General features: G+C 56.6%; 46 protein-coding genes, 1 tRNA gene and 1 pseudogene (2 of these 48 running past the window's edge). 23 read left to right on the top strand and 25 right to left on the bottom strand.

Going from position 1 to position 57,671, the window contains the following annotated elements:
• Nucleotides 1–236 (top strand): annotated as a pseudogene (locus tag KCG46_RS12755) (hypothetical protein); its annotated part reaches 1 nt to the left of the window's first position; the annotation flags it as partial.
• Between the two features lie 232 nt (nt 237–468).
• On the opposite strand, the gene KCG46_RS05360 reads toward KCG46_RS12755, so the two are convergent.
• Together KCG46_RS05360 and KCG46_RS05365 are read right to left on the bottom strand one after the other, a co-directional pair.
• Nucleotides 469–5,361 (bottom strand): NACHT domain-containing protein, encoded by a 4,893-nt coding sequence (locus KCG46_RS05360; protein ID WP_218404258.1) that lies wholly within the window; start codon nt 5,359–5,361, stop codon nt 469–471.
• 304 nt (nt 5,362–5,665) lie between these two features.
• A complete protein-coding gene (locus KCG46_RS05365; RefSeq protein ID WP_218404259.1) occupies nt 5,666–6,886 on the bottom strand; it encodes a hypothetical protein in 1,221 nt (406 codons plus the stop codon).
• Between KCG46_RS05365 and KCG46_RS05370 the strand changes: the two genes are divergently transcribed.
• On the top strand, nt 6,885–7,145 hold the full coding sequence (locus KCG46_RS05370; protein WP_218404260.1) for a hypothetical protein: 261 nt from the start codon (nt 6,885–6,887) through the stop codon (nt 7,143–7,145). The two genes, KCG46_RS05365 and KCG46_RS05370, sit on opposite strands and share 2 nt — an antisense overlap.
• Nucleotides 7,146–7,214: 69 nt before the next feature.
• On the opposite strand, the gene KCG46_RS12730 is transcribed toward KCG46_RS05370, so the two are convergent.
• On the bottom strand, nt 7,215–7,418 hold the full coding sequence (locus KCG46_RS12730) for a helix-turn-helix domain-containing protein (RefSeq protein ID WP_218404261.1): 204 nt from the start codon (nt 7,416–7,418) through the stop codon (nt 7,215–7,217).
• 117 nt (nt 7,419–7,535) lie between these two features.
• On the opposite strand from KCG46_RS12730, the gene KCG46_RS05380 reads away from it, so the two are divergent.
• On the top strand, nt 7,536–8,315 hold the full coding sequence (locus tag KCG46_RS05380; RefSeq protein WP_218404262.1) for a hypothetical protein: 780 nt from the start codon (nt 7,536–7,538) through the stop codon (nt 8,313–8,315).
• Between the two features lie 20 nt (nt 8,316–8,335).
• Here the strand turns inward: KCG46_RS05380 and terL are convergent, their stop codons facing one another.
• The 5 genes from terL to KCG46_RS05405 form a co-directional block, all read right to left on the bottom strand.
• Nucleotides 8,336–9,838 (bottom strand): phage terminase large subunit, encoded by a 1,503-nt coding sequence (gene terL, locus KCG46_RS05385; protein WP_218404263.1) that lies wholly within the window; start codon nt 9,836–9,838, stop codon nt 8,336–8,338.
• Nucleotides 9,831–10,259 carry a DUF5681 domain-containing protein gene (locus KCG46_RS05390; protein WP_218404264.1) on the bottom strand — a complete coding sequence of 143 codons (429 nt, stop codon included), beginning with the start codon at nt 10,257–10,259 and terminating at the stop codon, nt 9,831–9,833. Before KCG46_RS05390 ends, terL begins: the two co-directional genes overlap by 8 nt.
• Before the next feature lie 3 nt (nt 10,260–10,262).
• Nucleotides 10,263–11,576, bottom strand: coding sequence for a site-specific DNA-methyltransferase (locus KCG46_RS05395; protein WP_255551774.1), 1,314 nt, complete (start codon nt 11,574–11,576; stop codon nt 10,263–10,265).
• Nucleotides 11,577–11,625: 49 nt separating this feature from the next.
• The gene (locus tag KCG46_RS05400) at nt 11,626–12,285 is read right to left on the bottom strand and encodes a hypothetical protein (RefSeq protein WP_218404265.1); all 660 of its coding nucleotides are present in this window, start codon (nt 12,283–12,285) and stop codon (nt 11,626–11,628) included.
• 351 nt (nt 12,286–12,636) lie between these two features.
• Nucleotides 12,637–13,341: a queuosine precursor transporter gene (locus KCG46_RS05405; protein ID WP_218404266.1), complete on the bottom strand. Its 705-nt coding sequence runs from the start codon at nt 13,339–13,341 to the stop codon at nt 12,637–12,639.
• A gap of 202 nt (nt 13,342–13,543) precedes the next feature.
• On the opposite strand from KCG46_RS05405, the gene KCG46_RS05410 reads away from it, so the two are divergent.
• The 3 genes from KCG46_RS05410 to KCG46_RS05420 all read left to right on the top strand — a co-directional run bounded on the left by KCG46_RS05410 (nt 13,544) and on the right by KCG46_RS05420 (nt 19,624).
• On the top strand, nt 13,544–14,875 hold the full coding sequence (locus tag KCG46_RS05410; RefSeq protein ID WP_218404267.1) for a NupC/NupG family nucleoside CNT transporter: 1,332 nt from the start codon (nt 13,544–13,546) through the stop codon (nt 14,873–14,875).
• Between the two features lie 68 nt (nt 14,876–14,943).
• Nucleotides 14,944–15,897 (top strand): isopenicillin N synthase family dioxygenase, encoded by a 954-nt coding sequence (locus tag KCG46_RS05415; protein ID WP_218404268.1) that lies wholly within the window; start codon nt 14,944–14,946, stop codon nt 15,895–15,897.
• A gap of 280 nt (nt 15,898–16,177) precedes the next feature.
• On the top strand, nt 16,178–19,624 hold the full coding sequence (locus KCG46_RS05420) for a TonB-dependent receptor (RefSeq protein WP_218404269.1): 3,447 nt from the start codon (nt 16,178–16,180) through the stop codon (nt 19,622–19,624).
• 59 nt (nt 19,625–19,683) lie between these two features.
• Here KCG46_RS05420 and KCG46_RS05425 read toward each other — a convergent pair whose 3' ends face one another.
• Nucleotides 19,684–22,635: a PAS domain-containing hybrid sensor histidine kinase/response regulator gene (locus KCG46_RS05425; protein ID WP_218404270.1), complete on the bottom strand. Its 2,952-nt coding sequence runs from the start codon at nt 22,633–22,635 to the stop codon at nt 19,684–19,686.
• 93 nt (nt 22,636–22,728) lie between these two features.
• Here KCG46_RS05425 and KCG46_RS05430 point away from each other — a divergent pair, with 93 nt between their 5' ends.
• From KCG46_RS05430 to KCG46_RS05440, 3 genes are all read left to right on the top strand, one after another.
• Complete coding sequence (locus KCG46_RS05430) at nt 22,729–23,454, top strand: energy transducer TonB (protein WP_218404271.1); 726 nt, start codon at nt 22,729–22,731, stop codon at nt 23,452–23,454.
• A 112-nt stretch (nt 23,455–23,566) separates the two neighbouring features.
• Nucleotides 23,567–24,607 carry a mannose-1-phosphate guanylyltransferase gene (locus KCG46_RS05435; protein WP_218404272.1) on the top strand — a complete coding sequence of 347 codons (1,041 nt, stop codon included), beginning with the start codon at nt 23,567–23,569 and terminating at the stop codon, nt 24,605–24,607.
• Nucleotides 24,604–25,422, top strand: a complete 819-nt coding sequence (locus KCG46_RS05440; RefSeq protein WP_369410168.1) for a class I mannose-6-phosphate isomerase — start codon at nt 24,604–24,606, stop codon at nt 25,420–25,422. Before KCG46_RS05435 ends, KCG46_RS05440 begins: the two co-directional genes overlap by 4 nt.
• A gap of 12 nt (nt 25,423–25,434) precedes the next feature.
• On the opposite strand, the gene KCG46_RS05445 is transcribed toward KCG46_RS05440, so the two are convergent.
• The 5 genes from KCG46_RS05445 to KCG46_RS05465 all read right to left on the bottom strand — a co-directional run bounded on the left by KCG46_RS05445 (nt 25,435) and on the right by KCG46_RS05465 (nt 31,134).
• Complete coding sequence (locus tag KCG46_RS05445; protein ID WP_218404273.1) at nt 25,435–28,011, bottom strand: HWE histidine kinase domain-containing protein; 2,577 nt, start codon at nt 28,009–28,011, stop codon at nt 25,435–25,437.
• Nucleotides 28,008–28,430 (bottom strand): heme oxygenase-like domain-containing protein, encoded by a 423-nt coding sequence (locus KCG46_RS05450; protein ID WP_218404274.1) that lies wholly within the window; start codon nt 28,428–28,430, stop codon nt 28,008–28,010. The genes KCG46_RS05445 and KCG46_RS05450 overlap by 4 nt, the downstream gene beginning before the upstream one ends.
• A gap of 406 nt (nt 28,431–28,836) precedes the next feature.
• Complete coding sequence (locus KCG46_RS05455; protein WP_218404275.1) at nt 28,837–29,133, bottom strand: polyhydroxyalkanoic acid system family protein; 297 nt, start codon at nt 29,131–29,133, stop codon at nt 28,837–28,839.
• Nucleotides 29,134–29,143: 10 nt separating this feature from the next.
• Entirely contained in the window at nt 29,144–29,902 is a 759-nt protein-coding gene (locus tag KCG46_RS05460; protein WP_218404276.1) for a hypothetical protein, read from the bottom strand.
• A complete protein-coding gene (locus KCG46_RS05465) occupies nt 29,902–31,134 on the bottom strand; it encodes a toxic anion resistance protein (RefSeq protein ID WP_218404277.1) in 1,233 nt (410 codons plus the stop codon). Before KCG46_RS05465 ends, KCG46_RS05460 begins: the two co-directional genes overlap by 1 nt.
• A gap of 200 nt (nt 31,135–31,334) precedes the next feature.
• On the opposite strand from KCG46_RS05465, the gene KCG46_RS05470 reads away from it, so the two are divergent.
• Nucleotides 31,335–32,891, top strand: coding sequence for a TIGR00341 family protein (locus tag KCG46_RS05470; RefSeq protein WP_255551775.1), 1,557 nt, complete (start codon nt 31,335–31,337; stop codon nt 32,889–32,891).
• Nucleotides 32,888–33,745 carry a DUF1444 domain-containing protein gene (locus tag KCG46_RS05475; protein ID WP_218404278.1) on the top strand — a complete coding sequence of 286 codons (858 nt, stop codon included), beginning with the start codon at nt 32,888–32,890 and terminating at the stop codon, nt 33,743–33,745. The genes KCG46_RS05470 and KCG46_RS05475 overlap by 4 nt, the downstream gene beginning before the upstream one ends.
• A gap of 9 nt (nt 33,746–33,754) precedes the next feature.
• Here the strand turns inward: KCG46_RS05475 and KCG46_RS05480 are convergent, their stop codons facing one another.
• Nucleotides 33,755–35,488, bottom strand: a complete 1,734-nt coding sequence (locus tag KCG46_RS05480) for a fatty acyl-AMP ligase (RefSeq protein WP_218404279.1) — start codon at nt 35,486–35,488, stop codon at nt 33,755–33,757.
• A 243-nt stretch (nt 35,489–35,731) separates the two neighbouring features.
• On the opposite strand from KCG46_RS05480, the gene KCG46_RS05485 reads away from it, so the two are divergent.
• From KCG46_RS05485 to KCG46_RS05500, 4 genes are read left to right on the top strand one after another with little or no spacing between them, the layout of a single operon-like run.
• Nucleotides 35,732–36,322, top strand: a complete 591-nt coding sequence (locus KCG46_RS05485; protein ID WP_218404280.1) for a regulatory protein RecX — start codon at nt 35,732–35,734, stop codon at nt 36,320–36,322.
• Nucleotides 36,309–36,857, top strand: a complete 549-nt coding sequence (locus KCG46_RS05490) for a DUF192 domain-containing protein (RefSeq protein WP_255551776.1) — start codon at nt 36,309–36,311, stop codon at nt 36,855–36,857. The genes KCG46_RS05485 and KCG46_RS05490 overlap by 14 nt, the downstream gene beginning before the upstream one ends.
• Nucleotides 36,858–36,895: 38 nt before the next feature.
• A complete protein-coding gene (locus KCG46_RS05495; RefSeq protein ID WP_218404281.1) occupies nt 36,896–37,315 on the top strand; it encodes an NADH:ubiquinone oxidoreductase subunit NDUFA12 in 420 nt (139 codons plus the stop codon).
• Complete coding sequence (locus KCG46_RS05500; RefSeq protein WP_369410169.1) at nt 37,297–37,800, top strand: DUF2155 domain-containing protein; 504 nt, start codon at nt 37,297–37,299, stop codon at nt 37,798–37,800. The genes KCG46_RS05495 and KCG46_RS05500 overlap by 19 nt, the downstream gene beginning before the upstream one ends.
• On the opposite strand, the gene aat is transcribed toward KCG46_RS05500, so the two are convergent.
• Entirely contained in the window at nt 37,752–38,465 is a 714-nt protein-coding gene (gene aat / locus KCG46_RS05505; protein WP_218404282.1) for a leucyl/phenylalanyl-tRNA--protein transferase, read from the bottom strand. The two genes, KCG46_RS05500 and aat, sit on opposite strands and share 49 nt — an antisense overlap.
• Nucleotides 38,466–38,615: 150 nt before the next feature.
• On the opposite strand from aat, the gene KCG46_RS05510 reads away from it, so the two are divergent.
• Nucleotides 38,616–38,691: transfer RNA gene (locus KCG46_RS05510), tRNA-Trp, on the top strand.
• Between the two features lie 190 nt (nt 38,692–38,881).
• Here KCG46_RS05510 and KCG46_RS05515 read toward each other — a convergent pair.
• Complete coding sequence (locus tag KCG46_RS05515) at nt 38,882–40,420, bottom strand: alanine/glycine:cation symporter family protein (RefSeq protein WP_218404283.1); 1,539 nt, start codon at nt 40,418–40,420, stop codon at nt 38,882–38,884.
• A gap of 539 nt (nt 40,421–40,959) precedes the next feature.
• Here KCG46_RS05515 and secE point away from each other — a divergent pair.
• Genes secE through KCG46_RS05530 form a run of 3 tightly spaced genes read left to right on the top strand, consistent with a single transcriptional unit; the run spans nt 40,960 to nt 41,981 of the window.
• Entirely contained in the window at nt 40,960–41,169 is a 210-nt protein-coding gene (gene secE, locus KCG46_RS05520) for a preprotein translocase subunit SecE (protein WP_218404284.1), read from the top strand.
• A 34-nt stretch (nt 41,170–41,203) separates the two neighbouring features.
• Complete coding sequence (gene nusG / locus KCG46_RS05525; protein ID WP_218404285.1) at nt 41,204–41,740, top strand: transcription termination/antitermination protein NusG; 537 nt, start codon at nt 41,204–41,206, stop codon at nt 41,738–41,740.
• Nucleotides 41,741–41,765: 25 nt separating this feature from the next.
• Nucleotides 41,766–41,981, top strand: a complete 216-nt coding sequence (locus tag KCG46_RS05530) for a hypothetical protein (RefSeq protein ID WP_218404286.1) — start codon at nt 41,766–41,768, stop codon at nt 41,979–41,981.
• Here the strand turns inward: KCG46_RS05530 and KCG46_RS05535 are convergent.
• The 3 genes from KCG46_RS05535 to KCG46_RS05545 all read right to left on the bottom strand — a co-directional run bounded on the left by KCG46_RS05535 (nt 41,960) and on the right by KCG46_RS05545 (nt 44,011).
• Complete coding sequence (locus KCG46_RS05535; protein ID WP_218404287.1) at nt 41,960–42,790, bottom strand: hypothetical protein; 831 nt, start codon at nt 42,788–42,790, stop codon at nt 41,960–41,962. The genes KCG46_RS05530 and KCG46_RS05535 overlap by 22 nt on opposite strands.
• On the bottom strand, nt 42,787–43,245 hold the full coding sequence (locus tag KCG46_RS05540; RefSeq protein ID WP_218404288.1) for an ABA4-like family protein: 459 nt from the start codon (nt 43,243–43,245) through the stop codon (nt 42,787–42,789). The genes KCG46_RS05535 and KCG46_RS05540 overlap by 4 nt, the downstream gene beginning before the upstream one ends.
• 91 nt (nt 43,246–43,336) lie before the next feature.
• Nucleotides 43,337–44,011, bottom strand: a complete 675-nt coding sequence (locus KCG46_RS05545; RefSeq protein WP_218404289.1) for a PspA/IM30 family protein — start codon at nt 44,009–44,011, stop codon at nt 43,337–43,339.
• Nucleotides 44,012–44,737: 726 nt separating this feature from the next.
• Here KCG46_RS05545 and rplK point away from each other — a divergent pair.
• Nucleotides 44,738–45,166: a 50S ribosomal protein L11 gene (gene rplK, locus KCG46_RS05550; RefSeq protein ID WP_142787222.1), complete on the top strand. Its 429-nt coding sequence runs from the start codon at nt 44,738–44,740 to the stop codon at nt 45,164–45,166.
• A gap of 4 nt (nt 45,167–45,170) precedes the next feature.
• The gene (rplA, locus tag KCG46_RS05555; RefSeq protein ID WP_218404290.1) at nt 45,171–45,863 is read left to right on the top strand and encodes a 50S ribosomal protein L1; all 693 of its coding nucleotides are present in this window, start codon (nt 45,171–45,173) and stop codon (nt 45,861–45,863) included.
• Nucleotides 45,864–46,046: 183 nt separating this feature from the next.
• On the opposite strand, the gene KCG46_RS05560 is transcribed toward rplA, so the two are convergent.
• From KCG46_RS05560 to KCG46_RS05570, 3 genes are all read right to left on the bottom strand, one after another.
• Complete coding sequence (locus KCG46_RS05560; RefSeq protein WP_218404291.1) at nt 46,047–49,028, bottom strand: DUF2339 domain-containing protein; 2,982 nt, start codon at nt 49,026–49,028, stop codon at nt 46,047–46,049.
• A gap of 75 nt (nt 49,029–49,103) precedes the next feature.
• Nucleotides 49,104–49,865, bottom strand: a complete 762-nt coding sequence (locus KCG46_RS05565; RefSeq protein ID WP_218404292.1) for a competence/damage-inducible protein A — start codon at nt 49,863–49,865, stop codon at nt 49,104–49,106.
• A gap of 53 nt (nt 49,866–49,918) precedes the next feature.
• The gene (locus KCG46_RS05570; RefSeq protein WP_218405324.1) at nt 49,919–51,427 is read right to left on the bottom strand and encodes a flavin-containing monooxygenase; all 1,509 of its coding nucleotides are present in this window, start codon (nt 51,425–51,427) and stop codon (nt 49,919–49,921) included.
• Between the two features lie 115 nt (nt 51,428–51,542).
• Between KCG46_RS05570 and KCG46_RS05575 the strand changes: the two genes are divergently transcribed.
• Nucleotides 51,543–53,567 carry a TonB-dependent receptor plug domain-containing protein gene (locus KCG46_RS05575; protein WP_218404293.1) on the top strand — a complete coding sequence of 675 codons (2,025 nt, stop codon included), beginning with the start codon at nt 51,543–51,545 and terminating at the stop codon, nt 53,565–53,567.
• Between the two features lie 220 nt (nt 53,568–53,787).
• Nucleotides 53,788–56,322: a TonB-dependent receptor gene (locus KCG46_RS05580; RefSeq protein WP_218404294.1), complete on the top strand. Its 2,535-nt coding sequence runs from the start codon at nt 53,788–53,790 to the stop codon at nt 56,320–56,322.
• Between the two features lie 77 nt (nt 56,323–56,399).
• Here the strand turns inward: KCG46_RS05580 and KCG46_RS05585 are convergent, their stop codons facing one another.
• Together KCG46_RS05585 and KCG46_RS05590 are read right to left on the bottom strand one after the other, a co-directional pair.
• The gene (locus tag KCG46_RS05585) at nt 56,400–57,563 is read right to left on the bottom strand and encodes an acyl-CoA dehydrogenase family protein (RefSeq protein ID WP_218404295.1); all 1,164 of its coding nucleotides are present in this window, start codon (nt 57,561–57,563) and stop codon (nt 56,400–56,402) included.
• 2 nt (nt 57,564–57,565) lie between these two features.
• Nucleotides 57,566–57,671, bottom strand: partial view of a crotonase/enoyl-CoA hydratase family protein gene (locus KCG46_RS05590; RefSeq protein ID WP_218404296.1) — the 3' portion only. Its footprint extends 662 nt past the window's final position; 106 of the gene's 768 nt are visible here — the last part of the coding sequence; the start codon falls outside the window, past its right edge; the stop codon is at nt 57,566–57,568.

Raw genomic sequence — 57,671 nt, forward strand, 5'->3', positions numbered from 1 at the left:
TACCATTCCGACGAAAAGAGCCTGTTACGCAGCGGTTTCGGCGGGTGAAGAGCTTACAGAAATTCGCCTCTGTTCACGCCAACTTCCACAATCACTTTGATGTACAGCGCGACCTCGTCGACAGACAAACTTTCGAGGAAAGCCGCTCAGCCGCATTTGCTGAGTGGCAATTTCTTGCGGCCCAAACCCAGCTCGACCTTGCCACAGCTTCGCCAATCAGAGACAAGTGCAGTTAGTCTGACGACACGTGGATTTGAAATGACGGCAATTGGGCCGAAAGTGGAAGTTCCGCTATGAGTTCTTACTTTCCAGAAAGCGGACTTTTGAGTACTTTGGTTTCTCGAACGTTGTCATACCCGCTAGCACTTCCCGATCTATCTTGGGCCTTCTGGCAGGATTATTATGATCTTTGTCCACGCCAAGCAGCTTCTCGCGGACAAACCCACTTTTTTTGTTGATCATGCTAGCCTAGAGCGCCCTTCCTGCTTCAGTCTCACTAGACAATGCGTCAAGCAAAATGGCAGCGATTGATCGCCATTCATTTGCGATCGCGTCATAACCTGACAATGGTATGGTTTGCTTAGATCGGATATCCGCAAGTAGCTCCACCACCCGTTCGCGCGCAGCGCTATCGAACCGACCGGCCGAGATTAGGTACCGAGCAAAATTTCCTGTTACCTCCGGATTTGAGTTGACTTGAATTTCTTGCCCAAATCGAAAGGCGGCCTCTTCGTCGTTTCGCAATCGAGCTATCACTGAACGATTTGCTAGGACCTGCCCGTCGAACTGGTTTCGCCATTTGCGGGTAACCAATTCAGCCACAAAATTTGCAATTTGCTCCGCGCTCGCCACGTGGCAGGCCAATAGAGCGTTGAGTGTCCATCCTCCAAGTTGGTGAGCCAAGTTCTCCTCTAGTGGAAACGCCGGTAAGGATTGATGGCCTGGATCATATATCGCAAGTGGAATTGTGTCCGTCGTCGAAAACCCGAAGCCACCAAGGCCGGAAAGGCATTCGCGTACATGCTCGATATCTGGAAACTGCTCGAGCAGAATGTGGGCAATCTCCGCTTTCTCGGAGAGGCCTTGATTGCCGTGTTCGCCGGAAGACATGGCTTCCATACACGACGCGAGTAATATCTCGCTCTTTGGACTGAGCCTCGCGAGAGACCGCATCGCACGCGCAGTTCTCGGAAGACTCTTCGTTTCTGCCAATTCCAGAAATGCTCTTTGCGATGAAGCAGACGCGTCGGGGGCCTCGCAAAGCATATTGGCATATTGTGGGCCACTGACTCCGGAGTCGAACCTTTCCTGCAAAGATGGGCCAAAGGCTTTTTGCAAGCTTTCATGGGATCCACACAGCGCTCGATTTACAGATGGAATTTCATCAATCATCCTTCCGGTTGACAGTCGTGCAAGTTTCTCGCCTTCTTTAATCGACGCAATGCAATCAAGTTTGCCGATGGTGGCAAGGCCAGCAAGTGATGCAGCCCGAACCTCATCATAGTTCGGGCCGACCGACAATGCGCCATCCATCAAGTATGCCTCCAATTGCTCAATAGCCGTATCTTCGGTGTTCGCGCACAATGCGATAGTTGCAAGGGCACGCAAATCTGCATCGCTTTCCCTCAAAGGTTCGCGCAGTAGGTTCGCGAGGTTGGTCCCTTGTGGAGCCTGTGCCGCCGCCTCGATTATTTGGGCTCTTAGCTCGGTTGGCAAAGGTGTGGCCATCCCAAGTATGAGGTCAGCAATCTCAGGATCATCCTGAAAACCAGTTGCTATCGCCGCTAGAGGTGGATCCCGATCCGATAAACACACCATAGCCAGTTCCCGAACTCGGCGATTTGCGGCGAAGTTGCTGAAAAGGGTCGAGGTTGGGCTAAATACCTTACCCTTATGTCGGCTCTCAGCCATGATGGCTTTCACTGCGTCGTCGTCACTTCCGTCGCAGCCGGCAGAGACTAGGCCGTGCGCCAACATGTCTCTTCGCAGATCGGGCAAGTCAGCCATTCTTAGAAGTCGCGAGCGGGCCTTTTCTTTGTCCCCAAAGATTTCCGGAACGAAAGCGGCCACGTCCACAAGGTTTTGATCATCCCAACTTGCGATCTGATCGAAAGTGTTTCTTACGTCCGGATGATCACGTCCCCACCCATTGAGGAGGGCGCATACGGCCCAATAGCGATTCATGCCGTCCCTCTCTGACAGAACAGTGCACAGAGCTTCTGCAACCGGCTTGTCAGCAACATGCACGACGTAGTTAATCGATTTGTGGACAGAGATTAAGGTGCGTTTCGCATCGCACCAATAGGCGTTGGCTAATTCGCGAATCTTGTCGTCCATCTCCGCAATGCGACCAACATGACCCCAAACCCGATCGTCTCGGAAGATATTGAATGGAAATTCGGATTCTAGCTCTTTTCTGATCCACTTCCGAACATCTTCCCTCTCTCCTGCACCCTCCATAAGAAAAGCCACGGCCACATCGTGCTCCCATGGAGAGTCATGCCGGTGGCCTTGATGGTCGAGCGCACTAGAAATGAGCTCATCATCATCATACCAGTGCTTCATCAGCAAGGCAGCAGCTAGATCTCGATGAGGATATGAAATACCCGCCCAGAAGCCTGTCGCCCTTAGCAAAGCGTCACGCCTCTCAGATTGCAGCTCGCCTTGAGACGCAAGCCCAAGAATCCCAACAATCTGAAGGTCACTTTGCTCGTGGTTAGCGGCCTCTTCAAAGAGCGGTCGCAAGCTGGAGTCCTCCCCCCAACCCAAAGCCAGACATTCGAGGTAAGCAGCCGCCGTTGACAGGCTACTTGTCTGCGAAAGCGCATCAATCAGCTCTTGCTTAGTTGCTTGGTCCTTTCCGAAATGGTGGATCAGTACGGCTGCAGCCGTTCGCTGCGTTGCCTGGTCTTCATCACGCAACGCCTTCCACAGAACTTCAGATAGTTGGGGGGACGGAGACCATGTTCTCAATGCCTCTATCAAGGAAGCCCCATGAGAAAGACGAGACGGGTACCAGCGAGGGAGCTTGGGTTCGATTGTCTCGGATAGGATTGGATCTGACCATCCAGCTAGCAACGTGTCCAGAGAGTGACGCCTCGCAGGCATCCAGTCTTCCATTTCCACTCTCTTGATGCTCTCCGACACAAGCCGCTTCGCGGTGACTGGGGCCTTGGACGCAATCCCGATCGCTATGTCGTCCAATAATCTAGCTAAGTTGTATTCCGAATATTTGTCTGTTTCCCGCTGTTCGATTTCCTGAACAAGGCGCTCGATCTCATCGCGGCGCGCAAGTCCAGATAGCAAATGGACAATGACGTTTCGCCACCGCGGCTCTGCCGCTTGCTCAACCACAAACTTCGCAATGTGATCGAAAGGTAAACCTGCCAGATACTCTGCGCTTAGGAATTCCTCGAAGCTTGCATGTACGAAGCCAAATTCGCCCTGTGATTTTTCGACTACGAGGCCTTGGGTTTCCGCGTTTACCGCGAGCATCTCGTTGGCGACGGAGAGTGCCTGAGCTTCTGAAAGCGCGTAGCTGTCCAACGAAGTTAGGTAGCTTGTCAGGATGTTTCGCGCTTTTTGCTTCGCTAGACTCCCCCCGCCTGCTTCTTCTCGAAGAGCATGTGCCAGTCTACCAAACGCGGCGCGTCTTTGATCAGGGTCCACCGCTTGATCTAGCCGATTCTCGGTGTCCCCAGACGCTGTTGCTCTATTTGTAGGGTGAATCTCCAGTAACACTCTTACAAGCTGGTTATATATCTCAGGTCTTGTGCGAGGCAGTATCTGCCCGCGTAATGCCAATGTGATTAAGCCCACAAGGAGCAAGGGAACGGTGGCGATCGTCACTAGACTGGGGTCGCTTGAAACCTCGCTGGAAAAGCTTCGGGCTCGTTCAATGGCAGCTCGATGCGAGGACCGATCATTGCCAGGCGCGAGATGGCGTTCAAACCATCTATGGGCAATCGCTACTTGCTGTTCTTTAGAAAGGGGTGCAATCGTTCCCCTAGACCATCCCGATGGGACAGCTCCTATCCTATCGGCTCCACGCGGCCTTCCGGACACAATTGCTGGCAGTTCATGAGCGTCTACGCTTGCCAAGAATGTTGAAAGTGCCGTCCGAGCAGACTGCTCGTTCGCCCATTCGTCCATTCCGTCGACCAAGAGGAGGGCTCGTTTTTCGTCTATAGCCCGATCAATTAAGTCACCTAGCTCGGTGGTCAGAAATGGCTGTAGATGTAACCGCGCCATCTCTTTGATGCCGACTGACCCCCCCTGTTTGGCGGTCATTGCGGCCCATCGAGCGAAAGGAACGTAAATTGGAAGCAAGTCTGACCACCGCGATATCAATTGCGCAGCATTGAGTTCACTAGCCAACACTTGAAGAGCGATCACCCGAAGCAACGTGCTCTTGCCGCTACCAGCTTCTCCGAGCAGGAAAAAGCAACTGCCATCTGCGAGCCATCTGTCTGCAGTCGTTCGCCTTATCCGTTTTTGACCAACACCAGGTCTCGAAATCGATGAATCTGGATATACACCACTGCGACCGCTCAAGTCGCCTGATGCTTCGTCATCTTTACTTGAGCGCTCGCTATCATCCGCGAACGGTCCAGCTGTCTCGTTCACATATATGTCCGGAACTTCAAATCGCTCAAGCAACGAGAGGGGGGGATTGGTGCCAGCATCACTGATTGACCCAAAACTCCCAGGATCAAAAAGGTGAAACTGCGAATGATAAACGTTGGCTAGCTGCAGTCGAACCTTGGCAAATTCACCGCCATCTAAGCGGGCGCCCAAAGATTCAGCGCACTCTCTGCCTAAGAAGGCCTCAACCCAATGCCGACCAAAAAAGTCGTCTACTATCGTGCTATGATCGCGCAGAACGGAGCTTAGCAGTTCTCCATCGATTGCCCTAAACTTGACCCCCTTTCCCTCAAGACGCCTAGTCTGTTTCTCGATCTCTTTCTGAGCCGAGGTTGAACTCAATGAAGCTTGGACAATTAGTTCGAAGCCATCCGATTGCTTCAACCACTCTCCGGCTACGAAGAGATCAACTGCTTCTCTTATCTTTGAAGCACCAAAACGCTTGTGCTTCTTGACCTGTGCACAATGATATCGTCCATTTGATTGTCGGGCGAAGATATCAATGCCCTCCTGTGCTTCGCCTTGTAGTCCAAAGCGACGGCAATATTCAATTTGCCCTTTCTGTTGGATAAGCCTGTGGCACAGCCTTTCAAAATTCTCCCAAGTAAGTTCGCCCATTGGAAGAACTTGTACCTTTGATTGGACTGGCAGGTTTGGTCGCGACATGTCTGGTGGCGACAGTACGGTGCTATCGTTAGGTGGCGTGGAATAAGTCATCAATTTATGTGCGCTTAACTTGCCATGTCTGGCAAGTGATGATCGGAGTAAAGCTTGAGAATAACTTGATCTAATTTCGAACGGCAGGCTCGAGGTATGAATACGTCATTGTCATTCTCCCTTGCAGGAATGGCCTTGGAAAATGAGGCCCGCTTAAAGGAACTAAGATCTCGGACGGCTACGTCATGGATTGGGGCGCTTTCCTCACGGTCCGATTCGGCCCACGGCGACTGACCGCTTTCGGCTAGATACGACGTTCAACGCAGTCTAACTGGACGAACGACTTTGGGGCGCTACCTTCCAGCTAGTCCCTCTTGGACGTGGTTGCTTCGGCCAACTCGGAGATGGCATCAGCCATATCTGGGCTGCCGGTACGTCGCAGCCCCCGCATCAACCCCGCCAGGAAGCTGGTCTTCGACATGATGTGATGGACCTTGTCCCAGCGGCTCCCTTGAGCCTTTGACGCGACCTCGTGCTGCGCCAAGACGCTGCGCAACTTGGCCTCATACTCCTCGCCCAGAAGTGGGACGGTGCCGACGTAGTACAGGGTCTCAGCATCGGCGACCTCCTCAAGGCTGAATCGTTCGAGTACCATCTGATCCAATTTCGCCTGCTCTGGGAGGCCGTTTTCCAGCAGCTGGCTGATGTCCTGAGAGGTCAAAAAAGCGACCTTGCCGTCCCCTTGGCGCGGTGGGTGGGCCGCAAGCCACAGGTCGGCGAGTTCGATGAGTCGCTCGCCCGTCAGGTGCTCCGGGCGGCTCAACTTTCCGAGGTGGACGCCCAGCTCACCCGATCGCTCGATAGTGTTAATCGCCTCGGTGAGCGGACCGTTGCCGATTCCAAACCTAACCTTGACTGCCTTGCGGCGATCATCGAAGTCGGCTTCGGTCCAAGTTGACCGCGGGCCCAGCATCTTCGCCACCTCGACTAGATCGGTGCGCGACAGCAACTTTGTGAACGTGCCGGTCGGCCACTCCACCTCGAGCCCCTCGACCCGGTCAGTCAGCGCGCGCACCAACGACTTCAGCCGATGAACGTTCGCGCGCACGAGCTTGAGATGGATCGTGGGATTCCTGCCCAAGCTGCGGCGACCATCCCTGTTCTCGAAATAGCGCAGCTCGCCTCCGTTCTTGTCGATCGCGTCTAAGCTCACCACGAATGGGCGCAGTTTGGTGACGAGCTCTCGCGAGCGGTGGTCAGGGACCGACTGCGCATCGAGGTGCTCCCAGTAGGCGAAGATGTCATGGTCCGGATCACCCGGGCGGTCCGCAATCATCCCACTCCTAGCGAGACTACCGATCACGAATTTGAGCGCTAGCTCAAGACCGTGCCGCGCGTTGTACAGGATGGGCATCGCAAGCGTGTCGCGACCCCCAAACATCTCGCCGTCGACCAGTGCATCCGCCACGATCGCGGCAGCGTCGAGGAATCCCTCAACGTAGTTTAGCTCGAATCCTTGGGTTCCGACGCAAGCGTTCCACTCGCCGTCCCTAACTCTTTCAAAAAACGGATCCCGCATCGGCATGGACCTCGTTATCCTGCAGATGCGCGTTGAACAAAAGGACAAAAAGCGCCGTGTGGAAACAAGACCTTGGAAAATGCGCCTAACAGCGGCCTCGTCCGCCGCCGGCTTTGAAAAGAGGATCGGCAACCTGTGCGCCACGGACGATTGTCCCCACATGGAGGCACCCATGCTGATGCCAATTGCGTTGGATGCACGGAGCGTCTGCTTCTGGGATCAGCGACGAGCTGATCCGAAGGCTGATATTGGGGCGCAAAGCTGACGGACTGCACTTCTTGTTACCTTACAGAAGTTTGTCGCCATGGCGCTACTGTCCAATGCTAACAGCCGCTCAATCCAGCAGTTGCCCCGCATTGACCTTAAGCGTCTTAGCTAGTTTCTCGATAACCTCGATCGAAGGGTTCCGAGCAGCGCGTTCAAGGTCGCTGATGTAGGTCCGGTGGATATCGGCTTCGTGAGCGAACTCCTCTTGGCTCCAGCCTTTTTCATGGCGGATGCGTCTTAGATTGGCAGCAAGTCGATCACGAATATCCACGCGCGCAGTTGAGGCGTATGTCGCCGATCAATCTACAGACGATCAGTGACATAATGCTTGACTGCGCTTGCCATTCGAGCAGTAGTCCATGTCACTTATCGACTACAGGAGGCCGCCTTGAAGCAATTGATACTTGGAACTCTGTTAGCGGCTGTGGCAGCGCCTGCGGCAGCACAGGAAACGGACTGCCAGACCTATATCGGACGCACCCTTGCTCCTCTTGAATTTAGCGAAGTGCTTTCCTCGCTCGAGGGTGAAGAGCCTAAGGGCGCATATGAAACAAGCGAGGCCTATGAGCGCCGACTGGCCGAGGCTTCAAACCGCGCAAATGTCGGCCCCGTTGTTCTGCGCAAGCGGTGGAGCTCACCGCGTCCATTCTACAATGCAGACAAAGGCAAAATTCCATTCACTGCGGACAACTTTGGAAAACGTGACCGAAGCTTCAGGTCGCTCTTCCGAGCGGAACTGCGCGGCGCCAAAAGACCGCTTGGATTTGTCATTGGTCGAGAGACGCTCCGAGAAAGCACGAGGGAGGCGACCAATGGCTTTGGTGCCAAAGTGACGGTTGAGCAAACCTACGAGAACCTGTTCGCGATCTGGGAGAAGCCGATTGACTATGATGAATCACCGTTCAAAGAAACGCGTAGAAGAAGCTATCGTCCAATCGACTTCGAAGTCGGTCCAGACTCGGCGAGGGACATCATAGAACATGGGAGCGCCGCCTTTCTGTTTGCACCAACTGCCCCATTTGTCAGCGAGGGTACCAACGCGACCGAAGCAACATTCCGGCGCCCAATGGAAACGTTTAGCAAGGTGACGGTCTTGCACGGAGATGTTCATTGTGCCTTCGTACTAGACAGCGCTGATACAGTTAGGCTGGCGCTTACGGTGCGATGAGCTCGAGCCTGCGTGATTGTCTAGTAGGCGCCCCAAGGGTCAACATCATCCGAATAATCGTTGTCGGAATAGTCAAGCGGATCGGGAGCTTCTGGGCCGACCAAGTCTGGCTGATGGTAGCTCCACTGTTGCCGAACGCGTTCGAGCAGCTGAGTCAGCGCATCGACCTGATCGTCGAATTTGGAGTTCGGGAATGCGAGAAGCTCTTTTACAAATGCGTCGAGCCAACTGGCTTCGTTGGGAAGATAAACTTCTCCAGCTTCGAGGATGCTGGAGACACCGGCAGCTCGCGTAACCTTGTCTGCTTCGGGTGTACGCCCTAGCGGTGTGGGTATGCGAGCCTGATGCTCTGTCTTTAAAGCCTGCAGGAGCTGAGAGCCGGAGGCCTTGTCTTCGATTAGGATTGTCTTGGCACCGTGGCGCTGGGCGAGTTCGACAGCTTTCTTCTGCAGCTCAGGAAACTCCAACCGTCCGCGCCAGATATGCGTGATGTAGACGTTCTTCTGGAACACGGTTGCGGTGACGCAGACCGACCAGTCATTCGTGGGGCCAGTTTTGATGGCAGTGTCCCATGACTGGATAACCTCACCATATTCATCGAAGGTGTCAGGGTCGTAATATTGGAGCCAAGAAGCCTGAAAGATGTTGCCTTGGGCTGGGATCGGGTCCTGTTGGTACTGCGCGTTGAATGCAGGCGAGCCCATCGCAACCTTGAGCTCATCTAGGGTGGAAAGCGGCTCGCGCTCCGGGTGCAAGACTTCCCCCGATTTGCGTTTGTGTTGCTTGCCACGGGTGAGCGGGATCGTGGCATCTTCGGTCGCGATTGCGGGAAGTGACAGATGGTTCCAACCACCTGCTTCAAGCAACATGCCCGTTAGATCAAACTCATGCAGTCGCTGCATCACACAGAGTATCGCACCGGACCCCTTGTCGTTTAGCCGCGACGACAGCGTTGACTGGAACCAATTGTTCACATTGTTGCGCGCAACTTCCGACATGGCTTCGTCAGGCTTGATCACATCGTCCAGAATGATGATATCGCCGCCGCGCCCTGTAAGCGTGCCAGTGACCGAGGTTGCTAGCCGTCCTCCGCCGCGTGTGGTTTCAAAATCCCAGTTGGCAGAACGCTTTCTCGAGATCTTCGTTGCTGGAAAGAGCTTCTGATACCAATTGGATTGCATGATCGAGAGACAGTCCCGCGCAAGCTTGCTTGAAAGCTCGTTGGAGTAGCTCACGCAGACAAAGTTGAGCGTGGGATCCTGACCAAGCATAAACGCCGCCCAGATGATCGAGATCAGCTTGGACTTGCCGTTGCGCGGAGGAAGATTGACGATCAGTCGCCGGGTGTCCCCGCCGGCAACTCGCTCGAGTTGATGCGCAATCGCGTCGAGGTGCCAGTTCCAGCTGATGAGCTCACCCCCTGTCACCTCTGGCCAAGCCTTCATCAGGAAAGCCACGAAAGACCGCTGCCGCGCACGATTCAGAATGAGATGCGGTTTTTGGGGTGCAACTATCTCAGTCATTTTGCTTCTCGCCAAGATCAGACGATCCGTTGCTGTATCCAAGCAATTGCTCGAGAAGCTTCTCGTCTTGCTTCGAGAGACGCTCAGAACGAATGTCTTCGTCTTCGACGCCAACGACGTTGACCACAAGGCTGGAAAGCTGAACGATCGCTTTGAGCTCACCTGCCGCGGCTCGAACGGTTAATGCCTTAAGAGCGAGCCTTTGCTTCGTGCCAGTGTGTTCTTGACCCGCGATCTTCACTGTCATTTTAGACGCTAGCTCTTCTTTGAGGTCAGTCTTGAGCCCTTTGGATCCTTTAGGTCGGCCTTTTGGATTGCCGGACTTGCCCTTTTTGAAGCGATGCTTTTTGGGCGGTTTGGCAAAGCCAACCTTGTCGTCGCCATCGTCAGCGTTGTGCTTTTCTTCGCGATCTTGGCTCATCGATCAGACCTCCGCGCCCTGGCGGCGCTCAGCCGCGACTTCGGCAAAAGAGCGACCGTCAGCATCGAGTACCGCTTCAAGCCCACCTGCTTTTGTCAGACGCTCGATCGCAACATCGACATAGCCCGGGTCAAGCTCAATACCGGCTCCGCGCCGACCGGTGTGCTCAGCGGCAAGTAGGGTGCTACCCGAGCCCAGACAGCAATCCACCACGAGCTCTCCGCGGTTGGAACAGTCCAGCAAGAAGTCGGCGATAAGCGCGGTCGGCTTGACCGTGCTGTGAGCAGCAAGGTCTGCTTCGCGTCCCTTGCGGAAGGTGTTGGCGCCCGCATACTCGACTACATTGGTGCGGTAGCGACCGGTCTCGCCAAGCCCGAAATTGTTGGTGTGCTTCGCCTTGCCGGACTTAAACACAAAGACGAGCTCGTGCTGACTGCGATAAAATCCGCCCTGACCACCTGTTCCCTTGTCCCATACGACCAGCTGCTTGTGCTCAGAATAGACGCCGTCGGCTGCATCGAGCAGCTCGCGGATGTGACGCCAGTCCATGCAGTGATAATGAACCGACCCGTTCTTTGAAAAGCGCACACAATTGCGAAACAGAGCGCGCAGGAAAGCGGTAAACTCAGGCGGCGACATCTCGCCAGCACCCATCACAAACTCGCGGTGGTGGTTCTTGCCATTGCCGGACACGAACCCGTCGATCGGAACATTGTAGGGCGGATCAGCAAAAATGATGTCTGCCCGGGCATTTCCTACCAGTGCTTCCCAGCTCAAAGCATCACGCGCATCTCCGCAATAAATGCGGTGCGGGCCAATCAGCCATAGATCACCGATGCGCGAAACCGGATCGGGAGGGGGATCGCTTGGACCCTGATCGTCGAGGACTGTCTCGTCATTGTTTACGATGGCGAAATCAATATCGCCTGCACCGAACCCGGTGAGCCCAATCTCATAATCCGTTTCGAACAGGGCCGAGAGTTCCTCAGATAGTATATCCTCATCCCAGCCTGACAATGAAGCGATCTTGTTGTCGGCAAGAGCAAAGGCACGGCGATCCGCATCGCTCACGAACTTCGCTCGGATGATCGGCACTTCACGAAGGCGAAGCTCATAGGCTGCAAGCCAACGTCCATGTCCGGCTGCGATCATATTGTCGTCATCGACGATGATCGGAACAAGCCAGCCGAACTGCGTTATGCTCGCCCCGATCTGGTTGATCTGCTTCTTGGAATGGGTCCGTGCGTTGCGTGGGTTCGGTTTGAGCGACGCGGTGCGCACTGTCTCAATACGGGGGTGAGTCTGTGTCGTCATCATTGGCTCCTGAGAATTGGAGCCGATCATTTATACGGGATCGCACATCTGATTAACGAGAATAAAGTGAGATGTTTTTGTCAAATGCCTTGATTTCGATGCCGGGGCCAGGCCGCAGCTCGCCTTTGCTATCAACAACAGTTCCATACATCGGGAAAAGGTCCAGAAAGTCCAGCCTCTTTCCAGCATACTCAGTTCGGATCGATATAGCACATTCTACTAGCGTCATGAGGCGGACTTTTGGGTCCACTTGCTCGAAGAAGTGTGGAACAATTTGACTGACACCACTCACAAAATGGGGTGCATACTCCCCTGGCTTTCCACGGTGCGCCAGAACGGGATGCCCTGAGAACTGCTGGATCAAAGCAATTAGCCCAGCGACGTGATATCGCAATGATCCGTTCTTTGGTGCTCCACGGAGTTTTGACAATGAGCCGAGTAATTCGGCAGCTGCATTGTCTATATCGGATTGCCTAACTTCTCGGCTTTCGGGCTCAGCGAGTATCCTCGCGCGCTTCGTAATCTCAACCTCGATCACGAGATGCACACGCTTCAGTTCCAGGCTCGAACGCCGCTTACGCGTAAGTGATCGTCCAATCGTTTCGATGGAGTCGTTGAAACTCTGCCTGCCTTCAGAGATCTGTTTACAAAACGAGTAGTTGGCGGCCAGATAACTTAGGCGCTTCTGGAACTCCTCCACTCGCTGCTGCAAGCGCACAGGATCCTTCGTTGGATTGGGAGATCGCGGAAGGTTGGCAGGGTCAAGTGTGCGTGGGCGTCCCATAGTCATTACCAGATATCACGGGCCATCAGCGAATGCGAATTCGTTGATACGCCCTGAGAATTCCCTGTTCAATATCTAGGGAAAACCGCCTCAGACCCAAGGATCTCTGGGACCGTCGATAGGAGCTATGGCAGCAATCAGGCGCATTTCCCTGTAAATTCCCTGCATAACAGGGAACCTAACAAGCGAGACTGGTTAGTGCTGGACTGCGCCATTCACCACCTTTTTATGCCTTTTCAAACGCATTGGCCGCCGTGTTCTGCGGCGCGCTTCATCGATTTATGCGCTGCGGGTGTCCAACCACTGCGCCAACTTTACGCCGCCTGTGATCAGGAATGGCACGAGCACAATGCTGAGCGCGACTTTCGCGAGGACTTGGCCGATCATCAGATTGGTGATGTCGAACTCACCGTAAAAAGCGAGCGTTATGAAAATGACGGAATCAACTGCCTGACTAAGCGCTGATGCAATCGCGCCGCGGATCATCAGGCCAGTGGTGGTTGCCTCGCCGCTGCCGCGCAGTTTCGAGAAAATCCAGACATTCAATAGCAGGGATGTGATGTAGGCCGCCGGTCCCGCCATCAGGATCCGAGGCGTTTGACCTAGAACCCGCTCAAATGCGGCGAGATCGTCCAGCCGGAATTCGAGCATTTCTGATGATGCAGGCAGCGAAAGCACCAGATAAATAATCGCAGCCGATAGTGCGAGCGGGATAAAACCGATCCAGATCAGCCGGTTGGCAAGCTTCTGTCCGTAAAGCTGCGCAATCGTGCTGGTGATCACCACAAGGAGCAGGAACGGGAAAATTCCCGCTTCAACCGCAAGGCTGCTGGGCCACAACTGCACCTGCTTGAATGCAACAACGCCTGCCAAAACGGTCATTCCGCCATACAGAATGATGTAGACAAACAGACCCATTGGCGCGGCCAGTGCGCGTTCTGCATTGGGGTCAGTTGTTTCGATTGACGTGTTGGTTTCGCTCATGCCGATAGGCGTAAGGCGCACCACAGGAAAAGAAAAGCCGCACCGATCCCGCTTTCACCGACCGGCATGATCTGTCGGGGAATATCGCGCGACTGCGCCCTTGCGCTCGGCACGGCAAAATGCGACGCCACGTGTTCGAGCGCGGCCTAGGATTGCGCATGGGATCGCCAGACTACCAAAGCATCGGGGGCACCGTTCAACCGTGAGCGATAATCTTTCATCCGTTCTGTTCAGCCTGATTGGCATTGTCGCCATCCTTGGCGTCGCATTCCTGCTTTCGAATGGAAAGAGTCGGATCAGGCTGCGTGTGGTTGGCGCCGCCTTTGCACTGCAAGCCGTGATGGCCCTGCTGGTTCTGCGGACGAGTTTCGGCGTTGCCACCATCGAGTTTATGTCGAACGGCGTGATCGCACTGCTGGATTATTCCAAGATCGGTATCTCTGCGGTGTTCGGTCCGATGGACGCGAACCCGTTCACCAACACTTTTGTTATCGCCGCCCTGCCCGTGATCGTCTTTTTCGCGGCCATCGTCTCGATTCTCTATCACCTTGGCATCATGCAGCGACTGGTCCGCTGGGTTGGCGGGGCAATTGGCTGGATTACCGGCATCAGCAAGGTTGAGGCGTTGGGCAGCGCGGCCAACATCTTTGTCGGCCAGTCGGAAAGCCCGCTCGTGGTGCGGCCCTATCTGGCCTCGCTTCCGCCGGCTCAGCTCTTCACACTCATGACGGTCGGTATGGCGGGCGTCGCAGGGACCATCCTTGCCGCCTATGCAAGCTTCATTGGTTCGGATGCGGTTCCGTTCTTGCTTGCGGCGGCATTTATGTCGGCACCGGGAGGTATCTTGATGGCCAAGATCATCATGCCTGACGACAATGAACGCGCAGAAAGCGGCGAAGAGGTCGATTTGCCGAAGGCGCGGATCAGCGCCGAAGGCCCCGCTTCGCTGGTCGAAGGCGGCAAAGCTGGCGAAGTCGAAATGGCTGAGACTTTTGAAGAGGGCCAACGTCCAGCCAATATTATCGAGGCCGCTGCACAAGGCACGCAAACCGGTGTCAAATTGGCTGTTGCTGTCGGCGCCATGGTCATGGTGTTTGTTGCTCTTGTCGCGCTGGCCAACGGTATGCTGGGCGGACTTGGCGGTCAGGTCGGTTACCCCGATGTCACATTCCAGCAATTGCTTGGTTATGTGTTTGCGCCAGTCATGTACCTGATCGGCATTTCTGACTGGGATCAGGCCCAGCTTGCCGGCGGCTTGTTCGGGACGAAGATAGTGCTCAACGAATTTGTAGCCTTTATCGACCTTGGTGCGATGACAGCGGATCAACTGCCAGAGCGTAGCCGAGCGATTGTGACTTTCGCACTGTGCGGATTTGCCAATTTCTCCTCCATCGCGATTCAGATGGCGGTGACGGGCGGTCTTGCTCCTAACCAGCGTCCGGTTATCGCACGCCTTGGATTGAAAGCTCTGGCCGCTGGCAGTCTTGCCAATCTGATGAGTGCCGCTCTGGCGAGCATTTTCCTGCCTTTCTAGCAGCACGCAAAGCGCGTTTCGTCGGCAAAATCTTGGCAGACACGCCCGAGCGGGTGTAAGGGCCGGTTATGACTACGAACACGCCTTCGACCCGCTCTACCGCCGGCATTGCCAGCGTTTCTCTTGCTCAGCCGCTTGCTGATATCGCCGATGAACTGGGCAACAGTTTCGCCGAGTATGGCTTTGCGGTCGTGCGCGATCATGGAATCCCGCAAAGCTTGATTGATCAGGCCGAGGAGAAATCCAAAGAATTTTTCGCTCTACCGTCCGGTGTGAAGGAAGGGTACAAGATCGATGGCGGCGGCGGTGCGCGGGGATACACCCCGTTCGGCACGGAAAAAGCGAAAGACGCAAACGTCTTTGACCTCAAAGAATTCTGGCACGTTGGTCGCTCGCTAGACCAGTCACACGAGCTGGCAGAATTTATGCGCCCCAACGTATGGCCTTCCGAAGTGGACGGCTTTGAACCGACATTTGCGTCGCTCTATTCAGCCTTTGAAGACGCAGGCCTGCGTGTTCTCGAAGCGATTGCTCTGCACCTCGGACTCAACCAGCAATTTTTCGCCTCGACAGTCGAAGACGGCAATTCCGTTATGCGTTTGCTGCATTATCCACCGCTTGGCCCGGATGCGCCTGAGGGCGCGATCCGCGCCGCCGCGCATGGCGACATCAATACGATCACATTGCTGCTCGGCGCAGAAGAGGCCGGGCTGGAATTGCTCAGTAAATCAGGTGAGTGGCTGTCCGTCGATGTTCCAAAGGGCGCATTGGTGATCAATGTCGGCGATATGCTTGAACGGCTAACGGGCGGAGCTCTGCCTTCGACGACACACCGTGTTGTAAACCCGAGCGGTGAAGCGGCGTCTCGGTCGCGCTATTCAATGCCGTTCTTCCTGCACTTTCGGCCAGACTACTTGATCGAGCCTTTGGACGGATCAGTGCCAAGCGAATCGGACGATTTTGCCCCGATTACTGCCCACGAATTCCTGATGCAGCGCCTGCGCGAGATCAATCTCGCCTGATTCGTGGCGGAATACCGCGCATTTTCCGCCAAGTTATCCCAAGCGGCTCAGAATCTCTAACCACGTTGCACTGCAGCAACAGGGGCCCTTGTGAGCCCCTGAATCCCTAGGATTCTTGGCCCCTGAAATATGGCCAGTTGGCGCTGAGGTGTTCACCTGGCTGTAAGTTTCACAGGATTGTAACAAAACTGTAGTGTTTCCGACGTCCTACGCGCCTATCGCGGGCCTGCTTGATAAGCGCTTGTCGTGAAATTCTCCCATGTGACTCAGGGGCACAACCATGAAACTCAAATATCTTTTGGCAGCGAGCGTCGTCTCTCTTTCTGCCGCAGCCACCATCGCAGCGCCCGCCGCTGCTCAAACCATTACTTCTGGTATCGAAGGTCAGGTCGCAGACGCAGATGGCAACGTTTTGCCGGGCGCGACTGTCACCATCACCGACGAACGAGTCGGATCAACCCGCACCGCGACAGCTGGTGGCAACGGCGAATTCCGCATTGGCTCGCTTCCTCCCGGCGGCCCTTACACTGTCACAGTCACGGCAACTGGTTTTGAAGGTCAGACCGTTGAAAACGTGTTCACCAGCATTTCCGGCAACACCGGCTTTAACTTCGCACTGGCTCGGACGGCTGCTGGCGGTACGGACAATGTCATCGTTGTTACCGGCGCCCGTGCTTCTGTAACACAGCTCGCAGTTGGTCCTGGCACCGCATTCGACACCGAAACGCTCGAAGCGTTCCCGTCGATCACCCGCGACGTTCGCGACATCATCCGTATTGATCCGCGTGTCAGCCTTGAGCGTTCGAACGACGTTGATCGTATCTCGTGCCTCGGTGGTAATGACCGTGCGAACACCTTCACCGTTGACGGTATCATCCAGTCAGACGCTTTCGGTCTGAACGGCACACCGTTTGCTGCGCGTAACTCGCTTCCGCTTCCATTTGACGTGATTGAGCAGACTTCGGTTGAATTCGCTCCGTTCGACGTTGAATATTCGGACTTCACCGGTTGTCTCGTAAACGTTGTTACCAAAGCCGGTAGCAACAAGTTCAGCGGCTCTGCCTTCATCACCTATTTCGATGGCGGCATGCAGGCCAACGAAGTCGAACAAGCTGACGGTTCGATTGACCCGTTCAATGCTGGTGAAGAAAAGCGCTGGGGCGCGACACTTTCCGGCCCGATCATCCCTGATCGCCTGTTCTTCTCGCTCGGCTATGAAGAAGTTGATCTTGGCGATGGCTTCAATGGCGGCCCGGGCGCACCAGGCGTCGACTTTGTGACGCAGGCACAGTTTGATCGTTTCGCTCAGATCGCGAACGATGTGTATGGCCAGGACATTGGCGGCATCCCGACACAAACCGCAGAAGCCAACGTTCGTTACTTCGGTCGTCTCGACGCTGTGATTAATGACAGCCACCGTCTCGAAGCGACCTACCAACGCCTCGAAGAAACCAATGTCGAGCCTGACTTTGGCGGCGACAATTTTGGCGGCATCAACTCCTTCGAAGACGAAGGCACGATCTCCGATTATTATTCGCTGCGTCTGTATTCCGACTGGAGCGACACAGTTTCGACCGAACTACGCGTGAGCCGCGCCGAAGTTGGCGACGTTCAAGGCCCGCTCGGCTTTGGCGAAGCGCAGTCTGACAACCCGACCGTACGTCTGGTCGTCGGTGTTGACGGCCCTGGCGACATCGGCACTCTGTCGACTGGCCCGGGCATCTTCCGTTCGGCCAACCAGCTCGATACGAAGATCGATCAAGCCCGCTTCATCATGAACGTGGATGCCGGTAACGGTCACTTCTTCAAGATCGGCGCAGAACTGAACGATCTCGAAGTGTTCAACCTGTTCGCTGTCAACGCGACTGGTTCGCTCTACTTCAACAACCTTGATGATTTCCAGAACGGCCTGCTTTCAGGCGGTACGGAAATTTTCCCTAACAATGACGAGATCTTTGATGGTCGCGCCATTGCCGGTGACATCAACGTTGCACCTGGCTTTGACATCAACAATGCCGCTGCCTTGTTCAGCCGTCGCACCTATTCGGTGTTCGCGCAGGACGAATGGCAGGCGACAGATCAGCTGAACGTAACAGCTGGCGTTCGTGTCCAGCTTTATGATGGCGACGCGCCTGTAGTAAACCCGCTGTTCCAACAGCGTTTCGGCTTCACCAACGCGAACTCGTTTGGCCGTCTCGACCCGGTAATCCTACCGCGTCTTGCTGCGACATACGACCTCGACAATGACGGCTTCTTCTCGAACAGCCGCATCACTGCGGGCGTCGGCGTCTTCTCAGGCGGCGATCCGGTTGTTTTCTTCTCGAACGCGTTTTCGAACAACGGTTTCTCGACCGGTCTCGGTACGTCGAACAATTGCGGCGCAGGCGAGATTACGATTGATCCGGTCTCCGGTCAGCCAATCGTCCTGAACGGTGGTACGTTCACCGGAATTCCGCAGTGTATCGTCAATGCGGGTGAAGCTCAGGCATCGGCCGGTCGTGCAGACGTCCAGTCGACCAATCCGGATTTCGACATCCCGACAGCGATGCGGGCTAATATCGGTTTCGCGAGCGAAATCGGCGCGGAAAGCGGCTTTTTCTCGGGCTGGAACCTGAACGTCGATTACATCTACACCCGCTTTATCGATACGCTCAGCGTTGTTGATCTGGTGCAGGTCGTCGATACAGGTGAAGGCCTGAACGGCTTCACTGTGGACGGTCGTCCGATTTACCGTCCGATCGACCCGCTGAATGCTGGTTGTAACGCTGTGCTTCAGGGCACAGGCGGTACGCCGCCAGTTTACACCGGTGTTACCGATCCTTGCTTTGCAACAGGTCTCGATGACTTCCTTCAGTTGACCAACGGGCCAACTCTGGAAAGCCACAACGCCTCGCTAATCCTGCGTAAGCGTTTCAGCGAAGGTCTTCTGACCGAAGGCGGCAGCGTGAACGTAAACTTCGGTTATGCGTTCAGCGACAGCCAGCAGACGATCAATTTCCGTTCGTCAACAGCCACGTCGAACTTCGATAACTCGCCAGCGTTTGACCGTCAGAACCTGGCTGTTTCGCAGTCCGGCTTTGAAACCCGTCACAACATCACAGCATCGTTGTTCTTCCGCGAAGAATTTATCGACGGTTTCGACACCGGCTTCGGCATCTTCTTCCGTGCTTCGGAAGGCCGTCCATACAGCCTCGTGTTTGATGATGGTCGTCCGTTCTTCAACGACAGCAACTCGCGTGAACAGAATGCGCTTCTCTATGTTCCGACTGGCGTGAACGATCCGAACGTATCACCAGACAGCGATCCAGCTGCTGTCGCTGCGCTTCTTTCGGCTTTGAACGACGGAACCGGCCTGATCAGCGATCTGAACTGCAAGTTCACCCCTGGTCAGACAGTTGAACGTAACCAGTGCCGTAATGAGTGGTTCTTCGATGTTGACATGCGCTTTAGCCAGGAACTGCCATTCATCGGTAGCCTGACCGGCATCACCGAAGATCGCCTCGAACTGTTCGTGGACTTCGATAACTTCCTGAACCTGCTTGATGCGGGCTGGAACACTCGCCGTGCACTCGGCGGTTTCGACGGCCGCGTTGATCTGGTTGATGGTGCGTATGACGACGAAGGTCGCTATATCATCACCAACTTCAACAACGGTTCTTCGGAAGCCAACACGTTTGAATCGAACAGCGCATGGCGCATTCAAATCGGTGCCCGCTACGAATTCTAATTCGTCGGCACCTGATAAAAATCAGAAACGGCGGGGCCCTCGGGCTCCGCTGTTTTCGTTTAGGCCTGTTGCAATTCAAACTGTTCCGATGAACCGCGGTCAGCAAGCTCCAGAAGTTCCTCGGCCAGAGCCTTCTGAACCGCGCTGGATTGTTTGCTCCGCAGCGCGCGTTCCAGCGCAGAGGCCTGTTGGCCCAGATCCTCTTCTCCAAACATAGCGGCAGTTCCGGCCAATTTGTGGACCAGCCGCGTTAGCTGCTCACGTTCGGACCGGGGTACTCCGTTTTCCAGCGTCCCATCGCGCGCGGCAAGGCGCACCGCTTCGACAGCCTCTTCGCGCCGCATCAGCCATCTGCGGGTAAGCTCGCTTGGGTTGTGGGGCGTGCTGGGTGCAGGCGCCGCAGCCGAATGAATGGCCGAGTTTCGATCTCCATCCGCGTCGGTGCGCTCGAAAGCGATCGGAGGCTCAGATACTTCCGCGTCGATCTCCAAAATACGGGTCGGCAGCCAGCGTTGAAGCGCGCGTGCAATTTCAGAAAAAACGAATGGCTTGGCGAGGTGCGATTGCATGCCCGCATCGCGCGCCGCGGCGACATCTTCGGGAAATGCATTTGCCGTCAGCGCGATGATCGGCAGGATGTCAGGCCCGATACCCTCGGCCCTGATGGCGCGCGTGGCCGCGTATCCATCGCAGCCGGGCATCTGGATATCCATCAGCACCAGATCATAGGGCGAGCCGCGCATCATGCTGTCAATCACCATTGAAATCGCTTCGTTCCCGTCATGGGCAAGTGCGACGCTTTGGCCGCAGCGTTCAAGCATCTCTGTTGCAAGCATCCGGTTCACGTCGTGATCCTCGGCCAAGAGGATGCGTGCGTGATGCGGCAGGTCGGCAAGCGTGATCGGCGTAGACTCAGGCGCGGGCCGCCGCGCAGGTGCCGCGCGTTTGGCGGGGAGCGTCAGCGTGAAACATGACCCAACCCCTGCTTCGCTTTCAACATCGATAAAGCCGCCCAGCAATTCGGCGAGCTGGCGGCTGATTGTAAGGCCAAGGCCAGTCCCGCCAAAGCGGCGTGCGGTATTGCTTTCTTCCTGAGTGAAGGGATGGAACACCGATTCAAGGCGCGAGCTGCTGATCCCGATACCGGTGTCGACCACACGCACGCTGAATTGATCATCATCAACGCTATAGACGACATCAATGGTGCCGCTTTCAGTGAACTTCACAGCATTGCCGATAAGATTGAGCACAATCTGCCGCAGGCGCAGACCATCGGTCATAACCCAGCCGCTGGCACTCTCGTCAGACCCATCGCCAACGGCCTCCCTTTCAAGCCGTAACCCAAGGCCCTTTTTCTCAGCATTCGGCATGTGCAGCGCGGTGCATTCTTCCAGCGTTTCATGCAGGTCGATCGCGGCCTGATCGATAGATATCTGTCCGGCTTCGATTTTCGAAAGGTCGAGGATATCGTTGAGCAGCAGCATCATGGACCGCCCCGACTGGACGATCATTTCCGTTTGCCGCCGCTGGTCATCGTCTAAATCGCTTTGCAGCATCAATTCTGCAAAGCCGAGGACGCCGTTCATCGGAGTGCGAATTTCATGGCTCATATTGGCAAGAAATTCCGACTTTGCCCGGACCGCGTTTTCGGCATGGTGACGAGCCCGTGTGAGGAGCAGCTCGAGCTCAACGCGTTCGGTCACGTCGCGGGCTGAAACAACAATCCCTTCAGCCTCACCGCTTTCGGGGTTAAAAGCGAGTCCACATTCTGCTTCGATATAAACGGCGCTGCCATCAGCCGCATCGAGAAAACGCCGGTAAGTAAAGCGCTCCTTTTCAGACTCGCGCGATACCAAACGGTGCTGCGCCAGACTTATCCTCTCGCGAGCGTCCTGATGCATGCGGTCGGTCGCAAACTGCCCGACAAAGATTTCGGGCTCTGCGTTCAGGACATCGCGCACCGAAGGTGAGGCATAGGTGCAGCGGCCTTCGATATCATACCGCAGCACCGCATCGGTGATGTTTCCGGCGAGCAGATCCAACTGACGTTTGCCATCGGCCAGATCTTCAACAATCCGCTGCCGTCCCGCAAGGATCGCGGCGACCGGTAATCCTGTTAGGAAATTTGCCGCAATGAAAGCTTGCACTATATGCACTTGGGCTGTTGGTGAAAGACCAGCTGCCTCAATCGGGCCAAAACCAGCCCAAGTCATTACGCTCGCCACAATGGCAAGTCCGAAGACATACAATGCCGTGCCCAAGCTTCCCAACCGGAATGCATGCAGCAGCGCAATTGGCGGGATTAGAAACAGCAGCGGATAGGCATCTTGCCTGAAAACAAGAAACGCGCACGCCATCCCGCCGCCAAGCAGAGTAATGCGCTCTACCCAATCAAGCCCTATCGATGCCGCGCGTTGCTGCCAAGCATCGTAAGCCAGAAGAGAGGCCGGGACGATTAGGATCATACCCATCGCATCGGTCAACAGCCATGAGCTCGCCAGCGTCCAGCTTGAGCCGGAATCCATGGCCATAGCGAGCGATGCTATCGCCGCAGAAGAAGCAGGGCCGACCAGCCCGCCCGCCCATACAAAACGCGCAAGGTCGGGCAATTGGGTCATGTCTGGCCGGGTTGATCCACCTCCCCGCGCGACGGCCACAACAATTGCGATATCAACGAGATTCGCGATCGAGAATATTGACGCTATCCAGATAGGCGTGCCGGAAAGAGTGTTAGAGAGAATGCTGGCGATAAACACTCCGAGATAGAAAGGGATGCTGTTCGCGACGCGCGCCCGCAGCAGGAGCGCGACTGCAAAGGCGTTTGGAACCCAAACGCTGGCGAGGGTGGAATCGAATTTTGAAAGTGACAGGCTCAACATCGCGAGCGCAAAGAAGCCCACCGAAGCGGCGAGCGCAAAAATCACGCTGTTCGCATCGATGCGGGGCATCTTTATCGAGGCCTTGCCGCAGTCCGTGCTGTCGGAGTTTGCGCGGTCGATTCTGCTCTCCATCGCATTTGCCCTTAAGAATGGTATAGAAAATCGGTATGAGTTCGGGTGGGATTGCCAGCACTGTGGATGAGAAAGGCGAGTGTTAGGTTCACTATGACCCACGCGAAAACACGGTATTCGGGCGCCTTGCGCCGCCCGCGCTGGTGGGTGATTGCCCTCATCGTGCTCCTGCATCTCGCCGCGCTTTATGGGTTGGGGCGGGCACTTGCGCCGGAATTTACGGGTTCGGTCGAAGAGACTGTCGTGTCAGCTTTCACGGTGACAATTACGGCGCCGCCCGACCCTCCTCCGCCGGAAAACGATCCCGAGCCAGATGAAGGCGCGCAAGGCGATCTGGGGCGGGAGGCAGTTCCGCAGCCGGTCACAGCGCCCAAACCGAAAATCGAAACCAAACCCAGTCCCAAGCCGCAGGCATCTTCGACCGGCACTGCCAATCGGTCCGGCGCGCGCGCGGAAGGCGATGGCACCGGAGCAGCCGGTAGCGGCACCGGCACCGGCCGCGGTAATCAGGGCGGCGGCCAAGGCGGCGTGGCAGTTACCAAGCCCGTCCATATCTCCGGCGCAATTCAGAATGCGCGCGATTATCCTGTTCCGGCAGGCGGGCGAGAGGCGCGGCGCGGGACAGAGGTGATTGTGCGTGTGGTCGTGGGTGTTGATGGCCGTGCACGGCAATGTTCCATCTACCGCCCAAGCCCCGATGCAGAGGCGGATCGCATCACATGCAACCTTGTCGAGAATCGCCTGAGGTTCCGCCCGGCGACGGACCGAAACGGCAATGCCGTTGCTGCCCCGTTTTACTGGCGTCAGAGGTGGTTTTGAAATTGGAATGGGGCGCGAAATTTGATGCTGCAGAATGGTGGCATGACTCACCTGTGCTGGTATAGGAGCCCCGTGAATTCAATCTTTCGATGGCCAAATCTGCGGAGCCCCGATGACAACCAGCATTATTCATCCGGTCATCCTGTGCGGTGGCAGTGGCACCCGCCTTTGGCCTGTCAGCCGCAAGGCAAAGCCAAAGCCGTTTCTGCCTTTGATCGGTCACGAGACGCTGTTCGAACAGGCGGCAAACCGGGTTGCAGGCGACAACCGTTTTACCGCGCCCGTTGTGGTGGCTGGACCGCAACATATCGACTTAATCGAGGAACAGCTTTCCGGCCCGCACAGATTGATAGTTGAGCCGTCGGCCCAAAACACCGCGCCCGCCATCGCGCGCGCCGCTGCGTTGCTGCCTGCAGATGATATCATGCTGGTTTGCCCGAGTGATCATCATATTGCAGATTCGAGCGCGTTTCGCAGGGCGGCTCTGGCCGCCGCGGCCTTGGCACAAGATGACTGGCTGGTTTCTTTCGGGATCGCAGCGACAGGACCGGAAACGGGCTATGGCTATTTGCATCACGGAGAGGCCTTGCCCGGCGGTTTCAAGATCGCAAACTTTGTTGAGAAGCCCGATCTGAAACGGGCAAAAGCGTATGTCGAGAGCGGCGAATATAGCTGGAATGGCGGCATTTTCGCCTTTCGGGCTGGCTACCTGATCCAGGAATTGCAGCAGCACCGGCCGGAAATGGCCGCATTGGTCGCGCAATCGGTTTCAGAGGGCAGAGAGGACGGCATGCGCTTTCATCCGGCGGCTGAGCCGTTCAGCGCCATTGAAGGGGATTCGATCGATTACGCCGTGATGGAAAATACCCAGCGCGCGGCCATGGTTCCCGCCGATATGGGCTGGTCCGATATCGGCAATTGGGCGGCTCTGCAGGATGCGCTTGCGGGTGAAAGCGATGACGCTGGCAATGTTACCAAGGGCACAATTGATCTGGACGGATGTTCCGGCGTTTTGGCGATCAGCGATGGCCCGCGTGTCTCGGCAGTCGGGCTTGATGATGTCTGCATCATCGTTTCCGATGGTGAAGTGTTGGTGACCACACGTGACGGGGCCCAGCGCGTTGGTAAGCTGCCAGGGGCGGCAAACCAGTGAGCGGAAACGGAGCCCCATTCCAATTGCCGACCAAGATGGTTGAGAAGGTCTGGGGTCGTGATCAGCTACCTGCGTCTTTCAAAGCCCCTTCGGGAGAGCGGATCGGAGAGATTTGGTTTGAGCCGCCAGCCGAATTGCCGCAGCTGTTGGTCAAATACCTCTTCACCAGCGAGAAATTGTCTGTGCAGGTTCATCCGGGCAATCACAACGCTCTGGACGGTGAAGCTGGCAAAGAAGAATGCTGGTTTGTGCTGCATGCCGATGAGGGTGCAAAACTGGCCATCGGTTTTGACGAAGAACTGACATCGGAACAGATCGAACGCGCTGCTCGCGATGGTTCGATAGAGGGCCTGCTGACTTGGCACGATGTTAAAGCCGGTGACGTCTACTATCTTCCGGCCGGTACAGTTCATGCCATCGGGCCGGGTCTTTCGCTGGTCGAAGTGCAGCAGAACAGCGATACAACGTTCCGGCTGTATGATTATGGCCGCCCGCGCGAATTGCATCTCGAACGTGCATTGGCGGTTGCAGATGGCGGACCTTATCCTGCCGAGCAAATGGGAACTTCGACCGAGCGCGGCCAGACACTGGTAGACGGTGCCCATTTCCGGCTTGACCGGATCGAAGGTGCACCTGACGATCAGATCGTCAGCGCTTACCGTGCGGGCCTGTTGGTCCTGCCGTTGGAAGGCACAGTGAGGAGCATTGATCGTGACGCCGCTGCCTGCGCCGGGGAATGTCTCTACGCAGCATCGATTGATGCGCTCGATTTCAGTGAAGCAGGCGTTACGCTTCTTACGAGACCCGCAGGCTAATTTGCTGGCGCTTTAGCCAGCGGCTTTTAGTTCTGGCGCTTGACCCAGCAATTCTTCGATCTCGCTGCGTCCATAAGGTTTGCTCAGCAGTGACTCTGCACCCAGTTCCGCGATTTGATCGGCCATTTCCGCATAGCCTGTGGCGAGCACAAACCGGACCCCGCGCTCTTTGAGCGCCGCTGCCACAGGTTCGCTCGATTCCACGCCGAGGTTGAAATCGACAATCGCGAAATCGGGCAGCCGCTTCTCGATAGAAGTGAGAGCGCCTGCGACGCTGCTTTCGATCTGGACTGATTTGATGCCAAGGCGTTTGAGGCTTTCTTCCGTGTCTAGAGCGATGATCATGCTGTCTTCGACCACCAAAACATGATCCGGCAATTGCAGCGCATCAAGTTCCAGCGTGCCCGTTTCGCTTCCTTGGTTTGCAGGGGTGAAGCTTTGCTTCTCGTCGCAGCTATCGATCGGGACAATGTATCGACTGGGAATTGTGAAATCGGCTTCTAATCCGCCGAGTTTGAAACGCAGATCGGCATCGCCTTTAAGTTCATACGGGATAGAGCGCTCGATGATTGTCGATCCGAACCCGCGCCGCGAAGGCGGTTTAACAGGCGGGCCGCCGCGTTCGCGCCACCGAATTTCAAGGTCGCCGAAGCCGTTGAAGTTCAGCGAAACCGCCAGTTTTCCGGATCGGTCACAAAGACTTCCATACTTCGCTGAATTGGTCACGAGTTCGTGCACGACCAAAGCCAGAACGGTGTAAGCCTCTGGCTTGACCAGCACGTCCTGTCCGGCGAGCTGGAACCGCTCCTTCTTCTCGTTCAGATACGCCCCCAGCTCTGTTTCGAACAAAGCGGACAGCGGGGCCGGTGCCCAATTCTGCCGCGTGATGTTGTCATGCGCCGATGCCAGCGCGGAGATCCGTCCACCGATAATCGAAGCAAAATTGGATACTGTCATCGCCTCGCTCTGGGATTGCGAGACAAGGCTGCGGATCAAATTGAGGATGTTGCGGACGCGGTGATTCAGCTCTGCGATCAGCAGTTCCTGCTGTTCCTGGGCGCGCTTGCGTTCAATCGCGACTTCATCGGTCATGCGCAAAATCACTTCGAGCAGAGTGATGCGAAGCCCTTCCGCAGCCTGAACGTCAGCATCGCTCCATTCCGCACTCAGGCCTTCGACCGTTTCTTTCCAAGCGCTAAAGCTGCTGCGGGGATGCAGCCTCTCACCGGGCGCAGCGATGGATTTTGCCGGGTTGCCCGCCCAAGTCACCTGCTGGCTTAACGGTTTGCGCCACAGCACCAGATAGTCGCGCGGGCTTCGCGAAATCGGCAAGATCATCGCCCCCGTGACCAGATCTGCGAAACTGGAGGCTTCGGGAATTTGCTGCACAATGGAACTGGTCGCGATCACCGCGCTGCTCGGTGTGCTGCCAAGCGCAGGCATGATATCCGCGAACTGCTCTGGCGTAGGCGCGTTTCCGCGTCCGCGATATTGACCGCCCGCCCAAACCGAAATCCCGTCATGCTCAATCAAATCGCCTAGCAGCTCTTCGATCATGGGGAGGTTTTCTGTCAGCGTCGTGCCGCCCGCAAGTCGCATCATCAATTGGTCATGCAATTCCCGACCGCGCGCGCGGAGTTTTTCAGACTGATCGATCAGCATCCGGTCAAGCATCATCGAAAACATCTGGCTGAATGTTTCAGCAACGGTGCGCAGCGAATAGGCAGGCAGGCGCGGCTCGTAATGGTGACACGAGATCATGCCCCACAGTCTATCATTGCGGACAATCGAGATCGAAAGCGACGCTTTGACCCCCATGTTCTTCATATATTGAACATGCATTGGAGAGTGGGATCGCAGCATGCTCATCGATAGATCAAGCGGTTCGCCCTTCATTGAGCGCGCGGGCTCAATCGGGATGGCTGCCGCATCCATATCTGCAATCACTCGAAACTTGTTGCGTTTGAACAGTTCGCGCGCTTGCTGGGGAATGTCGGCCTGCGGATACCTGAGGCCGAGATACGGCTCCAAATCTTCGCGGCGTTCTTCCGCCACCACTTCACCGCTCTCATCGGCATGAAAACGGTAAACCATGACCCGGTCATAGCCGAGCATATCCTTGACCAATTTCGCAGCCATATCGCACAGCGAGCCAAGATCACGGATCGGGTCAAGACGCGTTAGAGCCGGTCCCACAAGGCTTAGGTGGTTGGCATAATGAGCATCGGCGTGCCGCTCAAACTCGAGAATGATGTTGCCGCGGCTCAGATGCACGGCGCAATCGAACAGCTTGCCGCCCGAGGTCAATCGGAGACCGAACAGCCGCTCGACAGTGTCGTCAGACCTTAGCCTTGAAACGGCATCTTTCAGGATGTCGATGGCGTTCGGTACGAAGCAGTCGGCCAGCCGCGTGTTGATGGCCGGGTTGCTATCAATGTCCAATAAGTCAGCGCAATTTATCGAGTGACGGGCAATAACCCAATCGTTGTTGACCGCGATCAAGCCGCCGAAGTTTTGAACGGCGCCGATGTGATGGATCGCTTCGCGGTCGCATTCAGTCAGTTGCGTCTGTGTGGGGTTAAAATTCATGCTGCGACTGCCGAGTGAGAGGGGGTGGGATCCGGAACCTTTGCGGTGTGGGCAATAAAGTGGTCGAACACTGCAATCGCTGCCTCGCTGGCGGCGGTCAGCATGTCGAGATCGGCGGGTTCGTCGATGAGCGGGCGCAATTGTTTCCAGAACGCGAGCATTCCGGGATCAGAGAGGAAGGCACAGGGCCAGTCTGCGTGACCGGCTTTTTCCAGCTCTTTCAATATTGAGCGATTGCCGAGCGAGGAGCCTGCAAGCACCCAAGCTGCGCCAATGGCGCTTGAATCGCTAACCGGGCCGATCGCGAAATCGCTGGCTGGGCCAGCGACAGGTAAGCGAACGGCGAGGTTTTCCAGATCACGTGCAATCAAATGCGATTGGGCCGGAGCGCAAAAAGCGGCTGGTGCATTGGCACTCATCCAATGCTCGACGGGCAACCGAGCCGCATATTGCAAGGACAGGAACCGGGCGTAGTCTTCTCGCGAAGCCCATCCACTTGCACCGCGCATCGCATTGTCCAATCGGTCATGCGCGTCGGCGGTTATGTGCCTGAGATCGATTCTGAGACATTCGCTTGCTTCTATTTTGCCCGTCAGCCCGATCACCTGGCTCCTCATCGTCGAACCTTCGCCAACGCTTGTGTCAATCAAGCCTGTCAGAAAAAATGTTAGTAAAAAGTTACACTTTCGAATGACAGTCTGGTGGAGCAAATGCAAGTGCGCGCGCCTCTATGGTCGCCTAAGAGCGCTCAGCACAAGGCATGTAACCCTTTGAAATAGGTTCATTCTGGATGAAGTTGGCCGCAATCGACCAAGCTGGCGGACGTTATTCCAACAGTTTGGTGGCTTGCGTGCGCACGGCGTTTTCCAGCGTTCCGCGCAGAAATCCCAGCATTGCCGGAAGATTCATCTCAATGACGACCTCGTCATCATACACTTCAACCGCGCCTTTGATCCGCTGCCCGGCGGCGGTGACGAGCAGGTCCATCTGGTCTTCATCGGGCCAGGTGGTTTCGATTGTGGCCATACCGGCGGGGAAATAACCTGCGATTTCGTGGCTGCGCTCCCGCATGCGCTTGCGGACTTCTTCCTTGCCGAGGTCATGGGGCAGATTGACGCGCATCAGGCCGTGCTCAATTCTTCTTACCGGTGATATCTTCGAGCAACTCGTCCCCGCCATAGCGGTATTCGAGATAGCGATCCTTGATCGCCAGATCATCAAGCGCGCCCTCAGCGAGGCGGCGGGTTACGCGGTCTACCTCAGTCGAGATTTTACCCAAACTGTCGGTCAAACGTTGATCGGCCGTTTTGCCAGCATGCGCTTCGCTGCGCATATGCTCGGGCACCTTGCGGTAATTGTCGATTGTCTCAGGGATATATTCGCCCACCAACTCGCGAACCTCGCGGGCAGCAGGGTGGTTTGCATCGACTGTTTCCAGCTGGATGCCGAGAGAATCGAGCTGCACGCCGAGATCTTCGACAATCTTGGCCGCTGGAGCGGGAAGGGCTGGGCGCTGGGATTCCAGCCAAAGTTCTGTGCGGGCAACCATCTGTTTTGGATCGCCCTGCGACAAATCCGCGCGCTTGGGCACTTTCACCTTGGGATAGTTGCTAAAGACATAGGCTGCGGCCATCACCGCAAGCGCGACCATCATCACACCGGTGAAGCCAATTCCGCCGAGCAGAAGTCCGGCCGCTGTCATTGAAACAATGATCACCGCGATCGCGCTAGCAAAATACTTCGCCCGTTTGATCCAGTTCTTACGCTTCGCCGCTGCAGAGCCCGCGCCGATGCTGTCGCCGGGCCGGTGTGTCCCGCCAGTGCGCTGCACAGAAAGCGATTGGCCCGCTGCACTCATGATCTGATCGGATTGGTTTGTCGTGTCGTTCATTATTTATCGAGCGCCAGCAAAGACGGTTCCGAAGCAACCTTGGCCTGAGCCTGAGCCTGCCCTTCTGCGCGGGCGATATAGCCTTTCGACTTCTCAACCTCGTCGGTCAGGACATTCACGGTCTGCTTCATGCTGCTGAGTGCGCGGACTTTGAAATCGTCAACTTCGTCCATCGTGTCATAGATGTTCTGGAAGGCGCGTTGCAGCGTTTCGAGCGGAATGGTGCTCGACGCAGCTTGCTCGTGGATTTGAGCTGTCTGTTCGCGCAGCAATGTGCTGGTCGAATCGATAATGTTCGTGGTCGTCTCGTTCAACGATGTGATCTGTTGAAGCACAAGGCGTTGGTTGGTCATTGCCTGCGCGACAGTCACCGCCGTACGCAGTGCGCCGACAGTCGTGGTGCTGGCGCGGTCCACGCCTTTGACCAGCTCGACATTGTTCTTTTTAACGAGATCAAGCGCGAGGTAGCCCTGTACGCTCACGGCCATCTGGGTGAGCAGATCCTGTGTGCGCTGGCGCACATAGAACAGCGCGCTTTCACGCAGCGCCTTGGCTTTTTCCGGGTCGCTGGAATCGAGCTCTAGCGCTTTCGCCTCAAGCCGTGTGTCGAGGGTCTTGGCGATGTGGATCATTTGTTCCAGCTCGCCCATCGCTTCCCACAGCTTCTGCCGTTCCGTGTCGATTGCAGCGTTATCGAGGTGCAGTTCCTTCTTACCGCCCTCCAGCCGTTCCAGAATCGCCTGAATATGGCCCTGTGCCGATGTGTAGCTGTCAAAATAGTTCTTCAGCTTGTTGCCGAACGGGATGATGCCAAACAGTTTGCGCGGGGTCAGCAGCTTGTTTTTGCGGCCCGGATCAAGGTCTTCGACCGTGCGGCGAAGTTCGGCCAGATCGCTGCCGACGCTGCTATCGGCGTCCATGGCGCGCACGGGGCGATCAAGGAACCGGTTGGAATGCGCGGCGGCGGCGCGGATCTGTTCCTGACCCATGCGGGTGATCTGGTCGACTTTCTCGCCGAATTCGGGTGATTTGGCATCGACCGAGACGAGATCGGTGACAAAAGCATCAACCTTCGTATCGAGCTTACTTTTCTCTTCGGTGGAGACGGGAACGAGGCCGGCTGCCTTTTCAGGCGTAACCTCAGGAACGGGATCGGGCGGCGTCAGCTCGAAATCGGTGGCGGTCTTGGTCGCGGTTGCGATCTTTGTTTCCGGTGCGGCTTCGGTGCTCATTCTAACGCGTTTCCTCCGAGGGCCGGTTGGCCCCAAAATCCAAAATTTCCTATATCACTGTATTAGTGATCTAAAACACACCTTTCAAGGTAGCTCTTTTTCCGCCCCTGTTCCAACGAATTGAGCGCGCGTCTAAGCGAACGCTTTGCCTTGGGCGCGAAACCCCGTAACTACGCGGAAACATTTGAGGACTGAGAGACTTGGCAACCGAAAGCAACAATCCGGTCAAAGAAGCGAAAAAGGAAGAAGGCGAGGCAACGGCAATAAGGCCGACTGCGTCGACTTTCGGCACGGTCAAGTTTAGCTTGCTGCGCTGGTGGATGCGCGATGTCATCGGCACCGTGAATCAATCGCAGGTGATCGAGACGCGGCGCGAGGATTGCCTGCTTTCCGAACGCTATCTGTTTATGACCGCGATGAGCGCGGGTATCGCCGTGCTTGGTCTGTTGTTGTCATCGCCTGCTGTTGTTATCGGCGCGATGCTGCTGTCCCCGCTGATGGGGCCAATCATGGGTCTCGGTTTTGCTCTGGCGATCGGCGATTATCAGTGGTTGAAACAATCCGCCCGCAGCCTCGCCTGGGGCAGTCTGATGGGTATCGGGCTGACGGCGCTGCTGGTCTATATGTCCCCGATCCAGACTATCACGCCAGAGATCGCGGCGCGAACCCAGCCAAACCTGTTTGATCTATTTGTGGCGCTCTTTTCGGCGCTGGCGGGCGCCTATGCGATGATCCGCGGGCGCGAGGGTACGATTGTCGGCGTGGCTATTGCGACCGCTTTGATGCCGCCGCTCGCAGTCGTCGGCTTTGGCCTTGCGACGTGGAACTGGACGGTCTTTTCCGGTGCGCTGCTGCTCTATGTGACCAACCTTATCACCATTGCGCTCACCGCTTGGGGCATGGCGCGTCTCTATGGGTTCAAGACTTCGCTCAGCGCGCGCAACACCATTTTCCAGAATATCGCGGTGACTGCCGTGTTCATTGGCCTTGCGGTTCCGCTCGGCTTTTCGCTGCAACAGATCGCGTTTCAAACCAATGCGCAGCGGATCGTTCGCGCGGAAATCGAGGAAAAATTCGATGCCAACAGCAGGGTCGATCTTGGCTCGATTGATTTCGGGGCAAAACCGATCAAGGTCAGCGCGTCGGTTTGGACGTATGTATTGAAGCCAGAAGCCGAGGTTGAAGCCGAGCGTGCATTGACGCGGGAACTTGGCGAACCGGTCGAACTGACACTTACGCAGTTTCAAGGTGGCAGCAGCGGCAGCGCAGCGGAACTGGCACAGCTTTCTGCTGCGCGCGCGAACGAAGAGGCCGCCGAACAGGCGCGGGCCGAAGACCTTGGCAAACGGTTGGCTCTGGTGGCCGGTGTTCCGGAAGACGACGTGCTGATCGACCGCACCCGCCGCAAAGCGATGGTCCGCGCCGAACAATTGGAAGGCGCCACATTGGCCGCTTACAAGGCTCTGGAGCAGCGGATCAGCGCGACCGAACCGGAGTGGGAGATCGAGCTGCTACCGCCGGCCGGGCGATTGCCAGCGAATATCGAGTTTGGCGAAGACGGGCCGACGCCTGACGGAGCGAGAGCCCTGAGCGTTATCGAATGGGCATCTGCGCGCGTCGATATTCCTATCGTGCTGGTCGGAAATCAAGCGGATGCCGAGGCTGCCGCCGCTATTCTGGCCACAAGCGGGGTAGATGTGAATGTGCGGCTTACAAGCGGACCGGTGCGGGCCGAATGGGGCGGCGCCGGGCAATGATCCGGCCTCTCACTTTGTCCCTGGCGTTACTGTGCAGCTTTTTTGCTACACATGTGGCAGCGCAGGATGGGCCAGCCGAACGCGACTTTGCCAAGCGCTTTCTTCCGAAACTGCAAAAGGTCTCACCTGAAAGCGTGGTTTACAGTGAACCGGGCGATCCATTGCAGATCAACTTTGATCGCGAAGATGGAAGTGATGGCCCGGTCACGGTGAACCTCCATCGGATGTTCCAATTTTGTCAAACCATCTCACCGCAAGAATGCAATGCGCAAATGGCCGAATTTATTGCGGAAATGAGGCGCGAGCCACCCGGATCAAAGGCCGAAAATCTGCGTATCATTGTGCGCGATGCAAGCTACTTAGAATACGTCGAAAACTCGGTTGCGGGCACCTCGCTCATACCTGTTTATAGGAAGATCGGTGACGATTTGTTTGCGATCCTCGCGCTCGATGCAGAGCAAAGCATCTCGGTCATCGGTCAGGATACGCTCAAGGATATGGGTCTGGATGGTGATGAGGCGTGGGACCGGGCGAGGCGGGAAACACTGGCTCTGATCCTTGCTTTTGGAGAGAACGATGATTTCGGCCAAGGGCTCGTCTCCTTTGAGGGCGACGAGTATGTCGGCTCTATGGCTCTAATGCGTGACCAATGGGCCAAGGTTGCCGCACGGCAGGGAGGTAAGCTCGCAGTGGCGATACCTTCTGACTACTTTTTCCTGGCAGTCAGCGTAGCCGACGGTGAGGAGCTTAAGCAGTTCAAGGAACTCGCTGTCGAGCTCTGCCAGATGGCGTCACGCTGTATCTCACCCAATGTTTACCGCATACGTGATGGCGGCTGGGTGATTGCAGAATAACCTCGCGGTTTAAGCTGCGAGTTCCAGCGGGACAATCTCACCCGACAGATACAGCTTTTTCGCCTTTGCGCGGCTGAGTTTGCCCGAGCTTGTGCGGGGCAGGGTGCGCGGCGGGACGAGTTCCACGACGCAGCTCATGCCGGTGACAGAGCGAACCTTGTCAGCGATCTGCTCGCGCAGTTTCACCCGTTCTTCCGGATCGGAAACGCGGCAATGGACCAATACGGCAGGCGATTCCTCGCCGCCTTCGGTTTCGACAGAGAACGCCGCGATGTCGCCGTGGTTAAAGCCGGGCAGCTGTTCCACGGCCCATTCGATGTCCTGCGGCCAATGGTTTTTGCCATTAATGATGATCATGTCTTTGGCGCGGCCCACGATGAACAGGTAGCCATCGGCCAGATAGCCCATATCGCCTGTGTCCAGCCACCCATCCACGAGGCAGTCTGCGGTGGCTTCTTCGTTGCGGAAATAGGAATGCATGACGCTGGGGCCGTGGCACCAGACTTTGCCGATCTGGTGATCGCCGCGCGCATCGCCGTTTTCACCGCGAATTTCGACGGTCATATCAGGCAGAGCTTTGCCGCAATTCACAATTGCGCGGTAACGGGCCGGGCGCGTAATATCGCGCGGCGTTCCTGAAAGGCGCTCTTCTTCGACCAGTTCTACGCGGATACCTTCGCCCGGCGGCATAACAGTGACGCCCAAAACCGCTTCTGCGAGGCCATATGACGGCGTAAAGGCCGCAGCTTTGAAGCCAGCGTCCGAGAATGCGTTCACAAAGCTTTGCATGACGTCAGGACGGATCATATCTGCGCCGTTGCCTGCAATCCGCCAGCGCGACAGGTCGAACCGGTCCGCGACATTCGACTGGCTCGAAATGCGGCGCGCGCAGATGTCATAGCCAAAGGTCGGCGAATAAGAGAGCGTGTTGCCCGGATTGCGGCTGACCATATCCAGCCATGCCAGCGGACGGCGCGCAAAGGCATCGGGCTTCAGATAGTCGGCGGAAACCTGATTGGCGATCAGCGACAGGAAGCAACCAACCAAACCCATATCGTGATACCATGGCAACCAGCTGATACAGCGATCATTCTCGCCTAGATGCATGCTGGTGGAATGGCCATACAGATTGTGCAGCAGCGCCTTGTGAGTCACCGCTACGCCGGTCGGGAAACGGGTCGAGCCGGATGAATATTGCAGGTAGCAAATATCCTCGGGATCAGCGGTGGGCAAATTGCAATCGGGCGCTTCGCGGGTCGCAAAATCATCCCAGCTTTCGCTGGCGCAGCCCTGACGTTCCGCAGCAGCCGCTGCCATCTCGCCGATTTCGGGCGGATAGATCAGCATGACCGGGTCAGAACTGCTCAGTTGTACGACGAGAGAGTCGATATAATTGTCTTTGCCGCCAAAGGTCGTCGGCAGCGGCAGCGGCACTGGCCAAGCGCCGGTGTAGATGCAGGCGCAGAACAATGCGGCAAACTCGGCGCTGGTTTCTGCGATCAAGGCCACGCGGTCTTGAGGCTTGATGCCGGATGCAATCAGGCGGCGGGCCATGACAAGCGCATCTTCGCGCATCTCAGAGAACGGATAGACCCGTTCCAATTGTCCACGCATATCGTGAAAATTAAGGCCCTTTTCGCTTCTGGCGGCGTAATCAATGGCGTCGTTGAAAGTCGCAAATTCAGCGCGGATGCGCGGTAAATCGCAATCATTCGGCGTCGGCTTCAATGCGGCGTCGGTCATATTTATAGCGATACCCGTAATTTGCAGCGCAGCGAAGTGCGCCCTATCATATCCCTCACGTATCAGGCTCCCATACCCAAAACGGTCCTTACTTGCTCCATTTGATAAGGACTGTGGCACGAATAAGGCGAAAAAATTGCGTTGAATAGGTTTTCGTCATCAAAGAGTCGCGGAAAAGCGGGCTCGGATGGTCGCCAGAATGGCGATTTTGCACGGGGCCGCAAAGCCTCCAAGCGTAAACCTTTGGATGAAACATCGTTACGCGATCTGGCACTTTCCTATGCTGCGCGCTTTGCGACAACCGGTGCAAAATTGGAGGGGTATCTCGCTCGCAAAATCCGCGAACGCGGAATTGCCGACGACTCCGATGGCCGAACAATCGAGGTTGATACCCCTGCTCTGGTCGCCCGCTTGATAGAGCTGGGTTATGTCAATGACGACGCCTATGCCCGCGCAAAATCGCGCGATCTGACCGCGCGGGGATACGGAGCGCGCAGGGTCGAGCAGGCGCTATGGGCGGCAGGGGTGGATGAAGATGTCCGCGAAGATCATGCGCCAAGCGAAGCTGCGGCGCGCGAGGCGGCAGCATTGCTAGCAAAGAAGCGGCGCTTTGGCGTGTATTCAGATAAATTGCTTGGGAGTGAAGAGGAAGAATATGAAGGTGGTTTAGATCATGTAAATTCCCACAAGCTGCGCGAAAAACAGGTTGCTGCTATGCTTCGAGCGGGTCACAAGATGGACCATGTCCGGTTCATTATGGATGCACCTGCTCACGCGGATGTTGAGCAATGGATAAAAGAGGCGCTAGAGGAACAAGGCCATGACGATGTTTAATCACTTGCCTTTCAAGTCGGGGGCACTGCTCGGGTTGATGCCTGCCGTGCTCCTCGCTGCGGCGTGCACCCCCGTTGGCGCAGCGGAGGATCCGCCGACAACGTCAACGGTTGAAGAGACCGCAACCAAGCACCCGATCTCCGGCCTTGAGATTATCGATGTGACCATTGTGAGCGGCGAGGCACGCCACACCTTCAAAACCGAACTTGCCGACACAGGCGAAGCGCAAACGCGCGGGCTTATGTTCCGGACCGAGCTTGCCGACGATGAAGCGATGATCTTCCCGTCTTATGTGCCGCAAGCCCGCAGTTTCTGGATGCGCAACACGCCTATCTCGCTCGACATCATCTTTGTCGGGACCGACGGCACAATTTCGAACATTGCGGAGCGGACCGAACCGTATTCACTGGATTCGCTCCCCTCTAAAGGCCTTGCCTCGGCGGTGTTCGAAATTCGCGGCGGACTTTCGGAAGAGCTCGGGATCGAGCCCGGTGATGCGGTCGAGTACGATCTGCCGGAAAACCCGCCGGAATAATCTTGGCGTGACGCGCCAATTCCGCTAATCGGCGCGCCATGGGAATCTTTGGAAAAATCTTCACTTGGTGGGACGGCGCGACGCTTGGCACGCATTGGTGGGCCATGCGCACCGGCGGTGAACATGTCGGCACCGATGCCGAGGGCAACAAATATTATCGCAAAGCCGCCAAAGAGAGTGTTCCGACGGGCTCTTACACCCAAAAGGAAAAGCGTTGGGTGATCTATAACGGCGCCAATGATTCAAGCCGCGTGCCGTCCGAATGGCACGGCTGGCTGCATGGTGCATTTGATGACGTTCCCGAAAGCCATCTGCCCCCGGCAAAGATCTGGGAAGTTGATTACACACCCAACGCGACCGGCACTGCGCAAGCGTACCGCCCGCAAGGCGCGCTGGAGCGCGGCGGCAAACGTGCGGCCGCTGATGGCGATTACGAGGCGTGGTCGCCCGAGGGCTGACCGGACCGGCGATGCGGCGTCTTTATCCTGCCTTGTTAATCGGCTTTGCTTTGACCGCTTGCGGATCGGAGCCCGAAGCGCCGCAGACCGTTGAAGTCCCGCTTGGCGAAGCCGCAGATGCGGAAGAAGCGATTATCCCTACGGATACCGACGGTGTTACGCCCAATGCGGAGCGGGTGGCCACGCTTGGCCTGCTGAACAAACGCAACAATATCAGCGAAGATATCGAGATGAAGCCGGGTGAAACCCGCGAAATCGGTCCGGTGATCCTGACTTTGGCAAGCTGCGAACGCACCGCTGCTTGGGAAATGCCGCAAGAAACAGGCGCCTTTGTCCAAGTCGATATTCTGGACCGGGGCCAAAGCGATCATGCCCGCGTCTTTTCCGGCTGGCTGTTCAAAGAATCGCCCAGCATGAATGTGGTCGAGCACCCGATCTATGATGTCTGGGTCAAAGACTGCGCGATGAGCTGGCCTGGCGAGTAATCAGAGGCCTTGGCGTTTAGAGCGACGTCTTCAAAAGCATCAGCGAGCGAACTTTCTGTCGTTCCGCGCGCGTGGGACACCAGTTTGAGATAGTCCTTTTGCGGCATCTCCACCGCGCCCATCGAGGCGAGGTGATCGGTCATAAACTGGCAATCGAGCAGTTTGAAACCAGCATTGCGGAGCAACGCGACGAGCCAGCATAGCGCCACCTTGCTCGCGTTATCCGCGCGGCTGAACATGCTTTCACCGCAGAACACCGTGTCGAATGATACTCCGTAAAGCCCGCCAACAAGCTCCGGCTCACCAAGGTCGTTTTGCTGCCAGCATTCGATGGAATGGGCATGGCCTGCGCGGTGCAGATCGACATAGGAGCGCACGATCCGGTCGCTGATCCAGCTTTCCGGATGGCCAGGGCGCGGTGCGGCACAAGCGCGGATTACGTACTCGAAAGCGTTGTCGATCGTCACCGTGAAACGGTCCGAACGCAGCACTTTTCTGAGGGACTTTGAAACGCGCAGTTCATTCAGTGGAATGATCGCGCGGTCGCGCGGCTCCACCCAGAAGACATCCTGATCCTCACGCGTGTCCGCCATCGGGAATATTCCGCTGCGATAAGCGAGCAGCAGGGTTTCCACCGGGATCGTATTGCGCATCGGAGAGTGCATAGTGTCAGGCGCTTAGCAGCGAGTTTGTGCAGAGCGCCAGATATTACGCGACGGACCGTTTGATTTGAGTCCACAATGCGATTGCACACGGGCCGGTGCGATCTTGTATTGCCTATGGCGCGCACCCCCGCTATTGCGCGCGCTGCCTGCAGGGGCGTAGCTCAGTTGGTAGAGCGTCGGTCTCCAAAACCGAAGGTCCAGAGTTCGAGTCTCTGTGCCCCTGCCATTTCTCTCTTTTTACCTCAGACGTCGGGCGACGGACATCCGTCCGTCTTGACTCGCCGCATTAGCGGCGACGGGCAGTAGCCCTTGCGGTCTCTGCGAGACCGATTGGGTTTGTTTTCACTATGATGCGCCCAACAAAAAGGCCGGCTTACGCGATGCAAACCGGCCTTTTGTTTGTTTGGATCAGCCAATCAATATTCGTTCGGCTCTTCCGGTGTTTCCGCTGTGTGCGTCGGGCCTGCGTCCTTCTGGCCTTGCGCCAGTTTGAACACCACGCCTGACAGCAGCAGCAACGCCAGCAAGTTTGGCAGAGCCATCGCAGCGTTGGCGATATCGCCCATGCGCCACACCAGCGTTAGATCCAGCGTCGATCCGAGATAGATCACTACGCACCACAGAACACGCCACACCATGTGCAGGATCTTTTCACCACCGCGGGTCGAACCCGGTACACGGTCATAGATGAATGTGATCGCCCGCTCACCGTAATAGCTCCAAGTAAGAAGCGTGGTGAACACGAACAGGATCAGCGCAATCGAGGCAATCAGAGTGCCGATGGGAACCCCGATCACTTCGAACGGGAATGCCGCAGCGAACGCGCCGCTTGTCATCGCGAACCCTTCAAGGTCGGAATTCCACGCATGCTGGACAGCTTCACCGCCAGCGGTGAAGTCGCCCTGCACAGTCAGCATAACCAGCGCCGTCATGGTGCAGATCACGATGGTGTCGATGAACGTGCCGAGCATGGCCATGCGGCCTTGCGCCTGCGGATCGTTCGTTTGTGCAACAGCGTGCGCGATTGGGGTCGAACCCTGACCTGCTTCGTTGGAGAACAGGCCGCGCGCAACACCGGCTCGGATCGCCAGCATGATCGCTGCGCCTGCAAAGCCGCCCGTGGCTGCCTGCGGGTTAAACGCACCGTCGAAAATCAAAGCGAAGGTCGCAGGCAGATCGCCAAAGTTCAAAGCGAGCGCGAGGACCGCCATGATGATGTAAGCACCGGCCATGAACGGAATGACCTTCTCCGCGACGCTGCCGATCGACTTAATGCCGCCGATAATCACGATGAAGACGAGGATCGCGGTGATCGCCCCGCCAATATATTCTTCGATGCCGAACAGCTCGTTCATACCATCCGCAATCGCGTTGGCCTGAATCGAGTTGCCGGTGACGAGCGCGGAGAACAGCGTTCCGATACAAAAGACGATCGCGAGCCATGTCCATTTCTTGCCCAGACCCATCATAATGTACGTCATCGGGCCGCCGCGATAGACGCCGTCCGATGTCTTTTCGCGGTAGCGAATGGCCAGTGATCCCTCGGCAAAGGCCAGCGCCATGCCGACAAGCGCGGTGATCCACATCCAGAAAATCGCACCCGGCCCGCCAAGCGCGATGGCGGTCGCGACACCGGCAAGGTTACCCGTGCCCACCTGCCCTGAAAGCGCCGTTGAAAGCGCGGCAAAAGGCGAAATCTCGCCAGAGCCTTCGCCTTTGCGGCTGGAGAAAAGACCTTTGAACGCGCTGCCCAATTTGACGATGGGATAGAAACGCAGGCCGAACATGATGTACATGCCGATGCCCAGCAGGATCAGCGTCATCGGTGGGATCGGCTGTCCGCCAATCGAAAGCCACGGAAGCGCTTCGCCGTTCCATGTGCCGCCCCAGATGAAATCCGAAAGATTTGTTATCGGCGCGATCCATGCTTCCGCGCCCGATGGTGTTGCAGCCATTGCGGCTATCCCCTTTGTCTGTCCCCGAAGAACAACCAGCCCGTCCGGGCCAATTCCAAGCGCCGCACGCTAACGGCGCGTTGCGCCATTAGCTAGTTTTTTGTTGTGCGCCCTCAAACGCCGGGCGCAGCGCATCCACGCTGCTTGGCTTCGCCGCGTGAGCGGCGGCGCGCGGTCGCGCGCTGGCGTCCCTACTCGCGACGCTCTCATCGCTACCTAGCTCGTTGGTACCAAGAGGCCGGGTGCAAAGTCGGTGGCTTGGTCTCAGAGCTCGGTCGCGCAGCGACCGCAAGCCCGACCGGCACCCGCAGTGCCGGTAGGCTCGAGGATATCGCGCGCCGGATGGCGTGCGCAATTCAATGCCCAAACCAAGATTCTTGCGCTTGCTTTTGGACGGGGGCGGCCCTATTGGAATTGTCGTCTTTCCGACATCGCAAAATTCTGAGCCCCTCCCGAACCTTGTTCGGGGCGGCGATGAGCCCTACCTAAAAGCGACCAATCGGATGATATGAATAATTTTGAAGGACAAGGCTCAACCCATGGCCGAAGAGAAAAAGAAGAAAACCTCGCCCGCCGAGTTTGTGAATCAGGTTCGCACCGAGACGAGCAAGGTTGTCTGGCCGACCCGCGAAGAGACGATCCGTACGTCGATCTTCGTGTTCATCTTCATGGTGATTCTGTCGCTGTTCTTCTTCGGTATCGACAGCCTGTTTAACGCCGTCGTCAAGTTTCTGCTGACGCTCGCTTAAGAGCGCGCACCGCATTTCTATCCAAGGATAATCCATGGCTCGTTGGTACATCATCCACGCTTACTCCGGTTTCGAAAACAAGGTGAAAGAGGCGATTCTGTCTGAGGCAGATCGTTTGGGTCTTTCCGAAGGTGTCGAAGAGGTTGAAGTTCCGACAGAGACCATCACCGAGGTAAAGCGCGGCAAGAAAGTTCAGGTCGAGCGTAAGTTTATGCCGGGTTATGTCCTTGCGAAGCTGCAAATGACCGATGACGTGTATCACCTCGTCAAGAACACACCGAAAGTCACCGGCTTTCTGGGGTCGGGCAACAAGCCGCAAGCGATCAGCGAAAAAGAAGCCGCGCGCTACTTTGGCGGTGTTGAGGAAGCGAAATCCGCTCCGAAGAAAGACATCAGCGTCGATTACGAAATCGGCGATCAGGTCAAAGTGCTCGACGGTCCATTCGCCAGCTTCAACGGTGTGGTCGAAGAACTCGATTTCGACAAAGCCAAGGTCAAGGTTTCGGTCTCGATCTTTGGCCGCGCTACGCCGGTTGAGCTTGAGTTCGAGCAGGTCGAACTGGTCAAGTAACAAGCCACGCGCTTGAGGGGCGGAGATGAAAACCCGTCCCGCCATCTGCAATCGAAAGAAGCGCTACGCCACACGCGAAGCGGCGGAGGATGCGGCTGACGCAGCCCCGTTCAAGTTGCGAGCCTACGCTTGCGAGCTATGCCGCAAGTTTCATCTGACCAGCCGCACCAAAGGCATGAAGACCCCGCGCCGCGAACTGGAGCGCAAGCGAAATGCCGATCAGGCGGGCCAGAACGGTTGACCTGATAGGGCCTGCATAAACAGGAAGGCCGCTAACGCGATTTGAACGATGGTTGCGGCGATGACGATCATCGTGCCGTTCCAGTTCTGACGATCCGCCAGCCACCCGACAAACGGGATCGTTTGCAGCATATGCATGCTGACGAAGTGGGCGGGGCGCAGATCGCCATATTCGCGGCTCCAACCAAAGAACGGGATCACCTCGCCGCCTCCGGTTAGCGGCGCGCCAACAAACCTGCCTTCGCCTGACATGTAAAAGCCGAAAATCACCGTGGTGATGAATGCGCCGATACAGCCGAGGATTGTGCCGAGCCACAGGCCTCGCCGAGACCGGTCGGCCTTGCGCCAGACTTGCACTGCAATAGCGACTGCGATCGTCATGAGCAGCACCGCGCCAAGGCCCATAAATGCATACATGATCTGCTCAAACGGGCCGTCATTGTTGAAATGTGAGCGGACGCCGCGCGCAGCTTGTGTGTTGAGGTAAATGAACTCAAACACCAACCCGATGCCCGCGAGATAGGCGAAAATCCGCAATGCCATTCCGGAGCGGACGACACGCGGAATCTGCTGCGCGATCATAGCCAGCGTGATGAAATGAACCACGAAAGAGAGGTTGAATTTCTGCGGCTTCGTCCAGATCGGCGCGCTGTCGAGGACGCGTGTGTCGATGATCCACGCCGGGATGAAGACGACAAAAGCCGCCGCCATAAACAGCGCAAATGTCATCAACAGACGGGTCAGTGGATCATCGTCGAGCTGAGGAAGTATTGGCTTCCAAGCGGGTGTGCTGGTCTGCGTCTCGTTCATGCCGCGGCCCCCTGCATGACAGCTTCTTCGGAAGGGGCACCTCGCACAAATCCCGCGCGCATTGCCAGAAACAACGCAAGGCCAAGCGGTCCGGCCATAAAGGTCGCGAGCAGGATGGGCGCCTGTATCAGGCGAGAGATGCCGACCTTGTCCGCCTGAACCGCGATCCAACCGCCGATAAACAGATCAAAGGCGAGGTAGTGGACCCAGCCAGCAAGCAGAGCCCAATCGTTCGAGAGCAGCGTCTTTACCTCGGCGAGCGAGCCAAAGCCTCCGCCATCCACGGTCAGAATATGAGCCATGGCGAGGCCCGAATAGAGCAGCGACAAACCGAAGGGAATGATGAAACGCGGCAGCCACAACAGGGCAGGCCACCGGCGAGGCAGGAAGATCAGGATCAGCCAACCGAGCATGGCCGCCTGTCCTGCAACACCGAAAATGCCCTCTGGCGTCATAGCGCTTCTCCCAATGTCTATGGACGCAGGAGTAATGACAGTATGACGAGGTGTCTAGTGCTAGTAACACACCTCGCACATGTTGGGAGGTTTAAGCCTTCTTACGCGCCCGCTTGGCCGGTGCTTTCTTCGCGCCGCCTTTAAGAGCCGCTAGCTCGGCATCGACCGTGCTTGCGCGGCGCATTTCGTCAATCTCGCGGTCCACGCTGGCATTGGTGCGCGCGCTGGCGGTGTCTTCGGTCGCGAATTCGGTGCGCTTTTCCATCTGGGATACGCGGTTTAGGCGCTTTTCAGCGGTGCTGGCTCCGGCATCGCTGCAGCCACTTTTGTCAGCGTCGGCAGCGGATTGGGCTTTGGCTTGTTCGCGAGTTTCCTCACGCTTGGCTTCGAGTTCTTTGACGGCTTCGTCGATCTCTTTGAGATCGGCTTTCGCTTTGGCGATATCGTCTTTGCCAGAGGCAATTGCCTCGCGGCAATCTTCGCGCGCCATCAGAGCCTGACGCGCGAGATCTTCGCGGTCGTGGTCCATCGCGGCTTTCGCTTTGTCGCCCCAATCGGCTTCGCGCATTTCGTTTTGTGTTAGGGTGGCTTTGAGGCGTTTCAGGTTGCGCTCGGTTTTGGTCCGTTCGCCTTCGAGTGCGATGATCGCTTCTTCGATCTCACGCTGAAGTTGATGCAGCATCTTCGCGGAGCTGGACATCGAATCCAGCGCGCTTGTGACATTGCTGGAAATGAGTTCTTTTACCTGAATTGCTACGCGCAGCATATTTCGCCCCTAAAAATCTATGTCGTCTTGGCCGTCTTTTCACGGATAAACCTTGCGATACCATGAAGATAGCGTGTCGGATTGGCGTGAAGCGACATTTTCCTACTTCGCTGAAAACTGCAACAGCTGCGGTGATATTTGTGAAGCGATCAAAGGCGAAAAAGTTGGAGAGTTGTCACCTGTGTCCCACACATAAGGAATGGCGGAGTTCCGCCGTTTTTGCTTGTAGGCACCGGGTGACATGTTGGAAAATGTGTCATGTGGATTCTATTCGCGCACCCGCATCCGCGGGCGCGATTTCCTCGCGCCTTCGGATGCGGGTGCGCGGTCGCGCTTGCGGTCGCTTTGCGACCGAGCTCTGCAGCTACACCGATGACTTGGAATGGTGCGAGCCGCAGGCGAGCCAGCGCGCGACCGCGCGCCGCCGCATATGCGGCGGAATCGTAGCGAAGCGGAGATGGCCGAAGGCCTACCCAAGCGGGCCGGATGGCCCGCGCCCGGCGCTTGAGGGCGCTAAACAAAAAAGCCGGATGGCGTGCGGAAAACAATAGACGCGTCTTACGGTCGAGAAAGACGTTGCTAAAAAACGCAAAATCGTTACACGCGCGCTCTCTCGTCACATTGACGCGAATCCGCGCGGGAGGCCTGCCATTCGGCAAGCCGCTGGACCGCTTAACATGACCCCGGTTTGAAAAAGCTCGGGGAACAGTGAGAAAGGAAGGCCTCATGGCCAAGAAGATCGAAGGCTATATCAAGCTGCAAGTGCCTGCTGGCACTGCCAACCCGTCGCCGCCAATCGGCCCGGCGCTGGGTCAGCGCGGCGTTAACATCATGGAATTCTGTAAGGCGTTCAACGCCGCGACGCAGGACCTTGAAAAGAACGCTCCTATCCCGACCACGATCACCGTTTACGCGGACCGTTCGTTCACCTTCACAACGAAGACTCCTCCTGCGAGCTTCCTGATCAAGAAAGCTGCAAAGCTGAAATCGGGTTCGGGCGAGCCGGGTAAAGTCGTCGCTGGCTCTGTCACGCAGGCGCAAGTGAAGGAAATCGCTGAGGCCAAAATGAAAGACCTCAACGCAAACGACATCGATCAGGCCATGAAGATCATCGAAGGCTCCGTGCGTTCGATGGGCCTCGAAGTGAAGGGCTGAACCAATGGCGAAACTGACAAAAAAGCAAAAGGCCGTCGCTGAGCTGGACAATGAAAAGCTCTACTCAATCGACGAAGCCATCGCGACACTGCGGACACACAAGGCGAAATTCGACGAAACCGTTGAAGTCGCGATGAACCTGGGTGTTGATCCGCGCCACGCAGACCAAATGGTCCGCGGCATGGTCTCGCTGCCATCGGGCACCGGTAAGAACGTCAAAGTTGCTGTGTTCGCCAAAGGCGACAATGCAGACAAGGCGACCGCTGCTGGCGCTGATAAAGTCGGCGCGGAAGACCTGATGGAAGACATGCAGGCAGGCAACCTCGATTATGACCGCGTGATTGCCACGCCGGACATGATGGGCGTCGTCGGCCGTCTTGGTAAGGTTCTCGGTCCGAAAGGCCTGATGCCAAACCCGAAACTGGGCACTGTCACTCCTAACGTTGAGCAAGCCGTTAAGGACGCCAAAGGCGGCCAGGTTGAATTCCGCGTTGAGAAGATGGGCATCATACATTCTGGCATCGGCAAAATGTCGTTCAAGGATGCGGATCTGAAAGCCAACTTCGAAGCGATCACTCAGGCTATCGTCAAAGCGAAGCCATCGGGTGCAAAGGGCAAATACATGAAGAAGGTCTCGCTGACCTCGACCATGGGCCCTGGTCTTAAGATCGACATCTCGGGCATCGAAGGCGCGTAACCTTTTGCGCCTCAAGCGCCGGCGGGGCCATCTGGTCCCTTAGGCTACCGCGCCATTAGGCGCGACGGCCAGTCGGCCTTGCGATCCTGACGGATCGATTGGACAAACCGCTTTCCTACTTGGGAAGTCAGATACAAAAGGGGCCGGAAGAGCGATCTTCCGGCCCCTTTTTCTTTGCGCTGCCTACGCGGTGTTTCTTCGCGATAGTTGGCGGGAATAGACCCAGCCAATCCCGATCAGGCTAAAGCCAAGGGCTAGGAAGCTCGCAATCCGCAGCAACCCTTCGAGCCCCGCAGCATCAATCAGGAACACTTTGCCCACCGCGCCTAGCATCAGGACCAATGAACCGATCCGCCAGCTGCGCAGTGATTTGAAAGAACCCCACCACAGATACCCCAGCGCCAGCGCAATTCCGAGGAGCGAGATCATCAAGCTTTCGCTTTGCCCGATAGGCGGCGCAGTCAGCACAGAGCCAGCAAATATCTGGCGCAGCAGCGATACAGAAAGGAGCGCCACCAAAGCCATCACCGCGACATCAACACCGTGCCTTGCCTTGCTAATCAGCTCTTCGAGTTCGCCACGCATCAAGACCAACGCCGCGATCGCAGCGCCATATGCCACCGGCAGCCAGTTTGCGATCGGTGTCGGCCCGGCATGCTGAACATTTGCCAGAGGATTATGCAGCAGGAGCGTGAACCATGCGAAATGAGCGAACGCCACGCAAAGCGCCGCCGAACTTGCAACGCGGGTGAGCGTGGTCTTCGGCAGTTGCATCAGCGCAATGCCCACGAGGACCAAGGCGGCTTGCCAGATAGACCGCTCTCCCATGCCGAAATGTTCGAACCGGAGAAGCGAGTCGATGCCCCAGATTTGCTTGTAGATGCTGTGCACGACGGTGATCCCGATCAAACCGACTGCCGCCATAAATGCCCAGCGAACTTGCTTTGGCAGAGCCGTGCCGCGCCATGCGAGGAAACCGGCCACGCCAAGGAACGGAGCGATCTGGCGGGCAATATCAATCAGACCAAGCGCGCTGTCTGAAAGGAACGGAATGCCGACCATCGCGGCGAACCCTGCAAAAATCCACTCGGCAAGTGGCTCGAGTGTCCAGAGGCCCGCAATCGCCAATGGCGTTCCCCAAGCCGCGAACCGGTCGGATCGCCAGAGATACAGGCCAAGCGCCGCGGCAGCTGCGATCCAGGCAAGCGTTTCGCCTGGAACAAGCTGGGCGATTGCGCCGTAGATGATGACAGCCGAAAGACCGTCTGCAATAGGGCGCGATACCAGCGTTGGGCGCATGATCGCCATCGCCATAAGAGGCACGGCAGTGGCGATCCAGCGAAGCAATTCTGCGCCGCGCCATGCGACATCGCTCCCGCCGCCAAGACGGAGCAATTCTGCCTCGAACGCTGGAGTGACCATCAGGGATATAATTGTGCCCGCAATGGCGCCCCAGCTTGCGATGAGCAGAGGGAGCGCGTCGCGCTTCCAAAGCAAGGCAAGGGTTGGCAACGCGACAGCAGCCGCAACAACCGGCGCTGCCCAAGCAAGCGTGACGAGCAGCAACGCCGAGAACGACAACACATGCGCTGCACTAAGCAGGATCAGCGAAGCCCGGATTTCCATTTCGTCCGATGTGCGCCAACGCGACCAGAATGCGAGAATCGGGAACAATGCGAGAGCCGCCATGCTGATCGCCAACATGGTCTCTCTTGGCTCGCTGTCCCATGATCCGAACTGCACGTAAGCGGCGAGGCCAATACCGATGGCGGATCCACCCAACTGAGCGATGTCGAGCAATCCGGCCCTTCCGCGAAGCTGATGCGCCAACGGCACACCGGCCGTGATCAGCGCGAAGACAGCAGCCGCGATGGCAAAGTGCTGCGCAACCGGAACCGGCCACAAGATAAGGAGCCAGATGCCCACAAATGCCGCGACCGCCGATCCAGCGCGAAGCGGCGGGAACCGCCAGCCCAGCGCCGCAAGAGCGGCTGCGATCAAACCATAGAGGCCAAGCGTAAGCGGATCGTATCCTGCATTGTCGACCAAGGATGCCATTTGCAGTGTCGCAACACCGGCCGCGGCGATCTGAAGAGGACTTGCCCCGCCTCGTGAATGGAGGAAGGCTGGCAAAACTGTTCCCAAGACTATCAAGTATCCGCCGAGCGCTGCAAAATCCTTGCCGCTGTTGATCCCGCCAAGCTGCATCAACAATCCCCAGCCCAGGCCGAGCCCCAAGGCTGCATAGCCGAGCCAGCGGCGGCCCTGTTTTTCGCCGGTCCAAGCAAGCCCGCCTGCAACCAATGAAAGGTATAGCGCGAGCAGCGGCACATTGGCGCTGTCGCTATCGACGAGCACAGGTGCGGCAAATCCGCCGATCAGGCCGAGAACCGCGCATGGCAATCCAAACCGGAATGACATCGCAATCGCGCCCGCTGTGACCACCGCGAGACCAACAAACGCGGCGCCTGCACCAATCAATCCATAGCCGGAACCGGCGAGGTAGAATGCTCCGAACAAGGTCGCGATTCCCGCGCCAGCGAGAGCCTGACGGACGCGTTCGTCCTTTACCCTGTCCTCAAGCCTGTAGGCAGCTTCTGCTCCGCCAATCAAACCAAGCCCGAACAAGAAGCTGAGGAAGACGCGCACGCCCGGCGTTAGCAGGCCAGCTTCAATAGAGTATCGGACAAGGAATATGCCGCCCACAGCAAGAGCGATCCCGCCAGCCCAAATCGGTAAGCGGCGTCCGAATATGTCTTCAAAGTCAAACCGCGGCCCGGTGTCTTCGGGCTCCGGCTCAGGCTCTGGTTCCGCAGTTGGTGCCGGAGCTGGTACTTCAACCTGCTCTTCAACTTCAGATCGAAGCGCTGGGCTAGGCGCTGCAAGAGGCATGCTTGCTGCTGGCTCAAGTTCAGGCTCTGGTTCAGCCTTGGAAACGGGATCGACCTGTCGGCTTGCCGGAATGGGCTCTGCAGCTTCGGATTGGGGGGCAGGTGCCGAAACGGCTTCGTCTGGTTCTTCCCCGGATTTCGAGGAGACGCCACGCCTCGTTGCCAAGTCGCTCAGCCAATCCTCATGCGCGTCGATGCGGCGCTTAAGTTTGCTAACACGGTCCCACAGCAGAAAAACCGCTATGCTCAATCCGGCAATAATTAGAAGTTCCATGCGACCCCTGATCCCTAATAGTCAGAGACTGTCCGCAAGGCAGCGGAAAAGCAAAGACTTAATTGGTGCGCAGCCTCAGATGCCGCCCGGAGTGAAATCCCAGCCGTTCTCGCCCAATCTTTCGCACAGAGTATCAAAGCAGCTTTGCAGCGATTCTGGATCGGTTGAGCGGATCACGAAGTTGGACCCGACCTTACCTTCACGGAAGAACGGGTATGAACCGATCTGACAGTTTTCGTGCGCCTGCTCGACTTCACGCAGCAGTTCGGCAACCTCGCTTTCGGGAATGAACCCGCCGACTGTCTCGGAGATTAGCGGCGCGCCGCCTTCCAGCTGGCCGGTTAGAGCATCGAGCATTCCGGCTGTGATGTGCGGCACGCCTGCCATCACGAAAATGTTGCCGTGGCGTATTCCCGGTGCGCCGGATTTGCGGTTCGGGATCAGATCTGATCCTTCAGGCGTACGAGCCATTCGCAGCCTGCCTTCGTTCACGCCGCCTTTGTCGGCATAGTATCGCTCCATCAGGGCGCGGGCTTCGGGATGGATGATTACAGGCACGCCGAGCGCTTTCGCGATTGCATCGACCGTAATGTCATCATGGGTCGGGCCGATCCCGCCGGTTGTGAAGAGATAGTCGTTATCAGCGCGCAATGCGTTCACCGCCTCGACAATCTTGTCTTCGATGTCGGCAACAACGCGCACTTCGGATAGGCGGATACCTTGCACCTGAAGCCAGCTGGCGATCTGGCCAATATTCTTGTCATGTGTGCGGCCAGACAGGATTTCGTCACCAATGATGACAAGGCCGGCGGTCCAGATTTTATCGGATGAGGTCATGAAAAGCGGTCTAATTGAACGCTTCGCTCATGACCACACCGAAAGCAGGCGAATTACTCAGCCGCTTCGAGTTGTTCCTCGCCCGATTGAGCGTTCGCTCCGGCGCGCGTGAAGGATATCAAGCCGTCATTGACTGGTTCATCCACCATCTGTTTGCGATCAACCACATATTCCTGATTGAGGCGCCATGGATACGCAATCGAATTGCGCGGCATGATGTGTTTGCCGCGCTGGATATAGCCACTGGAGAAATCGAAGATATCGTCTTCAACAATGGCTGCTTCGTCTGCAGGAGTGAGAACAGGCGTTGCCATGTCTGATCCTGTCGTGCGCATGTGATTGAGTACGCGGCAAACATAGTCGGAATTGATATCTGCCCGCAGGGTCCAACTGGCGTTCAGGTACCCAAACACCACCGCAAGGTTTGGCAGGTTCGAGAACATGCAGCCCTTGTAATAAAACCGCTCTTCGAACTTCACTGGCTCACCATTGAGGCTCACCGCAATTTTGCCTGCGACTGCGAGTTTCAGGCCGGTCGCCGTGATAACGATATCTGCGTCGAGGAATTCGCCGGATTTCAAGCGGACGCCGCCCTTTTCAAACTTCTTGATATGACCGGTGACGACCTGCGCCTTGCCGGATTTCATCGCTTTGAAAAGATCATCGTCAGGTACAAGACAGACGCGCTGATCCCACGGATCATAGGGCGGCGTGAAGGTGTCCCGATCGAAATCATCGCCGAGCGCTTTTTCGATATTCTTATGCAGCGTGTCTTTCATCTTCTGCGGCTTCTCGCGCGCCATTTTAAAGCTGAAATCCTGCATCTTGATATTCTTCCACCGGGTTATCCGGTAGGCGAGTTTCTCTGGCAGAAATTTGCGCAAAGAGTTGGCGATCCAGTCTTTTGCCGGACGTGCAAACATCCATGTCGGCGTGCGTTGCAGCATTGTGACCTTGGCCGCTTTGTCTGCCATCGAAGGGACAATAGTCACCGCCGTCGCGCCTGATCCGATGACGACGACATTCTTGCCTGCGTAATCGAGGTTGTCCGGCCAGAATTGCGGGTGGATCACCTGACCTTCGAATTCGCCGAATTCAAAGCCGGGATCGTATGCTTCGTCGTAGTCATAATAGCCGGAGCCAAGATAGAGGAAGTTTGCAGTGAGGCGCGTCGTGGAACCGTCATCCAGCTCCATCTCGACATGCCAGCGCGCTTCGTCTTCTCGGAAATCGGCGGAGATCACTTTATGGCTGTAACGGATGTGCTGGCGGATGCCGCGTTCATCAACAATGGTGTTCAGATATTCGAGGATCGCGGGCGCATCGGCGATTGTTTTTTCGTGCTTCCACGGTTCGAAATCAAAGCCAAGCGTGTGCATGTCGCTGTCCGACCGAATGCCGGGATAACGGAACAAATCCCATGTCCCGCCCAAATTCTCGCGCCGTTCGACAATCGCATAGGAATGGTTCGGCGACTTCATTTCCATATGGGCAGCCATGCCAATTCCGGAAATACCAGCGCCGACGATCAGAACGTCGAAATCAGGGGCGGTTGCAAGCATCAGGTCTCTCTCTTCCCATTTGATCGACAATGTAACCATATGCGACGACGAAAAGCGAGTCTTGATAGCAAATTGCAACTGACTTTGTGGGGCAAGTCCGCTAGGCGCAGCGACCATGATCTATCGCTTCCGTTTTGCCGCTTCAGTCCTCGCTCTGTCCCTTTCTGTCCCTTTGTCCGCGCAGGACGTTTCGGGCGAAGAAATGGCCGAAGACGAGATCGTCGTGACCGGCGAAGGACTGCGGCAAGCGCCTTCTATCGGTGCCTATTCGATTACCGAAATTGACCGTGAGGCGATTGTGTCGAGCGGGTCTGGTCGCATCGAAGACGTACTAGAAAATGTCGCTGGTTTTCAGCAGTTCCGTCGCTCTGATAGCCGGTCTGCCAACCCCAGCGCTCAGGGTGCGACATTGCGCGCTTTGGGTGGCAACGCGACGAGCCGCGCGCTTGTGTTGCTCGATGGTGTTCCGATCAGCGATCCGTTCTTTGGCTATATCCCGTTCAATGCGATTGCTCCTGAAACGCTTGGCAGTATCCGAGTGACACGAGGGGGCGGATCGGGGCCATTCGGTTCTGGCGCGCTTGCCGGGACTATAGAATTGGAGAGCGCCGACGCACGCACGCTCGGCCCTGTGTCGGCCAGCTTGCTCGTCAATGACCGCGAAGAAACTGAGGCTAGCGCCGCGCTCAGCAGCCAACTGGGCGCTGGATTTGGTGTGATCAATGGCCGCTGGGACCGCGGGCAGGGGTTTTTCACTACGCCTGAGAGCCAGCGCGTTCCCGCGACGGCTCGCGCGGCGTTTGATAGTTGGCAGGTAGGCCTGCGCGCAGTCGCGCCGATTACTCCCAATATCGAATTGCAAGCCAGAGGCAGCCTGTTCGAAGACGCACGAACGCTGCGTTTTGAAGGAGCCGATTCCAGAATTGAAGGGCAGGACGCGAGCATCCGTTTCGTCGGGCGTGGTAGCTGGGAATTTGATGCTCTCGTCTATGTTCAGGCGCGCAATTTCTCGAATGTCGTCATCAGCTCCACCCGCTTTGTGAAAGTCCTTGATCAGCGCAATACGCCCTCGACCGGTCTAGGCGGCAAGATCGAAGTGCGCCCGCCCATCAATGAAGCGCATACGGTGCGCATCGGCGTTGATTACCGCAAATCGGGCGGCGAGCTCCAAGAAGAAGCCTTCAGCGCCTTTACCGGCAATTTGCGGGAGCGCCGCCGTGCTGGCGGCACCAACAGCAATCTTGGGTTCTTTGTCGAAGATGACTGGCAGATCGGCCCGCTCTTGCTGACCGGCGGATTGCGCGCCGACTACACCAACATCGAAGACGGCTTTTTTAGAGCGGTCGATTCAGGTGGAGCGCTTGTAACCGAGACAATCGCCGATGATCGCAGCGACTGGGCGGTAAGCTGGCGCGCCGGTGCGCTCTTTTACGCATCACGTAAGCTCGAATTGCGCGCCGCCGCTTACACCGGATTGCGGTTGCCTACGTTGAATGAGCTTTACCGACCTTTCGTTGTCTTTCCAGTTGTGACGCAAGCGAACGCGGCGCTGGAGAATGAACGGCTTAGGGGATTCGAGGCTGGGATGACATGGCAACCGGCTGATCCGGTGGTGCTGTCTCTGACGGCTTTCGATAACCGCGTCGAAAACGCGATTGCGAACGTCACGCTTCAGCCAAACCTGCGCCAACGCCAGAATTTGCCAGCCATCGATGCACAAGGGATCGAGGCGACTTTGGCGATGAAATTCGGCCAGATCAGCTTCGATGGTTCGCTGGCTTACACCGATGCGACGATCGACGGTGAAGGCGCATCAATCGCGCTGGACGGCAATCATCCGCCGCAAACGCCGGACTTTGCGGCATCGGCGACAATGGCTTGGGAACCGGCCGAAGGTTGGCGGTTTGCAGGGACTCTACGCCATGTCAGCGGACAGTTTGAAGACGATCAAGAAACGACGATTTTGCCTGCAGCGACCACACTCGATCTGTTTGCGCAGGCTCCTTTGAGCAGAAAATTCTCGATCGTGATGAGGGGCGAAAATCTTTTTGACGAGGAGATTGTGACCCGAAACTCAGCAGGTGCGATCGATTTAGGCGCGCCTCGCACAGTCTGGATTGGCCTTCGTTTCGGGTACTAAAGCTCGCAAAGCCGCCAAAAACTTTCCGATCGGTCAGCAATTTAATTGCCTGAATCGCGGTCACATTGACGCGATGCTGCGCTGCAGCACGATATGTTGCATTTTTGCTACGGTTTGCGAATAAGCGTCGCATAGCCTTGGCAGGGGCGAACTCACTGATAGTCTGCTTCCCACATCCAATAAGGCCAAAGGCCATTGGGGTAAGTGGAGAGGAAAATTTATGACACGTAAGTTTGCAGCCTACGCTGCAGGTCTCATGGCCTGCAGTTCGTTTACCGCCCCCGTATTTGCACAAGACGGCGATCAACTGGAAGCGCCGGAGCAAGATGATAGCGTCATCATTGTTACCGCGACACGCCGTGCACAGGACGTTCAAGACATTCCGATTGCTGTGACCGCTGTCACTCCGGAACAGCTGGACAAACAGGGCGTCGTTAACGTCCAGAACATCACTCAGGTCAGTCCAAGCTTCTCGACTTCGAACGCACAGGTTGCATCGGGATCTGTCGTTCTGCGTATTCGCGGTGTTGGTACGACTTCGAACAATATCGGCTTCGAAAGCGCGGTCGGTATCTTCGTCGATGGCGCATACCAGTCGCGCCCCGGCATCGCGCTTAGCGAGTTTGTCGATATCGAGCGGGTTGAGGTTCTCCGCGGACCGCAGGGTACTCTATTTGGTCGTAACACGTCGGCTGGTGCGCTTAACATCACCACACGCGGACCGGATGTTACCGAATTTGGCGGCTTCGCAAACGCGACTTACGGCAATTTTGATCTGATTAACGTACAGGGTGCGATCAACGCTCCTATCATTGAAGACACATTGGCCGTGCGGCTGACCGGTGCATATCGTAGCCGCGATGGCTTCGTTGATGTCGTCGACGGTACTGGCACCAAGATCGGCGAATCCAACACGATCGATCAATTCCTTGTCCGCGGTCAGATCGGCTTTGAAAGCGATAGCGGCATCACCGTTCGTTTGATCGGTGATTACAGCGAAAGCGAAAACCAGTGCTGTGCTGCAGTGGAATTGCTCGGTGATGCAGGCCTTGAAACTACGCTTGTCGGACTCGGCGCGCCTTCGCGCGGCGGAATGGCGGCACCGTCCGTCACATTCAACCCGTTTGACCAACCTGGCGCCGAGCAAGTTCTCGATAATCGTACGGCGACTGCAAACCGTCTTCCGCTCGCTGAAACTGAGCAATGGGGTGTCACCGGTGAGATCAATATTCCGCTCGGCGAGAATGCAGATCTGATTTACATCGGTTCGTACCGCGACTTTAGCTCGAGCGAGAATTACGATTCTGACTTCTCGGCACTCGAAGTGTTCGACGTGGATCGTCTCGACACCAACATCACAACGATGACCCATGAACTTCGCATTCAAGGCGAAGCGTTTGGCGGCAGCCTTGAATGGCTCGTTGGCGGATATTATTCGGATGAAGAAATCCAGTCGAGCACAGACTTCTCGCTTGGTTCGGACTACGATCTTTTGATCGGCGGTTTGTTTGGCGGACTGCTTGGTCCTGCTCCGCTGACGTTGTTGACGGATTTGATTAACGATCCAGGTACTCCAGGAAACGGAATCAGCCCAACAGGCACGACATCAACCAACGTCTATTCGCAAGAAAGCGAGAGCTTCTCGGTCTTCACGCACAATACGTTGGAAATTGCCGACGGATTGAAGGTGACTGTCGGTCTGCGGTATTCGGACGAGTCGAAGACAGGCGGTTTCACACAAGCGGCAAGCAACAATCCGACATGTCTGACGTTGCTTTCCGGCGTCGGAACTATTGCAGCGACAGTTGGTCCTGATCTTGTTCCAAACGTGCTCGGCACCGGTTGTTTCGCATTTACCGCACCGGCAATTGGCTCAGACGCGATTGCCTTCCCGCTCCCCCGTCCGTTCAGCGTACCGTTCAGCGATGAAGAGCTGATCTACACAGGCAAGCTGTCTTACGAGTTTGAAGCACCGGTTTCCGTCTATGCCAGCTTTACGCACGGCTATAAATCGGGCGGTATCAACCTCGATATCACAGCCAATTCCGGCGGTGCTGATCCGACCTTCAACTCTGAAGAAGTCGATGCGTACGAGCTTGGCGTGAAGGCCAAGTTCCTTGATGATGCGGTGACTATGAACGTCGCCGTTTTCCATGAGGAATTCACTGACTTCCAGGTTCTGGAGTTTACTGGAGCGCAGTTCACGACCTTTAACGTTGGCCGCGCGCTATCGTCTGGTTTTGAAATTGAGTCGGTTATCCGTCCGGATCGAAACCTGACGCTGAACGCTGGTCTGTCATACACCAATGCTCGCTATCCTGATGATTGCGACGGCGGTCTGACGTCGCAGAACGTGTTGGCGCTGTGCGGCAATACGCTAACCAACGCGCCTGAGATTGTGGCCATTATGGGTGCAAACTATGAGCGTGACCTTGGCAATTATCTGACAGGGTTCATCACTGCACAGGCGCGTATCGAAGATGACCGCCGGACTTCGACGCAGGCAGTCAATCCGGCTGATCTTGCTGCCCGCACTTTGGTGCCGTTCGACATTCAGGATAGCAACACCAAGGTGAATGTCCGTGCTGGTATCGGCGCTCAGGATAAGAGCTGGACGCTGGAAGTCTGGGGCAACAACATCACCGATGAAGTAACGCGCGGTGTTACCTTCAACACGGTGCTGCGCGGCAGCTCACGCTCCGCTTTTGCTCAGCAGCCTGCTACTTATGGTGTGACACTTCGTACCGAATTCTGATCCAACCGATCAGACACAAAAAAGGGGCGGTTCGCATGTGCGAGCCGCCCCTTTTGTTTGTGGCCGATAGGGACGGGCTACATGCCGCGCGCGATCACCATTTTCATCACTTCGTTTGACCCGCCAAAGATCCGCGTGATGCGGCTGTCGCGGTACATACGGGCAATCGGATAATCGTTGATGAAGCCCGCGCCGCCATGGAATTGCAGGCATTTGTCGACGACTTCGCCCTGAAGCTCGGTCACCCAGTATTTCGCCATACAAGCGGTCTGGACGTCCAATTCACCTTTCAGGTGCTTGGCAATGCAGTCGTTCACGAACACCCGCGCTGCGGTGCCACGTGCGAGCAGATCAGCCATCACGAACTGGGTGTTCTGAAAGTCCCAGATTGTCTGGCCAAACGCCTTGCGATCTTTGACGAACTCCATTGTGGTTTCGAGGGCTTTCTCAATCCCTGTCATCGCGCCCATGGCAATGATTAGACGTTCCTGAGGCAGCTCACCCATCAGCTGATAAAAGCCTTTGCCTTCGACGCCGCCCAGAACGTTTTCGGCTGGAACGAACACGTCGTCGAAAAACAGCTCTGAGGTGTCCGCCGCATCCAGCCCGATCTTGTCGAGCTTTTTGCCGCGTTGGAATCCGTCTGCGCCCTCTGTTTCGAGCAGCATAAGCGAGATGCCTTTGGCGCGCTCATTCGGATCGGTTTTGGCAACCACAATGATGAAGTCGGCGGTTTGACCGTTTGAAATATAGGTCTTTGCGCCGTTGATCTTGTATCCGTTGCCTTCTTTCAGAGCGGTCGTGGTGATGCTCTGAAGGTCTGATCCGACACCCGGCTCTGTCATCGCAATCGCGCTGACCAGTTCGCCGGTGACGAGCTTGGGAAGGTACTTCTTCTTCTGCTCCTCGGTGCCGTGGCGCACGAGGTATGGCAGGATCACTGTGTTGTGCAGGCTGGCTGCGAAGCCTTCGACATTGTGTTTAGATTGTTGGTCGATCACCACCATATCGTGACGGAAATCGCCGCCATGGCCGCCATATTCCTCTGGCACAGAAACGCCGAGCAAGCCCGCGCCGCCGGCCTCGTTCCAAAACTCGCGTTCCACCTGACCTTCATCGCGCCATTTCAGGACGCGCTTTTCGGGGGCGTGCTTCTGATAAAACTTTCCGACCGCATCCGCGAAGATCGAAATCTCCTCGTCGTCCATGAATTCCGGCTGGGCTACATTGAGAACTGGCATGATTATTTACCCTTCCAATTCGGCGCGCGCTTCTCCGCGAACGCCGCTGCGCCTTCGCGGGCGTCTTCTGATACGAAGACTGGCGCGATCAATTTCGCTTGATTGGTG

Origin of the sequence: Erythrobacter crassostreae (assembly GCF_019204045.1) — a bacterium.
Lineage (GTDB): Bacteria > Pseudomonadota > Alphaproteobacteria > Sphingomonadales > Sphingomonadaceae > Erythrobacter > Erythrobacter crassostreae.

What these genes read in the sequence shown, in the direction of transcription:
- KCG46_RS05360 (WP_218404258.1), bottom strand. Translation starts at nt 5,361, where the DNA reads ATGACTTATTCCACGCCACCTAACGATAGCACCGTACTGTCGCCACCA.
- KCG46_RS05370 (WP_218404260.1), top strand. Translation starts at nt 6,885, where the DNA reads ATGGACCTCGTTATCCTGCAGATGCGCGTTGAACAAAAGGACAAAAAG.
- KCG46_RS05365 (WP_218404259.1), bottom strand. Translation starts at nt 6,886, where the DNA reads ATGCCGATGCGGGATCCGTTTTTTGAAAGAGTTAGGGACGGCGAGTGG.
- terL (WP_218404263.1), bottom strand. Translation starts at nt 9,838, where the DNA reads ATGACTGAGATAGTTGCACCCCAAAAACCGCATCTCATTCTGAATCGT.
- KCG46_RS05390 (WP_218404264.1), bottom strand. Translation starts at nt 10,259, where the DNA reads ATGAGCCAAGATCGCGAAGAAAAGCACAACGCTGACGATGGCGACGAC.
- KCG46_RS05395 (WP_255551774.1), bottom strand. Translation starts at nt 11,576, where the DNA reads ATGATGACGACACAGACTCACCCCCGTATTGAGACAGTGCGCACCGCG.
- KCG46_RS05405 (WP_218404266.1), bottom strand. Translation starts at nt 13,341, where the DNA reads ATGAGCGAAACCAACACGTCAATCGAAACAACTGACCCCAATGCAGAA.
- KCG46_RS05415 (WP_218404268.1), top strand. Translation starts at nt 14,944, where the DNA reads ATGACTACGAACACGCCTTCGACCCGCTCTACCGCCGGCATTGCCAGC.
- KCG46_RS05420 (WP_218404269.1), top strand. Translation starts at nt 16,178, where the DNA reads ATGAAACTCAAATATCTTTTGGCAGCGAGCGTCGTCTCTCTTTCTGCC.
- KCG46_RS05425 (WP_218404270.1), bottom strand. Translation starts at nt 22,635, where the DNA reads ATGGAGAGCAGAATCGACCGCGCAAACTCCGACAGCACGGACTGCGGC.
- KCG46_RS05430 (WP_218404271.1), top strand. Translation starts at nt 22,729, where the DNA reads ATGACCCACGCGAAAACACGGTATTCGGGCGCCTTGCGCCGCCCGCGC.
- KCG46_RS05435 (WP_218404272.1), top strand. Translation starts at nt 23,567, where the DNA reads ATGACAACCAGCATTATTCATCCGGTCATCCTGTGCGGTGGCAGTGGC.
- KCG46_RS05445 (WP_218404273.1), bottom strand. Translation starts at nt 28,011, where the DNA reads ATGAATTTTAACCCCACACAGACGCAACTGACTGAATGCGACCGCGAA.
- KCG46_RS05450 (WP_218404274.1), bottom strand. Translation starts at nt 28,430, where the DNA reads ATGAGTGCCAATGCACCAGCCGCTTTTTGCGCTCCGGCCCAATCGCAT.
- KCG46_RS05455 (WP_218404275.1), bottom strand. Translation starts at nt 29,133, where the DNA reads ATGCGCGTCAATCTGCCCCATGACCTCGGCAAGGAAGAAGTCCGCAAG.
- KCG46_RS05460 (WP_218404276.1), bottom strand. Translation starts at nt 29,902, where the DNA reads ATGAACGACACGACAAACCAATCCGATCAGATCATGAGTGCAGCGGGC.
- KCG46_RS05465 (WP_218404277.1), bottom strand. Translation starts at nt 31,134, where the DNA reads ATGAGCACCGAAGCCGCACCGGAAACAAAGATCGCAACCGCGACCAAG.
- KCG46_RS05475 (WP_218404278.1), top strand. Translation starts at nt 32,888, where the DNA reads ATGATCCGGCCTCTCACTTTGTCCCTGGCGTTACTGTGCAGCTTTTTT.
- KCG46_RS05480 (WP_218404279.1), bottom strand. Translation starts at nt 35,488, where the DNA reads ATGACCGACGCCGCATTGAAGCCGACGCCGAATGATTGCGATTTACCG.
- KCG46_RS05490 (WP_255551776.1), top strand. Translation starts at nt 36,309, where the DNA reads ATGACGATGTTTAATCACTTGCCTTTCAAGTCGGGGGCACTGCTCGGG.
- KCG46_RS05495 (WP_218404281.1), top strand. Translation starts at nt 36,896, where the DNA reads ATGGGAATCTTTGGAAAAATCTTCACTTGGTGGGACGGCGCGACGCTT.
- aat (WP_218404282.1), bottom strand. Translation starts at nt 38,465, where the DNA reads ATGCACTCTCCGATGCGCAATACGATCCCGGTGGAAACCCTGCTGCTC.
- KCG46_RS05515 (WP_218404283.1), bottom strand. Translation starts at nt 40,420, where the DNA reads ATGGCTGCAACACCATCGGGCGCGGAAGCATGGATCGCGCCGATAACA.
- secE (WP_218404284.1), top strand. Translation starts at nt 40,960, where the DNA reads ATGGCCGAAGAGAAAAAGAAGAAAACCTCGCCCGCCGAGTTTGTGAAT.
- nusG (WP_218404285.1), top strand. Translation starts at nt 41,204, where the DNA reads ATGGCTCGTTGGTACATCATCCACGCTTACTCCGGTTTCGAAAACAAG.
- KCG46_RS05530 (WP_218404286.1), top strand. Translation starts at nt 41,766, where the DNA reads ATGAAAACCCGTCCCGCCATCTGCAATCGAAAGAAGCGCTACGCCACA.
- KCG46_RS05535 (WP_218404287.1), bottom strand. Translation starts at nt 42,790, where the DNA reads ATGAACGAGACGCAGACCAGCACACCCGCTTGGAAGCCAATACTTCCT.
- KCG46_RS05540 (WP_218404288.1), bottom strand. Translation starts at nt 43,245, where the DNA reads ATGACGCCAGAGGGCATTTTCGGTGTTGCAGGACAGGCGGCCATGCTC.
- KCG46_RS05545 (WP_218404289.1), bottom strand. Translation starts at nt 44,011, where the DNA reads ATGCTGCGCGTAGCAATTCAGGTAAAAGAACTCATTTCCAGCAATGTC.
- rplK (WP_142787222.1), top strand. Translation starts at nt 44,738, where the DNA reads ATGGCCAAGAAGATCGAAGGCTATATCAAGCTGCAAGTGCCTGCTGGC.
- rplA (WP_218404290.1), top strand. Translation starts at nt 45,171, where the DNA reads ATGGCGAAACTGACAAAAAAGCAAAAGGCCGTCGCTGAGCTGGACAAT.
- KCG46_RS05560 (WP_218404291.1), bottom strand. Translation starts at nt 49,028, where the DNA reads ATGGAACTTCTAATTATTGCCGGATTGAGCATAGCGGTTTTTCTGCTG.
- KCG46_RS05565 (WP_218404292.1), bottom strand. Translation starts at nt 49,865, where the DNA reads ATGACCTCATCCGATAAAATCTGGACCGCCGGCCTTGTCATCATTGGT.
- KCG46_RS05570 (WP_218405324.1), bottom strand. Translation starts at nt 51,427, where the DNA reads ATGCTTGCAACCGCCCCTGATTTCGACGTTCTGATCGTCGGCGCTGGT.
- KCG46_RS05575 (WP_218404293.1), top strand. Translation starts at nt 51,543, where the DNA reads ATGATCTATCGCTTCCGTTTTGCCGCTTCAGTCCTCGCTCTGTCCCTT.
- KCG46_RS05580 (WP_218404294.1), top strand. Translation starts at nt 53,788, where the DNA reads ATGACACGTAAGTTTGCAGCCTACGCTGCAGGTCTCATGGCCTGCAGT.
- KCG46_RS05585 (WP_218404295.1), bottom strand. Translation starts at nt 57,563, where the DNA reads ATGCCAGTTCTCAATGTAGCCCAGCCGGAATTCATGGACGACGAGGAG.